The organism is Trueperaceae bacterium (assembly GCA_023954415.1).
Classification (GTDB): domain Bacteria; phylum Deinococcota; class Deinococci; order Deinococcales; family Trueperaceae; genus JAAYYF01.
In genome coordinates this window covers 115179-169256 of record JAMLIB010000008.1, presented here as the reverse complement: position 1 = coordinate 169256, position 54078 = coordinate 115179, and the positions used below count along the sequence as shown (strand labels likewise).

General features: G+C 71.4%; 48 protein-coding genes (1 of these 48 cut by a window edge). 30 read left to right on the top strand and 18 right to left on the bottom strand.

Features of this window, described 5'->3' with window-relative positions; translation table 11 throughout:
- Positions 1-209 precede the first annotated feature (209 nt).
- The 4 genes from hemW to M9914_11320 form a co-directional block, all read right to left on the bottom strand.
- A complete protein-coding gene (gene hemW / locus M9914_11335) occupies positions 210-1343 on the bottom strand; it encodes a radical SAM family heme chaperone HemW (GenBank protein ID MCO5174771.1) in 1134 nt (377 codons plus the stop codon).
- A gap of 104 nt (positions 1344-1447) precedes the next feature.
- The gene (locus M9914_11330) at positions 1448-2797 is read right to left on the bottom strand and encodes an ABC transporter substrate-binding protein (GenBank protein MCO5174770.1); all 1350 of its coding nucleotides are present in this window, start codon (positions 2795-2797) and stop codon (positions 1448-1450) included.
- Positions 2798-2997: 200 nt separating this feature from the next.
- Complete coding sequence (locus M9914_11325) at positions 2998-3930, bottom strand: carbohydrate ABC transporter permease (protein MCO5174769.1); 933 nt, start codon at positions 3928-3930, stop codon at positions 2998-3000.
- On the bottom strand, positions 3923-5110 hold the full coding sequence (locus tag M9914_11320) for a sugar ABC transporter permease (protein MCO5174768.1): 1188 nt from the start codon (positions 5108-5110) through the stop codon (positions 3923-3925). The genes M9914_11325 and M9914_11320 overlap by 8 nt, the downstream gene beginning before the upstream one ends.
- 67 nt (positions 5111-5177) lie before the next feature.
- Here M9914_11320 and M9914_11315 point away from each other — a divergent pair, with 67 nt between their 5' ends.
- Genes M9914_11315 through M9914_11305 form a run of 3 tightly spaced genes read left to right on the top strand, consistent with a single transcriptional unit; the run spans position 5178 to position 8322 of the window.
- The gene (locus tag M9914_11315; GenBank protein MCO5174767.1) at positions 5178-6212 is read left to right on the top strand and encodes a methyltransferase domain-containing protein; all 1035 of its coding nucleotides are present in this window, start codon (positions 5178-5180) and stop codon (positions 6210-6212) included.
- 40 nt (positions 6213-6252) lie between these two features.
- Positions 6253-7014 carry a M23 family metallopeptidase gene (locus M9914_11310; GenBank protein ID MCO5174766.1) on the top strand — a complete coding sequence of 254 codons (762 nt, stop codon included), beginning with the start codon at positions 6253-6255 and terminating at the stop codon, positions 7012-7014.
- Positions 7015-7038: 24 nt separating this feature from the next.
- Complete coding sequence (locus tag M9914_11305; protein ID MCO5174765.1) at positions 7039-8322, top strand: AI-2E family transporter; 1284 nt, start codon at positions 7039-7041, stop codon at positions 8320-8322.
- Between the two features lie 18 nt (positions 8323-8340).
- Here the strand turns inward: M9914_11305 and M9914_11300 are convergent, their stop codons facing one another.
- Positions 8341-10725 carry a diguanylate cyclase gene (locus M9914_11300; protein ID MCO5174764.1) on the bottom strand — a complete coding sequence of 795 codons (2385 nt, stop codon included), beginning with the start codon at positions 10723-10725 and terminating at the stop codon, positions 8341-8343.
- Between the two features lie 196 nt (positions 10726-10921).
- Between M9914_11300 and M9914_11295 the strand changes: the two genes are divergently transcribed.
- From M9914_11295 to M9914_11275, 5 genes are all read left to right on the top strand, one after another.
- Positions 10922-14176, top strand: a complete 3255-nt coding sequence (locus tag M9914_11295) for a DNA translocase FtsK (protein ID MCO5174763.1) — start codon at positions 10922-10924, stop codon at positions 14174-14176.
- Between the two features lie 24 nt (positions 14177-14200).
- Complete coding sequence (mreD, locus tag M9914_11290) at positions 14201-14692, top strand: rod shape-determining protein MreD (protein ID MCO5174762.1); 492 nt, start codon at positions 14201-14203, stop codon at positions 14690-14692.
- The gene (locus M9914_11285; GenBank protein ID MCO5174761.1) at positions 14692-16494 is read left to right on the top strand and encodes a penicillin-binding transpeptidase domain-containing protein; all 1803 of its coding nucleotides are present in this window, start codon (positions 14692-14694) and stop codon (positions 16492-16494) included. Before mreD ends, M9914_11285 begins: the two co-directional genes overlap by 1 nt.
- Positions 16491-17057, top strand: a complete 567-nt coding sequence (locus M9914_11280; GenBank protein MCO5174760.1) for a hypothetical protein — start codon at positions 16491-16493, stop codon at positions 17055-17057. Before M9914_11285 ends, M9914_11280 begins: the two co-directional genes overlap by 4 nt.
- 76 nt (positions 17058-17133) lie before the next feature.
- On the top strand, positions 17134-18306 hold the full coding sequence (locus M9914_11275) for a thiolase family protein (protein ID MCO5174759.1): 1173 nt from the start codon (positions 17134-17136) through the stop codon (positions 18304-18306).
- A gap of 391 nt (positions 18307-18697) precedes the next feature.
- Here the strand turns inward: M9914_11275 and M9914_11270 are convergent, their stop codons facing one another.
- From M9914_11270 to aroF, 3 genes are read right to left on the bottom strand one after another with little or no spacing between them, the layout of a single operon-like run.
- Positions 18698-18940, bottom strand: coding sequence for a hypothetical protein (locus M9914_11270; GenBank protein ID MCO5174758.1), 243 nt, complete (start codon positions 18938-18940; stop codon positions 18698-18700).
- Between the two features lie 2 nt (positions 18941-18942).
- Positions 18943-20043, bottom strand: coding sequence for a prephenate dehydrogenase (locus M9914_11265; GenBank protein MCO5174757.1), 1101 nt, complete (start codon positions 20041-20043; stop codon positions 18943-18945).
- A 5-nt stretch (positions 20044-20048) separates the two neighbouring features.
- A complete protein-coding gene (gene aroF / locus M9914_11260; GenBank protein ID MCO5174756.1) occupies positions 20049-21080 on the bottom strand; it encodes a 3-deoxy-7-phosphoheptulonate synthase in 1032 nt (343 codons plus the stop codon).
- A gap of 445 nt (positions 21081-21525) precedes the next feature.
- On the opposite strand from aroF, the gene M9914_11255 reads away from it, so the two are divergent.
- From M9914_11255 to M9914_11245, 3 genes are all read left to right on the top strand, one after another.
- A complete protein-coding gene (locus M9914_11255; GenBank protein MCO5174755.1) occupies positions 21526-22008 on the top strand; it encodes a DinB family protein in 483 nt (160 codons plus the stop codon).
- A gap of 64 nt (positions 22009-22072) precedes the next feature.
- A complete protein-coding gene (locus M9914_11250) occupies positions 22073-22510 on the top strand; it encodes a VOC family protein (protein ID MCO5174754.1) in 438 nt (145 codons plus the stop codon).
- Positions 22511-22513: 3 nt separating this feature from the next.
- A complete protein-coding gene (locus M9914_11245; GenBank protein MCO5174753.1) occupies positions 22514-23041 on the top strand; it encodes a GAF domain-containing protein in 528 nt (175 codons plus the stop codon).
- Positions 23042-23043: 2 nt separating this feature from the next.
- On the opposite strand, the gene M9914_11240 is transcribed toward M9914_11245, so the two are convergent.
- A complete protein-coding gene (locus tag M9914_11240) occupies positions 23044-23781 on the bottom strand; it encodes a gamma-glutamyl-gamma-aminobutyrate hydrolase family protein (GenBank protein ID MCO5174752.1) in 738 nt (245 codons plus the stop codon).
- 182 nt (positions 23782-23963) lie between these two features.
- Between M9914_11240 and M9914_11235 the strand changes: the two genes are divergently transcribed.
- Together M9914_11235 and M9914_11230 are read left to right on the top strand one after the other, a co-directional pair.
- Positions 23964-25175: an adenylosuccinate synthase gene (locus M9914_11235; GenBank protein ID MCO5174751.1), complete on the top strand. Its 1212-nt coding sequence runs from the start codon at positions 23964-23966 to the stop codon at positions 25173-25175.
- Entirely contained in the window at positions 25172-26401 is a 1230-nt protein-coding gene (locus M9914_11230) for an alpha/beta fold hydrolase (GenBank protein MCO5174750.1), read from the top strand. Before M9914_11235 ends, M9914_11230 begins: the two co-directional genes overlap by 4 nt.
- 98 nt (positions 26402-26499) lie before the next feature.
- Here the strand turns inward: M9914_11230 and M9914_11225 are convergent, their stop codons facing one another.
- Positions 26500-27642: a citrate synthase gene (locus M9914_11225; GenBank protein ID MCO5174749.1), complete on the bottom strand. Its 1143-nt coding sequence runs from the start codon at positions 27640-27642 to the stop codon at positions 26500-26502.
- A 354-nt stretch (positions 27643-27996) separates the two neighbouring features.
- Entirely contained in the window at positions 27997-28437 is a 441-nt protein-coding gene (locus M9914_11220; GenBank protein ID MCO5174748.1) for a hypothetical protein, read from the bottom strand.
- Between the two features lie 270 nt (positions 28438-28707).
- Here M9914_11220 and M9914_11215 point away from each other — a divergent pair, with 270 nt between their 5' ends.
- The 4 genes from M9914_11215 to uvrC all read left to right on the top strand — a co-directional run bounded on the left by M9914_11215 (position 28708) and on the right by uvrC (position 34365).
- The gene (locus M9914_11215; GenBank protein ID MCO5174747.1) at positions 28708-29805 is read left to right on the top strand and encodes a thiamine pyrophosphate-dependent dehydrogenase E1 component subunit alpha; all 1098 of its coding nucleotides are present in this window, start codon (positions 28708-28710) and stop codon (positions 29803-29805) included.
- A gap of 13 nt (positions 29806-29818) precedes the next feature.
- Entirely contained in the window at positions 29819-30796 is a 978-nt protein-coding gene (locus tag M9914_11210) for an alpha-ketoacid dehydrogenase subunit beta (GenBank protein MCO5174746.1), read from the top strand.
- 87 nt (positions 30797-30883) lie between these two features.
- A complete protein-coding gene (locus M9914_11205; protein ID MCO5174745.1) occupies positions 30884-32407 on the top strand; it encodes a 2-oxo acid dehydrogenase subunit E2 in 1524 nt (507 codons plus the stop codon).
- 164 nt (positions 32408-32571) lie between these two features.
- The gene (gene uvrC / locus M9914_11200; protein ID MCO5174744.1) at positions 32572-34365 is read left to right on the top strand and encodes an excinuclease ABC subunit UvrC; all 1794 of its coding nucleotides are present in this window, start codon (positions 32572-32574) and stop codon (positions 34363-34365) included.
- On the opposite strand, the gene M9914_11195 is transcribed toward uvrC, so the two are convergent.
- Complete coding sequence (locus tag M9914_11195; protein ID MCO5174743.1) at positions 34341-34979, bottom strand: GNAT family N-acetyltransferase; 639 nt, start codon at positions 34977-34979, stop codon at positions 34341-34343. The two genes, uvrC and M9914_11195, sit on opposite strands and share 25 nt — an antisense overlap.
- 142 nt (positions 34980-35121) lie before the next feature.
- On the opposite strand from M9914_11195, the gene M9914_11190 reads away from it, so the two are divergent.
- The 7 genes from M9914_11190 (at position 35122) to malQ (ending at position 43016) form a co-directional block, all read left to right on the top strand.
- Positions 35122-36117 (top strand): MoxR family ATPase, encoded by a 996-nt coding sequence (locus M9914_11190; GenBank protein ID MCO5174742.1) that lies wholly within the window; start codon positions 35122-35124, stop codon positions 36115-36117.
- Between the two features lie 2 nt (positions 36118-36119).
- The gene (locus tag M9914_11185; GenBank protein ID MCO5174741.1) at positions 36120-37178 is read left to right on the top strand and encodes a DUF58 domain-containing protein; all 1059 of its coding nucleotides are present in this window, start codon (positions 36120-36122) and stop codon (positions 37176-37178) included.
- A gap of 249 nt (positions 37179-37427) precedes the next feature.
- Positions 37428-37703, top strand: a complete 276-nt coding sequence (locus tag M9914_11180; GenBank protein ID MCO5174740.1) for a type II toxin-antitoxin system VapB family antitoxin — start codon at positions 37428-37430, stop codon at positions 37701-37703.
- Positions 37697-38110 carry a type II toxin-antitoxin system VapC family toxin gene (locus M9914_11175; GenBank protein MCO5174739.1) on the top strand — a complete coding sequence of 138 codons (414 nt, stop codon included), beginning with the start codon at positions 37697-37699 and terminating at the stop codon, positions 38108-38110. Before M9914_11180 ends, M9914_11175 begins: the two co-directional genes overlap by 7 nt.
- Before the next feature lie 137 nt (positions 38111-38247).
- Positions 38248-40524: an ABC transporter permease gene (locus M9914_11170; GenBank protein ID MCO5174738.1), complete on the top strand. Its 2277-nt coding sequence runs from the start codon at positions 38248-38250 to the stop codon at positions 40522-40524.
- Positions 40525-40527: 3 nt separating this feature from the next.
- Entirely contained in the window at positions 40528-41469 is a 942-nt protein-coding gene (locus M9914_11165; GenBank protein ID MCO5174737.1) for an ABC transporter permease, read from the top strand.
- Complete coding sequence (gene malQ, locus M9914_11160) at positions 41457-43016, top strand: 4-alpha-glucanotransferase (GenBank protein MCO5174736.1); 1560 nt, start codon at positions 41457-41459, stop codon at positions 43014-43016. Before M9914_11165 ends, malQ begins: the two co-directional genes overlap by 13 nt.
- Positions 43017-43120: 104 nt before the next feature.
- Here malQ and M9914_11155 read toward each other — a convergent pair whose 3' ends face one another.
- Together M9914_11155 and M9914_11150 are read right to left on the bottom strand one after the other, a co-directional pair.
- Positions 43121-44347 (bottom strand): ABC transporter permease, encoded by a 1227-nt coding sequence (locus tag M9914_11155; protein ID MCO5174735.1) that lies wholly within the window; start codon positions 44345-44347, stop codon positions 43121-43123.
- Positions 44344-45096, bottom strand: a complete 753-nt coding sequence (locus M9914_11150) for an ATP-binding cassette domain-containing protein (protein ID MCO5174734.1) — start codon at positions 45094-45096, stop codon at positions 44344-44346. The genes M9914_11155 and M9914_11150 overlap by 4 nt, the downstream gene beginning before the upstream one ends.
- A 157-nt stretch (positions 45097-45253) precedes the next feature.
- On the opposite strand from M9914_11150, the gene M9914_11145 reads away from it, so the two are divergent.
- Together M9914_11145 and ruvA are read left to right on the top strand one after the other, a co-directional pair.
- Positions 45254-46033, top strand: coding sequence for an alpha-hydroxy-acid oxidizing protein (locus M9914_11145; protein ID MCO5174733.1), 780 nt, complete (start codon positions 45254-45256; stop codon positions 46031-46033).
- Complete coding sequence (gene ruvA / locus M9914_11140) at positions 46030-46635, top strand: Holliday junction branch migration protein RuvA (GenBank protein MCO5174732.1); 606 nt, start codon at positions 46030-46032, stop codon at positions 46633-46635. The genes M9914_11145 and ruvA overlap by 4 nt, the downstream gene beginning before the upstream one ends.
- 9 nt (positions 46636-46644) lie before the next feature.
- Here ruvA and ald read toward each other — a convergent pair whose 3' ends face one another.
- The 3 genes from ald to M9914_11125 form a co-directional block, all read right to left on the bottom strand.
- Complete coding sequence (gene ald / locus M9914_11135) at positions 46645-47769, bottom strand: alanine dehydrogenase (protein ID MCO5174731.1); 1125 nt, start codon at positions 47767-47769, stop codon at positions 46645-46647.
- 166 nt (positions 47770-47935) lie between these two features.
- Positions 47936-48985, bottom strand: coding sequence for a hypothetical protein (locus M9914_11130; protein ID MCO5174730.1), 1050 nt, complete (start codon positions 48983-48985; stop codon positions 47936-47938).
- A gap of 31 nt (positions 48986-49016) precedes the next feature.
- Complete coding sequence (locus M9914_11125) at positions 49017-50657, bottom strand: hypothetical protein (GenBank protein ID MCO5174729.1); 1641 nt, start codon at positions 50655-50657, stop codon at positions 49017-49019.
- A 204-nt stretch (positions 50658-50861) separates the two neighbouring features.
- Here M9914_11125 and M9914_11120 point away from each other — a divergent pair, with 204 nt between their 5' ends.
- From M9914_11120 to M9914_11110, 3 genes are read left to right on the top strand one after another with little or no spacing between them, the layout of a single operon-like run.
- The gene (locus M9914_11120; GenBank protein MCO5174728.1) at positions 50862-51242 is read left to right on the top strand and encodes a hypothetical protein; all 381 of its coding nucleotides are present in this window, start codon (positions 50862-50864) and stop codon (positions 51240-51242) included.
- Between the two features lie 2 nt (positions 51243-51244).
- Entirely contained in the window at positions 51245-51913 is a 669-nt protein-coding gene (locus M9914_11115) for a response regulator transcription factor (GenBank protein MCO5174727.1), read from the top strand.
- Between the two features lie 19 nt (positions 51914-51932).
- The gene (locus tag M9914_11110; GenBank protein MCO5174726.1) at positions 51933-53285 is read left to right on the top strand and encodes a HAMP domain-containing histidine kinase; all 1353 of its coding nucleotides are present in this window, start codon (positions 51933-51935) and stop codon (positions 53283-53285) included.
- Positions 53286-53350: 65 nt separating this feature from the next.
- Here M9914_11110 and dcd read toward each other — a convergent pair whose 3' ends face one another.
- On the bottom strand, positions 53351-53899 hold the full coding sequence (dcd, locus tag M9914_11105; protein ID MCO5174725.1) for a dCTP deaminase: 549 nt from the start codon (positions 53897-53899) through the stop codon (positions 53351-53353).
- A 114-nt stretch (positions 53900-54013) separates the two neighbouring features.
- On the opposite strand from dcd, the gene M9914_11100 reads away from it, so the two are divergent.
- On the top strand, positions 54014-54078 hold the 5' portion of the coding sequence (locus M9914_11100) for an SPFH domain-containing protein (protein MCO5174724.1). Its footprint extends 814 nt past the window's final position; 65 of the gene's 879 nt are visible here — the first part of the coding sequence; it begins with the start codon at positions 54014-54016; the stop codon falls past the right edge of the window.

The following is a 54078-nucleotide window of genomic DNA, read 5'->3' as shown; positions in this document are numbered from 1 at the left end:
CCCCCCCCCCCCCCCCCCCCCCGGGGGGGGGGGGGCGGGGCCCCCCCGCCCCCCCCCCCCCCCCCCCCCCCCCCGCTACTCGACTCACTCGTCCTTGGCAGAGGTATGGGGGCCGGTGGCTTGTGCGCGCGAGGCTAGTGGGCGGCCGCGGATGCGAACGTCAGTCCTCGTCGAGGATGGTTTGTGCGCGAGGCTAGTGGCCTGACTCCTCAGCTTGGTGTTGAGCCTAGCGGCGTCCTGCTGTTCACGAAGGCCCTCAGGACCCCGTCCAGGCGTTCCAGCCCGGCCGGGGTGGCGCGTAGGCGGCCGCCGGCCAGTTCCAGCAAGCCGTGGCGCGTCACGTCGCGCAGCCAGGCCGGGGCCACGTCGGCCAGCTTGGTGCCCAGCCGGCCCTCGAGCGGTGCGAGGTCGACGCCAGCGCGGGTGCGCAGGCCCGTCAGCAGGCGCTCCAGCAGGTAGTCGTCCGCGCTCAGCGTCTCGGCTTCCGGCGCCTCGCCCGCGAGCCACGCCTTGATGGGCGGGTTCTTGTAGCGGGTGCCGAACTCGCCGCCTACCGGCAGGTACGCGGACGCCGACGGTCCTATGCCCAGGTACGGTTCGCCGCGCCAGTAGGTCAGGTTGTGCAGTGACTCCTCGCCGGGGGCGGCGAAGTTGCTCACCTCGTAGCGCCGGAGGCCGTACTCGGCCAGGACGTCGCCGGCCAGCTCGAAGGCGTCCGCGTCCGCATCCGGGTCGATCCTGACGCCGCGGCGCGCGAACGGCGTGCCCGGCTCGACCGTCAGGCTGTACACGCTGACGTGGCGCGCGCCGAGGTCGGCCACCCGGCGGAGGTCCGCCGCGAGGTCCTGGCCTGGCACGGCCATGATGACGTCGACGTTCGGCCGGAGGCCCGCCTTCAGGGCGAGCGCGACGGCCTCGAGCCCCGCCGCGGCGTCGTGAACGCGGCCGAGGTAGCGCAACGTGGCGTCGTCCGCCGACTGCAGGCCGATCGAGAGGCGCGTGACGCCCAGCTCGCGGAAGGCGGCGAGGCGCGCCTCGCCGAACGTTAGGGGGTCGGCCTCGAGCGTCGTCTCCGCCCGGCCGGCGCCGGCGCCCCAGCCGCGGCGCAGCGCCGCGAACACGCGCGTCAGCTCGGCGTCGGTGAGGTGTGACGGCGTGCCGCCGCCCAGGTAGACGGTCTCCGGGCTCTCGGGGAAGGCGGCCGCGACGGCGGCGGCCTCCGCCTCGAGGCGCTCGACGTAGCGGGCCACCAGCCCCTCATTGCGCAGCATCTTGTGGAAGTCGCAGTACGGGCAGATGCTCGGGCAGAACGGGACGTGCACGTAGAGGGCTGGCGCGGCCACGAGCCAAGGCTACGCCACTTCGGCGCGCGGCTCACAAAGGAGTGGGCGGCGCGACCGTCGCGCCGCCCACCATTGGGCCTAGCCCCTGAGGGCCGGAACCCGGCTCAGTTCGTGGGGAGCTGAGAGAGCTGGTCGTCGAGGATCAGGTTCGCCTCGCCGTTGAGGAGCTGCAACGCTTCGGTGACGTCGTCACCGTCGGTGATGGCCGCCATCGCGGAGTTGATGCTCTCGCGCACCGGGTCGTAGCCGGGCACGTTGGGCTCGGCGATGCCGTACGGCAGGAGCTCGAAGGCGCTCTTGAAAGGGGGCAGCGAGTCGAAGAACTCGCCGAGGCCCGCGGCCACGCTCTGGCGGACGGGGAAGTACTGGCTCGCGATGGCCCACTCGGTCTGGGCTTCCGTGCCCGTGTAGTACTTGAGGAACAGCCAGGCGGCGAGGGTGGACTCGGCGCTGTGCCCGGCGGGCAGGCTCACGGAGGCGCCGTAGATGTTCATGACGGGCTCGGCCGTGGTGTGGGGGATGGCGGCGACGTTCCAGTCGAAGCCGGCGCCCGAGTCGATGGCCGTCTGGTAGAACGGCAGGCCCGAGCTGGAGGAGACGGCGAAGAGCAGGCGGCCGTTGCCGAAGTCGGTCTGGTCGCCGTACGCCTCGCTGACCATGGTGGCGCAGCCCTTCTCGAACATGCCCTGGATCCAGGTCATGGCTGCGACGGCCGCGTCGGAGTCGAGCGTGTAGCGGTTCTCGGCCGCGTCGTACACGTTGCCGCCGAAGGCGAAGGTGAAGGAGGCGAAGCGGCTCGCATCGATGGAGAGCTCGTAGCCGAACGGCGTGCCCGAGACGGTGGCGCCAGAGAACGGCGTCTGCGAAGCGGCGCAGGCCGCGGCCTCGAACTGCTCGGGCGTGGTGGGCGGGCCGTCGAAGTCGATCAGACCGGCGCTACGGAGCTCCTTGAGCCAGTCGGCGTTGTAGTACAGCACTTCCATGGAGCGGTTGGGGGCGAGGCCGAGGCGCTTGCCGCCGAAGCTCGGGAAGACGTCGGAGCTCCAGAAGCCGGGGAAGAAGTCGGCCTGGTCCTCGGCCGAGATGCCCCACTTCGCCGAGTCGACGAGGGGGTTCATGTCGACGAGCCCGTCGACGAGCTCGTACGTGGCGGCCTGGTTCTGGTACGCGACGACGATGTTGGGCGTGTCGGACGTGCCGAGCAGCGCCACCATCTTCTGGTAGATGTCGTTGTAGCCGCCCTGGTACTCGGCGACGACCGTGATGCCGTAAGGGTTGGTGGCGTTGAACTCCGCGACGATCTCCTGGAGGGCCGTCTCCCGCTCGCGCGTGTGCTGGTGCCAGAACGTGACGGTCTGGCCGCTCGGGTCGACGTCGTCCCAGTCCTGCGCGAACGCCGGGACAGCGAGCATCAACGCTAACAGGACCCCCAGTAGTGGCGTGACTCTTCTCATGCACGACTCCTTTCGACGGCGGGCAGCAGACCCGCGCTACGTCATCAAGCGTAGCGCGCCGGCCCGGTGCCGTCACCATTACCGAGGACGGTCATGGTCACGTAAGCTTCACCATTCGAGAGCTCGAGGCGGCCCCGGCCAGGTGTTACTCCGTGGTCTGCGCCGGCGGGCAGCGGATGCCTGCGCGGCGGCCGTGAGCCTCACCCCTTGAGCCCGGAGGTGGCGATGCCTTCCGTGAACTGCTTCTGGGTGAAGAAGTAGACCACGAGGACGGGGATGACGGTGATGACGGTGCCGGCCATCAGGAGCTGCGTCTCCGGGCCGGCCTCGGAGATGAAGGTGTACAGGCCGACGCCGAGGGGGCGCCACCTGGGGGTCGTCGTGACGAGCAGCGGCCACAAGAACTCGTTCCAGGTCGAGACGAACGTCAGGAGCGTGGCCGTCATCATGACGGGCTTGCTCATCGGGATGACGACGGCGGTCAGGAAGCGCAGGTGGCCCGCACCGTCGATCCTGGCGGCGTCGTAGAGCTCGCCCGGGATGCCGACGAAGAACTGCCTCAGCAGGAAGATGGTGAACGCCGTCGCCATGAACGGCACCGTGAGGGCCGGCAGCGAGTTCATCCACGAGCCCCAAGGGACGATCTGGCCCCTGATCAGGAGCAGGTTGGGGATGAACGTGACGGTGCCGGGGATCATCAGCGTGGCGAGCAGCACCGTGAAGATCAGCTCGCGGCCGGGGAAGCGGATGCGCGCGAAGGCGTAGCCGGCGAGGGTGCACGTGACCAGCACGCCGAGGATCACGATGGCGGTGATGATCACGCTGTTGCGGAAGTAGAGCGCGAAGTTGGACTCGCTCCACGCCACCTCGTAGTTGACCCATTGCGGCGCGGCCGGCAGGAGAACGCGGTTGATGGTCTCCCCGAGCGTCATCAGCGATGTCGAGACCATGTAGAAGAAGGGTGTGATGCTGATGACCGCCCCCACTACGAGCAGGAAGTAGATGGGGATGTGCGAGAGCTCGAAGTGGTAGGGCTGCCGCAAGCTGGTGGGCCGCACGACGCGCTCGACCCCGCCGATCACCTGGGTGGCGGGCGCGGCCTCGCCCTTGCGGCCCTTCCGACGCTCAGCCACCCAGCGCCCTCCTGCCGAACAGCCGGTTCTGCAGCAGGGTGAGCAGCAGGATGATCACGAACAGGATCACGGACTGGGCAGCGGCCAAGCTGAAGTTGTTGTTCTTGTAGAAGGTGTCGAAGATGACGATGCTGGCCGTATCGACGGCGTCGCGCGTGGCGCGCTCGCGCATGACGTAGACGTGCGTGAACGCCTGGAACGTGCCGATGAACCCGAGCACCGTCAGGTAGAAGGTCACGGGCGAGAGGAGCGGCACGGTGATGAAGCGGAACTGCTGCACGCGGTTCGCGCCGTCGATGGCCGCGGCGTCGTAGAGCTCCTTGGAGATGCCGCCGAGGCCGGCCAGGAAGATCACCGCGTTGTAGCCGACGAAGGTCCAGATGCCGAAGATGATGATGGTGACGAGGGCGAGCGACGGACCCGCCCAGAAGCCGCTCCAGTCGGCGTTGGGGAAGAGGTTGCCGAACAGGAGCTGCGTCACGGGCTTCGTCTCGAACAGCCACCGCTGCGGCGCGATGCCGAACCAGTCGAGGATCTGGTTGGCCAGGCGCTCCTCGCGCGGGCTGAACAGGCTGCGGAAGATGGCGGCGCCCGCAACGGACGGCGTGATGTACGGCAGGAAGTAGATCATGCGGAAGAGCTCCTGGCCCCGGATGCGCTGGAACAGGAGGGTGGCGAGGACCAGCGCGAGGACGATCTGGATGGGTACGGAGCCGAAGCCGTAGTACACGGTGCGCACGAGGCCCTTCAGGTAGACCTTGCTGCCCGCGTCCATCATGAGGCGCCAGCCGAGCGCCATGAACACCCCCGCGCCGAGCAGCACCACCGCGCCCACGATCCTGGCGGCCTGCGGCGCCCTGGCGCGCTCCCCCTTGAACGCGTCCGTCCACAGCCAGTGCGCGACGATGATGAGCACGATCCCGCCGAAGAAGGCGAGCGCGCCCCACCAGTCGCCGAGGGTGGCCTCGTAGTTGCGCAGGCCGATGAAATCGCCCTTGCGCACGCGCCAGTTGTGCAGGCTCATGTAGACGGAGTAACCGATCGGGAAGAGCCCGAAGACGGCGATGAGCAGCGTGGCCGGGAGGATGAAGAGGTACGCCGTGAGCCAGTCGAGCCGTTCCTGGCGCGACGGACCCCGCCGGACGGAACGGTTGTCGTTGCCGGCCGTCACGAGCTTCACGCCCCAACTATAGCCGAGACCCGTCGGCGGCTGCTGCCCCGCCTGGTCGCCTTGTTAGCATGGGCCGATGCCGGCGTCGCGTTACTTCCTGGAAGTGCCGGCCGGCACCGAGGTGGTGGCGCGCGCCGAGCTCCAGCGCCTCGGCGCCAAGCGCCTCGCCGAGTTCCCCGGCGGCTTCCGCCTGGTGCAGGACGCCGACTTGGCCAAGGCGCTGCGCGCCCGTACCCTCGCCGCCGCGTACCTGTCCATGACCTTCCCCGTGCCGCGCCCGAAGGCGCTTCTCGGCGACGCGAGCTTCAGGGCCCTAGTCGCCGCCGTGAAGGGCGTCGCCGCGCGGGGCGAGTACGGCGGGTTGCGCTTCTCGGCGGCCGGCGCGGACTCGCCGACCATGACGCGCCTCGCGAGCTCACTTGCCGCCGCCGTCGGTCTCCCGTGGCGGCAGGACGACGGCGAGCTGCTCGTGCGGTTGCGCCCGGACCCGGCCGGCGCGGGCTGGGAGGTCCTCGTCAGGCTGACGCCACGGCCCAGCTCGACGCGCGCCTGGCGGGTGTGCAACCGGCCCGGCGGCCTCAACGCGGCCGTCGCGGCCGCCATGAACGAGCTCGCCGGCGTCGACGCGCGCGACGCCTACCTGAACCTCATGTGCGGCTCGGGCACACTGCTGATCGAACGAGCACTGCGCGCGCCCGCGCGGAAGCTCGTCGGCTTCGACGTCGACCCGGACGCGGTGCGTTGCGCCGAGACGAACGCAAGCGCGGCCGGCGTGGCGAAACGGTGCGAGCTGGGCGTCGGCGACCTGACGGACCCGCGCTTCGTCGAGTGGCTCGGGACCGCCGGTCGGTTCGACGTCCTGACGGCCGACGCCCCGTGGGGCGACGCGGTCGGCGCGCACGCCGCCAACCGGGCCCTCTACCCGAAGCTGTTCGCCGCCGCCGCCGCGCTCGCCGCGCCGGACGCCCGGTTCTGCCTCCTGAGCCACGAGCTGAGGCTCCTGCGCTCCGTAGTGCTCGACCAGCCGTGGTGGCGGGTCGAGCACGAATCGCGGGTGGCGCACGGTGGCCACCACCCGCTCGTCCTACTCATGTCGCGCGCCCAGGAGTGACGTCCTGGGCGCCAACGGAGGCGTGCTAGACTTCCCCTCCATGAGCGGCAAGCGCTCGGTTCCCTCGTCCATCACCGCGTCGCTGCGGGGCCTGCGACCCGGTTGGTACGTCCTCACAGCCCTGACCCTCTACGCGCTCGTCGTCACCGGCCTGCTGATCGCCAGACGCCCGACCGGCGTCGCCGCTTCGGGCGCTCCTGTCGCGGCCGACGAGGGCGGCGCGCCGCCCGTGGCGAGCGCCGCCGGGCTCTGGTTCCCCATCCCGGGAGCGCGGTTGCCCGCCCAGGACGATCACCTCCCGGGGGCGCCGCGCGCCTACCGCCACGGGGTCAGCCAGGGCTTCGACTTCTTCGACCAGGACGCGGGTGTGCCCATCACGACCGGCACGCCGGTCGTGGCGGCCCAGAGCGGCCAGGTCGTGCGGGCGGACGTCGCCTACACCGAGATCGACCCGCGGGCGTGGGACGTGCTGCTGGCCGACGTGGGGGAGGCCGGGGCCGATGAGGGGCAGCTCGACCAGTTGCGGGGCAGGCAGGTGTGGCTGCGCCTGGCCGACGGCACGGTCCTCCGCTACGGCCACCTGGCGGCCGTTCGCGACGGCATCCGGACCGGCGTCAACGTCTACCGCGGCCAGGTTATCGGGTTCGTAGGGAACTCGGGCACGGACGTGGCCGTGGCGGGACGCACCGACCAGGCGCGCCTGCGTTTCGAGATCTGGCCGGCCCCGGACGAGTTCTTCGGCGCCGGCATGGACGCTGAGGCCGTTCGCATAGCGGCGGCATCGCTGTTCGTCGGACCATGATGGTAGAGGAGGCTTACGCGACCGGTGCAGCCTGAACGCCCGCAAGCCAAGAACGCCAACGAGGCGACCGCGCTCGAGACCGTGTGGCAGAACGTCTGGGTGCGCGCGGTGAGCTACATCGTGCTCACCGTCCTCCTGGTGGCCGTGCTGTGGCGACTGAGGCATGGCTACGCCTTCGCGCTGCAGGTCGGCCTCATCGGGTTCCTGATCGCCTACATCCTCAACCCCGTCGTCGACTGGCTGACCAGGTTGCGGCTCAGGCGGAGCCTGGCCGTTGTCATCACCTACGGACTCCTGCTGCTGCTGCTGGCCTTCGGCTCCGTCATCATCAGCCAGGTCCTCATGGAGCTCGGCAGGTTCGTCCAGCTCGTGCCGACCGCCATCGAGCGGCTCACGCAGTGGACCGGCCAGTTCCAGGAATGGCTCGTGAGCATCTCGGACCGCTTGCCGTCCTTCCTCTCCGATCGCCTCGGGGTGTCGGACGACACCGGCGCGATCAGCATCCAGGTCAGGGAACAGGTCGCCTCGTTCCTCCAGCAGTTCGGCGAGGGCCTGCGCCGCCTGCTCGAGACCGTCGTCACGGGCGGCCCGGGCCTGCTCCTCACGGGCGCCACCGCCGTCATCTCGACGACCTTCCAGGTCTTCCTCGTGTTCCTTGCCGGCGCCTACTTCCTCTACGACTTCCCCCGCTTCATCGCCAACTTCAGGCGCTTCGTGCCCGTCCGCTACCGCGGGCTGGCGAGCGACCTCGGTGCCAAGGCCGATCTGGCCGTCGGCGGCTACCTCCGCGGGCAGCTGCTCATTACCATGCTGCTCGGCGTCATGATCTGGGCCGGCTTGAGCCTGATCGGCATCCCGCTCGCCACCGCGATCGGCTTCCTCGCCGCGGTCTTCAACCTCGTGCCCTACCTCGGCCCCATCCTCGGCGTGATCCCCGCGATCCTGCTCGGCTTCACCGTAAGCCCGCTCGCCGCGGTGCTGGCCGCGCTCGTCTTCCTCGTGGCGAACCAGCTGGAGGCGCACGTCCTGTCGCCCCTGATCTTGTCGCGCAACACGAACCTGCACCCCGTCACGGTGATGCTCGCCATCATGGCGGGCGTCGGTCTCATGGGGCTCCTGGGCGCCCTGCTCGCCGTGCCTACGGTCGCGCTCATCAAGGTCGTCGCCGAGGACTACCTGCTCACGCGTCCCGCCTTCGCCGGCGGGGCGGCCCCAGCCGAGGAGGCGCCCGAGCCTAAGGCGGCGAAGGGGCGCAAGGAGCCCCCGAAGCGGCGGACGCCCCCGCCCGGGCGGAGGCGCAAGCGCTGAGCCGGAAGCCCTGACTGCCTAGCCGGCCACGCCGGCCGTCGGCGGCAGGCGCCGCGCTCGTTCGCTCGCCTTGGCCTTCTTGCGCTTGTCGGCGTACATGCGGTGGTCGGCCGTTGCCATCAGGGACGCGCATTCGATGCCGTCGACGGGGTAGCCGGCGAGGCCGAAGCTCCCTAGCACCCTGACCCCGTTCACGTCCAGCCCGGCGAGCACGTCCCGGAAGCGGGCCGCGGCTGCCACCGCCTCCTGCGGCTGCGTCTCCGGGAGGATGAGGGCGAACTCGTCGCCGCCCCAGCGGAAGACGTGGTCGCCGGCGCGAGCCGTGGCGGCCAGGGCCCCCGCGACGGCGACGAGCGCGCTGTCGCCTTCGGCGTGTCCGAACCGGTCGTTGATCTGCTTGAAATCGTCGAGGTCGATGAGCATGAGGGTGAGATGGCGTTCCAGGCGGCGCGCCCGCGCGAGCTCCTGCTTGAACGTGCGCTCGAACCCCTCGCGGTTCCCCAGGCCGGTCAGGGCGTCCGTTACGGCCGAGCGTTCCAGCAGCACGAGCTCCTCCGCCTGGCGCACCACGACGGTGATGTGCTGCGCGAACGCTTCGGCGATGCGGAGCGCCGCCACGCTGAAGGCGTCCTCCGTCGAGAAGTTGTCGAGGTTCAGTAGTGCGACGACCTGGTCGCCGTCGACGATCGGCACGGCGAGCTGGCACCGCATCTCGGCCATGCGGGCCGGCATGAAGCCCACGGGCGTCCGGCGCGAGGTCAAGCTGGCGGTGGCGATGCGCGGCCCGCGCAGGACCCGGCCGCGACCGGCGTCGAACTCTTCGCGCGATCCCTGGTACCAGGCCAACTGCTCGTCGTAACTGAAGGGTCCGGCGTGCGTCTGGAGCGTTTCCAGGTCGTAGCCGACGGCGGCCTCGTAGTAGTAGTGGTCGCCGTGGCGTACGAGGATCGAGGCCGCCTCGGCGTTCGGGACGAGGTCGAGCGCCGCCTGGGCGGCGTGGTGGTAGAGCGCGTCCGGGCCGGCCGCCGATCGGAGCTGCCGGATGACCTCCAGGGTGGCGAGCAGCTGGCGGTTGAGCGTCATGCGGCTGAAGGCGGCGCCCAGCGGAGCCGAGATGGTCGAGAGCAGCGCGCGGTCGCGCTCGCCCCACGTCGGCAGGGGCTCCCGGTAGCGCGCCACCACGAGCAGCGCCTGGACCTGCCCGCTCGGGTTGACGATGGGCACGGCCGCCAGTGCGCGCGCCTCCGTCGTGGTCGTCCACGCCCCCTCTAGCGCCAGGTCGTCGACGAGCACGATCTGCCGCGTCTGCCACGCGTGTTGCAGCACGCCGACGAACTCGAAGCCGTCGCGCAGCCGCTGCGCCAGCACGGGCGGCGGGGTCCCGCGCAGCGCGACAGGCCGCAAGCGCGCCCTATGCATCTCGAGGACCGCGCCGAGGTCGAGGCCGAACCAGGTCATGACCTCGTCGAGCGCGACGTCGGCCGCCTCCGGCAGGCCCTCGGCGAGCAGCAGCCGCTCGTTCAGCCGCGCCATGAACTGCTGCTCCTTCGTCGTCTGGTTGAGCGCCTCGGTGGCGTCGAGGCGCGCCAGGACCTCCTCCATCATCCGCACGAACGCCTTGAGCGTAGCGTGGTCCCCGGGCGGGAACGCGCCGGTCGTGCGGTGCTCGAGGTTCAGCACGGCGCGCACCTCGCCCTCCACGATCACGGGCAGGGCGAGCTCGCTGCGCGTCAGCTCGGCGCCCGGGGCCTGGATGAAGTCCGGGTCGGTCGCCGTGTTCACGACGTACTGGGGCTGCGCCGTCGTGTAGGCCCTGCCCATCACGCTCTGTAGCGGCACGGTGAAGCCGGGCTCCGCCCCCCAGCGCAAGGTCGTGTGGACCTCGAGAGCTTGGCCGCGAGGAACGAACACGGAGGCGTGCGCGAACGACAGGATGTCCGAGAGGAGCCGTGGCGCCGAGGCGAACAGGGCGTCGACGTCCGCCGAATGGTTGAGGTCGAAGGTGGCTTCCTGGAGCAGCTTCGCGCGGCGCCCGGCCTGCACGGCGAGGCGCTGGGCTCCGCGCCACGCCCGGTAGAGGCGGTCGCCGGCCAGGGTGGCCAATGCCATGACGGCGAGCAGCATGGAGTAGTCGCCGAGCGTGGCGCCGGCGCCGTCGAGGGTCGTGCGCAGCCAGAGCAGTGCGAGCCCGAGCGGCGCGAGGACGAGGCCGGCGCGCCAGCCGAGCCCCGAGGTCGCGACCAGGAAGGGGGTGGCGAGGAGGAAGCCGTGCCAGAGCCCCGCCGTGCCGAGCGGGTAGCTGGCCAGGAACACGCCGACGGGGAGCAGCGCCCACGCCACCGCTCCCGCCGTCGGCCCCAACCCGCGGCCGCGCCACTCCGTCCTCGGCTTCGCTGGCTTCATCTACCCGATCATCCCACTCCCGCTCTTACGGCCGAATTACCCGGCGGGGTCGACTGCGTTCCGATCGCCGGCGTCCCAGGGGGCGCCGGAGTGCCTTCGGCGCCGGGCCGCCGCTCCGGCGCACCGAGCTTGCCCGGCGGGCGCACGTGGGAAAGCTCTATCGGGGCTCCGCGGCGGGGGCGGTACACTTACGGACGTGAAGAAGAAGAACACCCGACGGGAACGCAAGCGCGTGGAGGCGAGCCGGCTCGACCTCGAGGCGGTCGGGCTGGTCATGCTGGCCGCCGGCGCCTTCCTGGTGGGCGTGCTGCTGCCGTTCCTCCCGTCGGGCGAGCTCGGGCGCACCGTCCGCGCCGCGCTCACCGGACCGCTGGGCGTTGGCGCCTACGCGTTGCCCGTCCCGCTCATCGTGCTCGGCGCGCTGTTCCTCGTCCGCCGCAACCCCCGCTGGTGGCCGCGCGCCACCCTCGGTTACGTCCTCGCCACCGCCGGTGTCTGGGGGGTGCTGGCCGCCGCCGCGCCGGCGGCCGCCGGCGCCTGGGGTGCCTCGTTGCGAGCCTGGCTCGGCGGCGCTTGGGGCGTCCTGGCGGCGGTGCCGGCCGTCGTGGTCGGCAGCGTCGGGATCGACCTGCTGGCCGGCTGGCCACCGACGCGGCTTCTGCGCGTCGCCCTCGGCGGCCTCGTCACCGCCTTGAAAGGCCTCTGGCGCTGGCTCGTGCAGGTCCGCACGACCGCCAAGCGCAGGGCCGGCTTCCAGGCGGACGTGGCGCAGGTCAGGCGCGGGCTCACCGACCTCACCCGCGACCTCGACGCCTTGGCGGAGCTCTACCCTGGCAGCGACGAGGTTGGCAGGTGGAAGGACGACGTCCAGGCCAGCAAGGCCCGCCTCTCCGCCGCGACCCTGCCCGTCTTGCGCGAGGTGCGTGCCGACCTGGGCGCGTGGCAGGGCGCCGTTGCCGGCTTCGCCAAGGACCGCGCCGAGGAACTCGGCGCGCAGCTCGACTTCGAGGCGGCCAGGGCCCCGCTGGGCGACGACGGGCGCACGACGACCTTCGAGGTGTGGGTAGCCACCATGAAGCGCCTTCTGGGAGACGGCATCGGTCAGCGGGGGAGGGCGGCGGACGCCCTCGACAAGCTCAGGCAGAGCCTCCTCCTCGAGACGACCTCCCTGCTCGAGCGCGCGAAGCGCCTGACCCGGGAGCGCGACCTCGAACGGCGCGCGATGAAGGGGATGACGCCGGGCCAACTGGCGAACGCCCAGCGTTCCCATCACCGCCGCCTGGCGAGCCTGCGCACCGTCGAGGCCGAGGCCGAGGGGGTGGACGTGGTGGCCACGCTCTTCGAGCAGTGGCGCCCGTTCATCGGCGAGGTGCACGAGGCGCTCGCCGAGTACCCGGACTCTCCCGTCCTCGCCGACTTCCACGCGACCCTCGGCGCGGAGCTCGAGGGCAAGGGGCGCAAGCTCCTCGGCGAACTCGGGCACGTCCAGGACGCCTTCGAGGCGGTGGTCAGGCGCGCCGAGCTCGACCGGCTCGAGGCGGAGCGCCTGGCGGCCGAGGCTGCTCGCGCCGAGGCCGCCGCGGCTGCTGCCGCGAGGGCCGCCGTGGCGGCGGAGGCGGCAGGGGCCGGTGTTCGCGTGGAAGTCGGCGAGGCCGGCGGCTGGGAGGGCGGTGCGGGTGGCGCCGCCGCTCGTTCCGGTCCGTCCACCGCTTGGCGGGGCGGCTCGCACGAGGAGGACGAGGAGCCCGTCGGCGGCGACAGCGACGACCAGGGGATCGAGCGAGTCCTCATCGATGGGGGCGAGGTGCCCGGCACGAAGCGGGAGCACGGGGGTGAGCGCGGCGAGCGCCGGTTGCCGGCGCGCACCGTCTCGGCCGGGGTGGTGGGGGAGCGTACGCCCGCGCAGACCGGCACGCCCTCCCAGTCCGGTACGCCCGCGCAGACCGGCACGCCCGCGGGCCGGGGCGTCCCTGCCGCCGGGGACCTGCCCGAGGTGGGAGCCATCCCCATCACGCTGCCCCCGATCGACCTCCTGGACGAGCCGGAGGCCCCGCCGACCGACGGCCGGGCGGCGGCGCAGGAGCACAAGGCGCGGGTGCGCCAGATCGACGACACCCTGGCGAACTTCAAGCTGGGCGGGAGGGTCACGGCCGCCGTGCGCGGCCCGAGCGTCACCCGTTTCGAGGTGGAGCCCGCGCCGGGCGAGAAGATCAGCCGCTTCGCGAACCTCGCGGACGACCTCGCCCTCGCCATGGCCGTCGGCTCCGTGCGCATCGAGGCGCCCATCCCCGGCAAGAGCGTCATCGGCCTCGAGGTCCCGAACGCTCACCGCGAGCTCGTGCGCTTCAGGGAGGCGGTCGAGACCCCCAGCTACCGCCGCGCGAAGGCGCGCATGCCCATCGTGCTCGGCCGCTCCATCGACGGCGAGATGATGGTCGGCGACCTGACGCGCATGCCGCACCTGCTCATCGCCGGCTCCACGGGCTCGGGCAAGTCCGTCGCCGTCAACACGCTCGTCTCGTCGCTGCTCTACCGCTTCCTCCCCACCGAGATGCGCTTCCTGATGATCGACCCGAAGATGGTCGAGCTGACGCCGTACGACGGCATCCCGCACCTGCTCCGCCCGGTCGTCACGAACCCGTCCGACGCGGCCGGCGTGCTCCTCGGCGCCGTGTCGCACATGGAGCGGCGTTACAAGATGATGTCGAAGGTCGGGGCCAAGAACCTCGACCAGTACAACGAGAAGGCGAAGACGCTCGACCTGCCGCCGCTACCGTTCATCGCCATCATCATCGACGAGCTCGCGGACCTCATGATCACGAGCCCGAAGGAGGTCGAGTCGGCCATCATGCGGCTCGCCCAGATGGCGCGCGCCACGGGCATGCACCTGATCCTCGCCACCCAGCGGCCGTCGGTCGACATCCTGACGAGCCTGATCAAGGTGAACGTGCCCGCGCGCATGGCGTTCGCCGTCTCCAGCAGCCACGACTCGCGCACCATCCTCGACTCCATGGGCGCGGAGCGCCTCATCGGCATGGGCGACATGCTCTACTACCAGCCCGGCTTGGTCAAGGCCGTGCGCTTGCAAGGGCCGTTCGTGAGCGAGAACGAGATCGGGCGGCTCGCGGACTTCCTCAGGCGCCAGTACTTCGACGACGACTTCGTGGAGGCGTACGGCGCCGACTTCGACCCGCCGCCCGCCGACGAGTCGACGGCGAGTGGCCTCATCGACTGGAACGACGACAAGCTGCGCGCGGCGGCCGAGCTCGTCATCAACGAGAAGCAGGCGAGCGTCTCACGGCTGCAGCGCCGCCTCTCCGTGGGCCACGCGCGCGCGGGCAAGCTCATGGACTCGCTCGAGGCGCTCGGGGTGGTGGGGCCGCACCAGGGGAGCAAACCCCGCGACGTGCTGGTCGACCTGGCCGAGCTGCCGAACATCTTCGGCAAGTAGAAGAGGGTCGGGTAGACTCGCACCGTGCGCCTCGTGGTCTTCTACCTGATACTGCTGGTGGCGCAAGGCTTCCTGTCTTCCATGCTGGCGCCCATCCCCGCGCCCGACCTCTTCCTCCTCGCCGTGCTCACGCTCCTCTGGCGCATCCAGCCGTGGCAGCTCGTGCTCGTGGCGTACGGCGTCGGCCTGCTGCAGGACGTCGTCGGCAGCGGCGTGCTCGGGGCGCACGCTTTCGCCCTCGCGGCCGCCGCGCTGGCCGGCTCGATGGTGCGCGCGCAGCTCTCCAACACGGGCGTGCTCGAGCGCGTGCTCGTCGTGTTCGTCGCCAGCCTCGGCAAATGGGCCGTCATGCTCGGCGTCGTCGTGTGGCTCTCAGGCGGCGCGCTCGGCTTGGGTAGGGCCGCCATGGTGGGCCTCGTCGAGAGCGTGCTGACCGTGGCGGCCGGCCTCCTCGTGCTCCCGTGGAGCGCCGCCCTGCTCGAGCGGAGTCGCGTCCTGCAGAAGGAGCTCCTCTGATGCAGGGGCGCATGCGCGTGCTGCTGGCGGGGATGCTGACGGTCCTCGCGCTGTACACGGCGCGGCTCATGTACCTGCAGCTCGTCATGGTCGAGGAGTACACGGAGCGCTCCGTGCAGAACGCCACGCAGCAGCGCCACATCGTGCCCTTGCGGGGGCGCATCCTCGCGCGCGACGGCACCGTGCTCGCCGACGACCGCGTGGCGTACGACCTGCTCTACCGCGGCGGCCCGGTGCCCGACTGGGACCACCTCGCCGCCCTCCTCGGGCTGAGCGGCGAGCCGCGCCAGCCGGATCGTACGAAGGCGGACGAGGTGCAGAACGGAGCCGTGGTCGCGTGGAACATCCCGGACCAGCTCGTGGGCGCCGTCGAGGAGCGCGTCGCGGGCAGCGCCAACCTCTACTTGCGCGAGCGCCTGGAGCGCACCTACCCGACGAACCTCGCCGCCCAGACGATCGGTTACACGGCGCAGGCCGACCCGGTGCGCAACCCGGGGCTCTCGAACAACGACCTGGTCGGGGTGATGGGTCTCGAGGCGGGCCTGAACGACGTCCTCTTCGGGGCCCCGGGCACGCGCCAGGTCGAGGTCGACAACCGCGGCACCGAGGTGGCCTCGCAGGTCGTGCTAACAGCCCAACCGGGTCAGGATGTGGTCCTCACGCTCGACCCGCAGGTCCAGCGGCTGGCGGAGGACGTCCTGGCCGGCTCCTTGCAGTACGTGAACACCGACCGCCGCCGCGTCGGCCTGCCGACGGAGGACGTGGTGCGCGGCGCCATCATCGCGCTCGACCCCCGCACGGGCGAGATCCTCGCCATGGCCAGCGCGCCCACGTTCGACCAGAACGTGTTCACGCGCCGCCCGTCGGACCCCGAGGCCGTCACCGCCATCCTCTCCGACTCGAAGCACGTGCCGCTCGCGAACCGGGCGGTGGAGGCCTACCCGCCGGCCTCGACCTTCAAGATCGTCACGTCCTCCGCCCTCCTCGAGAACGGCTACATCGGGCCGAACTCCGTGTACCAGTGCTCTGCCTCTTTCAGCTTCGGCGGTGGCACCTGGCGGAACTGGGACACCTACGGCAAGGGCGGCTACACGGTCAAGCAGGCCATCGCCGACAGCTGCAACACGTTCTTCTGGCACGCCGCCGCCGTCACGCCGAGCTTCGGCGTCGGCTGGGCGCCGCTCATCGCCGACGTCGTCGAGCGCGCGCACGAGCTCGGCTTCGGCGTCAAGCTGGACGTCGGGCTCCCGGAGGAGAAGAACGGCCGCGTGCCGGACCGCGACTGGGTGAGGTCGCAGCCCCAGTACGAGCACGGGTGGCTCCCGGGCTTCACGCTCAACACCATCATCGGCCAGGGCGACACGCTGGCCACCCCGCTGCAGATCGCGCAGCTCATCTCCACCGTGGCCCTGAGCGGGCACCAGGTCGAGCCGCACCTCATAGCCCGCGTCGGCGACGAGGTCTTCGAGCCGCGCGTTGCCGACATCCCCGGCGACTTCTACGGCACCTTGCGCGAGGGCATGCGCATGATGCTCACGGACTTCCCGTCGCGCAGCCTCCTCGGGCCCGGCGCGTTCCCCGTGAGCGTGGCGGGCAAGACGGGCACGGCGCAGACGTCGCGCGGCGGCGACTACACCCACGCCTGGTTCATGGGGTTCTCACCTTACGAGGCCCCGGAGGTCGCGGTCGTGGTATTCATCGAGTACGGCGGCTCCAGTTCACGCGTGTCGGTCCCCATCGCGCGGGACTTCCTGGCAGGGTACTGGAGGCTGCGCGGCGTGGAGGTGCCGGTAAAACCATGAAAGCTAGAGGGATTCGTGGAGGGATCCTGCTGAGCCTCGAGCCCGGCGACGAAGCGGCCGGCGTCTCGGCCATGCTCGAGGCGCATGCCGAGCTACTGGAGGACAAGGTGTCCGTCGAGATCGCCGAGCGCACGCCCCACGCGCTCATCGAGGCGATCGCGGGGCAGGTCGCGGCGGCCGGAGGCACGCTCGTCGACGTGCGGCCGCCCACCGCCGTCATGCAGGCGCGCGGCGAGACCGTCATAGTCGCCCGCACCGTGCGGAGCGGGGGCAAGGTCGATTCGACCGGCTCCGTCGTCGTGCTGGGCGACGTCAACGCGGGCGCCGAGATCATCGCCAACGACGACATCATCGTTGTCGGCACCCTGCGGGGCCTCGCACACGCCGGCGCGAGCGGCAACGACCGCGCCGTGATCTGGGCCAGGCGCATCTCGAGCCCGCAGCTCCGGATAGGCAACGCCCTGGCGCAGGCCGGTGGCGAGGACGGCGCGGAGGAGAACGGGCCCGAGGTCGCGCACCTCAAGGACGGCGCCATCGTCATCCGTCCCTGGCACACTAACTGAGAAGAGGCGAGCGGACCGGGCGCCGGCGGCGGCGAGCCGAGGAAGGCCCGGACGAGCCGAGACACGGGAGAACCACGTGCACGACGTAGTCATCACGACGGCCATCCGCACCCCGGTCGGCAGGGCCCATAAGGGGCTCCTGAAGGACACGCGCCCGGACGACCTCGCGGCGCTCGTCATCCGCGAGGCCCTGGCCCGCACGCCCGGGCTGGCCCCCGAACGCGTGGACGACGTGCTCGTCGGCAACGCCCACCCCGAGGGCGAGGCCGGTTACAACCTGGCGCGCATCGCGAGCCTGATAGCGGGGCTGCCCGACGAGGCGGCGGGCGCCACCATCAACCGCTTCTGCGCCTCCGGCCTCCAGACGATCGTGCAGGGCGTCCACTCGGTGTCGGCCGGCATGAACGAGGTCGTGCTCGCGGGCGGCTCCGACTGTACGAGCCGTGTCCCGATGGGCGGCCGCGACCTCCCGCTCAACCGCGAGCTGGCGGGGCGCCGGCCTGGCGCCTACCACCCCATGGGTCAGACGGCCGAGGCCGTGGCGCGGCGCTACGGCGTCACCCGCGAGCAGCAGGACCGCTTCGCGCTGAGCAGCCACGAGAAGGCGTTGGCGGCGCGCGCCGCCGGGCGCTTCGCCGAGCAGGTCGTGCCCGTCCCCACTCGTGTCAAGGACGAGGCGGGCGCGTGGCACGACGTGGTGCTCGCGCAGGACGAGGGCCCGCGCGCCGGCTCGACCCTCGAGAAGCTCGCCACGCTCCCGACGGTGTTCGCGCAGGACGCCGCGGCCACCGTCACGGCCGGGAACTCTAGCCCTCTCAACGACGGGGCGGCCATGAGCGTGATCATGCGCGCCTCGGAGGCGTCCGCGCTCGGCCTGCGGCCGCTGGCGCGGCTCGTGCAGGCGGCCGTCGTCGGGGTCGACCCCGAGGTCATGGGCATCGGTCCGGTGCCGGCCATCCGCAAGCTCCTCACCAAGGTGGGGATGACCCTGGCCGACGTCGACCTCGTCGAGATCAACGAGGCGTTCGCCAGCCAGGCGTACTACTGCCAGCAGGAACTCGGCATCCCGGACGAGAAGCTGAACGTTAACGGCGGCGCCATCGCCATCGGCCACCCGCTCGGGGCCACAGGTGCGCGCATAGCCGCCGACCTCTTCGCCGAGATGCGCCGCCGCGACGCCGAGCACGGGATCGTCTCCATGTGCGTCGGGGGCGGACAGGGGATGGCGGCGCTGTTCAGGCTGGCCTAGGCCGCCCGCGGGTCATGCCAGTGCTGGGCCGATGTCGGTGGCGGTGGCGATGGTGGTGGCGGTCCCGTCAAGAGCCGTGCTCGCCCGCGGCCGGGCTAGCCGGAGTGGCGGCCGGCCGGGCCGGTGCCGGCGGGCGTCGGGTGGAGAGGTGAGGTTGGGGGCTCTCGAGCCCCCTGTGGGTCTCGACTAAGGTTAGCGACCAACCTTCGCTAGCGCTAGCCGGTAACTGAGGTTGAGCGACAACTTTGGTTGACTTGCGCGGCACCGCGACGGAGGCCCATGGTCCTGGCCTCCAACGCCGCGCCCCACCGCCCCGACATACCCTCAGCCAGGGTCGCGCACGCGGGCTAGATAGGCGCCAAGGGTGCGCTGGGGCGGGTGCAAAGCCCAGCTAGTCCTTGCCGCTGCTGCCGTCGGCTACGCCGGGCTCATCGGCCGCGCGCGGCGCCACGAGGGCCGCCACGACCTCCTCTAGCGGCACGCGGTACGCGAAGCGCGTGCGCAGGTACCAGAGCTCCAGGGCCGCACGCAGTTCCGAGGGCTGGTGTGGCTCCCGCCGCCAGGCAGGCAGCACGCGGTCCAGGTAGGTAGTCGCCCGCTTCACCGCCAGCTCGAACAGCTCCCCGCGCTGCATGGCTACGCGGCACCGTTGCGGCTATGCACCTCGTAGCCGGCGGCGCGCAGCGCCTCTCCGCCCAGTACGAGCTCCTCACTCGTCTCGAAGGCGAGCCGGATGGCGCCGCCCGTCTCGCGGATGCCGAGGACCTCGATGTCCTTCACGTTCACACCGGCCTCGCCGAGCGCGTGCGTGATGCGCGCCAGCTCACCCGGCCGGTCGGGCACGGCGAGGACGACCTCGTGCCTGGCGGGCAGGAGGCTGCGCCGCACGATGGGGATGCCGTCGCGGGTCAACTTGGCCGTCTCGCCGGCGGTGAGCAGCCCGTCGGGGTCGTCCAGCAGGCCCTCGAGACGGTCGAGCTGCGCCCGGAACGCGTGCAGCGCGTCGCGCACGGCCGCGCGGTTGCCGGCGACCATGTCGCGGCTCATTAGCGGGTCGCCGCTCGCGACGCGCGTGAGGTCGCGGAAGCCGCCGGCAGCCAGGAGCATCTTGAGCGAGCGCTCCTCGCCCTCCGCGACGAGCGCCGTCAACGCCACGGAGGCGAGGTAGGGGAGATGGCTGACGGTCGCCACCAGGCGGTCGTGCAGAGCGGGGCTCACCTCGATGGGCCTGGCGCCGAGGGCCGTCACGTACTCACGGACGGCGGACAACGCGGCCGGGTCGGTGACATCGGGCTCCGGCGTCAGGACCCAGACGGCGTTCTCGATGAGCGCGGCATCGGCGTTGAGGATGCCGCCCCGCTCGCTGCCCGCCATGGGGTGCCCGCCTACGAAGCGCGCTCGCCTCATCCCGGCGACCACCGGTCCTTTGACGCTGCCGACGTCCGTGACGATCGCGCGCTCATTCAGGTGTGGCAGCAACGCCTCGCCCATGGTCACGAGGGCGCGGGCCGGCGCGGCGAGGATCACCAGGTCGGCCTCGCGCAGCCACGGCCCGGGCGCCAACTGGGCCTCGTCGATGGCGCCGAGGCCCCTGGCGGCGTCGAGCACGCCGGGGTCGCGGTCGAAGCCGATCACGCGGCGAGCGAGCCGCCGCCGCCGCGTGCCGAGCGCGATGGAGCCGCCGATGAGGCCGACGCCGGCGATCACGACGGTGCCGAAGAGCGGGGGCTCCTCCATGCGGCTTACAGGCTCTTGCCGAGCGCGGCCACCACGCCGCGCAAGCGCGCCATGAGCTGCCCGAACTCGGCGTCGTCGAGCTGCTGCGCCGCGTCGGACTTGGCCTCCTCCGGCTTGGCGTGCACCTCGACGATGAGGCCGTCCGCGCCTGCGGCCGCGCTGGCCAGCGCCAAGGACGGCACGAGCCCGCGCCGGCCGGCGGCGTGGCTCGGGTCCACCCACACGGGGAGGTGGGAGAGCTCCTTGAGCACGGGCACGGCGCTCACGTCGAGGGTGAAGCGCGTGCTCGTCTCGAACGTCCTGATGCCGCGCTCGCACAGCACGACGTTCGGGTTGCCTTGGCTGAGCACGTACTCGGCGGCCTGCAGGAACTCGCTGATCGACGTGCTCATGCCGCGCTTGAAGAGCACGGGCTTACCGGCCTTGCCGACCTCAGCGAGGAGGGCGAAGTTCTGCGTGTTGCGCGCCCCTATCTGGAGCATGTCTGCGCTGCTCGCCACCGTCTCGACGAGCTCGGGCGCCGTGACCTCCGTGACGATCGGGAGGCCGGTAGCCGCCCGGGCGTCCTCGAGGATCCTCAGGCCCTCCTGGCCGAGCCCCTGGAACGAGTACGGGCTCGTGCGCGGCTTGTAGGCGCCGCCGCGCAAGACGGCCGCGCCGTGCTTCTTGACGATGGCGGCGGCGGCGGTCAGCTGCTCGCGGGTCTCGACACCGCACGGCCCGGCGGCCACGACGAAGGTGCCGTTGCCCGTCTGGACGCCGCCCCTGCCTGGCGTGCCGATCGTTACCGTCGAGTCGTCGTGCCTGAACTCGCGCGAGGCGAGCTTGTACGGCTTGGAGATGCGCATGACGGTGTCGACGCCGGGCAGGGCCGCGAACTGCTCCCTGACCTCCTCCGTCGGGGCCGGGCCGATGGCGCCGATGAGGGTGCGTGACTCGCCCTCGCTGACATGGGGCGTGAAGCCGCGGGCCCTCACCTCGGAGAGAACTCGCTCTAGGGACTCTTTCGCGGCGTTCTTGGTCATGACGATGACCATGGCTGTTCTCCTTGGGTTGCGCCATCCGTGGCGCGCGTTGAGTTCACGGTGCGGGTCGGCGGTCGCGGCGCCACGGCGGCGCTGGCTTGGCCGGCGGGTTCGGTTACGTGTGGGTCTGCGAGCCCGTGTGGGCGCTCCGCTTGGCGCGACCCGGGCAGTCAGGCACTGTCCGGGCGGTTGGCATCCGTGCTGCCGCGAGCGCTTACGGGGTGACGTCCACGACCGCTAGGGTGGCGACGTCGAGCGGATACGCGTAGCTATAGTCATAGCCATCGTCCACGGCACCACCTCCCGAGAGCGGTCTGGTCATGGCGGAGAGTGTAACAGGTGAGAGCCGCGTGTCAACCGGGGTGGCTCGCCAGGGAGCGCGCGGGTCGGTGCCGAGGTTCGCGTTGGGGCGGCGCGCTTGACGGCAGCGCCGCGGCGCCTCTACCTTACGCATGAGATGGCGAGGAACCCGCTCGACCTGGAGCGCGAGCTGCTGGAGGCGTTCGCTCACGCCCTCGAGGTCACCGAGGTGCTCGTGGCGGCCGTGCCGGACGAGTACTGGCACGCCCCGCCCTTGCAGAAGGGGCGCACCATCGCGGCCATCGTGGCGCACAGCTACGGGCTCAGGCGCACGTTCACCAAGATGGCGAAGGCGCCCGTGGGTGACTCGCTGCCTTCCAAGACGGTCAGCAAGGCCGAGGCGGTCGCCGCTTTGGCCGAGAACCGCAAGGTCCTTGTCGACCTGTTCACGGGCGCCGTCCTGCGTGGCGATGGGCGCATACCCGGCATGCCCAGACGCACGGCGATGATGATGGCGTACCTGATGCAGCACGACGCGCACCACCGCGGGCAGGTCACGCGCCAGCTCTCGGAGTACGGCTACAAGCTCCCCGGCGATGTCACGATGAGGATCTGGGGCTGGCGCAAACTGGAGGGCTGAACTGCGTGTATCGTGGACGCCCAGCCCTGGGCGCCGAGTCGGTCGCCCGGAAACGAGGAGCACCATGGCGCGGTTCGATCCTTACCTGAACTTCTCCGGCAACGCCGAGGAAGCCATGAAGTTCTACCAGTCGGTGTTCGGCGGCGAGTTGGAGGTCATCCGCTTCAAGGACTTCCCCGGGGGCGACGCTGGCGTGTCGGAGGACGAGCTCGACCAGGTCATGCATGCGTCGCTCAGCCTTGCCGACGGGCGGGTCCTGATGGCGAGCGACGCCCCGCAGCGCATGGGGAAGGTCGAGTTCGGCACCTCGACCCACGTCATGATCGGCGTGGACAACGCGGACGAGGCGCGGCGGCTGTACGCCGGCCTGAGCGCCGGCGCTCAGCAGGTCGTCATGCCCCTCGGCGACGCCGGCTTCGCGGAGCTCTACGCCGCGCTCAAGGACCGCTACGGCATCCACTGGATGGTCTACTTCGCGGGCAACCGCTCCGGTGGCAACTGAGCGATGCTCACTCGTCACGAGGTCGACTACGTGCCGCCCCTCGCCGAGGGCGCCAGCAAGAACGACCGCTACATCGAACTGCGCCGCTACGTCCTCGCGCTCGTCGAGGGCGAGACGGACTGGCTGGCGAACCTCGCCAACGTCGCGGGAGCCGTCTTCGAGCACGTCCCAGGGCTCAACTGGGCCGGCTTCTACCTGATGAAGGGCGGCGAGCTCGTCCTCGGGCCGTTCCAGGGCCGACCGGCCTGCGTGCGCATCGCCGTGGGCCGGGGGGTGTGCGGCGCGGCCGTCGCCGAGCGCCGCACCCAGGTCGTGCCGGACGTGACCGCGTTCCCCGGCCACATCGCCTGCGACGCGCGCTCGCGCTCCGAGATCGTCGTGCCGATCGTCGTCGACGCTCAGGTGGTTGGCGTGCTCGACCTCGACAGCGCCAGGGTGGCCAACTTCGACATCGAGGACAGGCGCGCCCTCGAGACGATCGTCAAGGACATCACGCCGGTCGTCGACTGGCGGGCGGCGACCCGCGGCTGAACTCAGGCCCTGGCGCCCACCGCCTTGAGGGCTTCGAGCAGGAGCCGGAACGGGGCGAGGTGCTCCGGGTGCTCCCTGTAGGCCATCTCCGGGTGCCACTGGACGCCAAGGACCCAGGAGCCGTGGCGCTCCTCGACGGCCTCGACGAGCCCGTCGCCCGAGTGCGCCACGGCCTTGAGGCCGGCTCCGACGACATCGACGGCCTGATGATGGTAGCTGTTCGTGCGTACGTCCGTCTTGCCGAAGGCGCTCGCCAAACGGCTGCCGGGCGCGAGCTTCACCGGGTGGAGGGGCGAGCCGCGCAGGTCGTGCTGCTCGTGCTGCCACGCTTCCGGCAGCGCGGGGACGTGCTGGTGCAGGGTGCCGCCCTCGGCCACGTTGATGACCTGGTGACCGCGGCAGATGCCCAGCACCGGCTTACCCAGCTTGCGGAACGCGTGGTAGAGCGCGATCTCGAAGGCGTCGCGGCGTTCGTCGACGCTGCCGAGGTCGGGGTGCGGGGTGGCGCCGAAGAGGGCGGGGTCGACGTCGACGCCGCCCGTGAGGAGGAGGGCGTCGTTCACGGCCGCGTACTCCCCGACGAGCTGCTCGTCCAGCACGGCCACCATGGTCGGCAGACCGCCCGCCAGCGCGACGGCCTGCGAGTAGTTGCGTCCGGTGCCGGAGTCCTCGCGTAGGAGGCCCGTGGTGCGAACGCTGATTCCGGTGCTGAGCAGGACGCGCGGTCTATGGTCGGACATCGTGCCAGAGTACTCCCGCGGCCGCGCCTCGCGCTAGCGGCGGCGGCCAACGCGCCGCGGTAGCCCCGCGCTCGCCCCTCGCCCCGCGCGGCCTCTTCTCCCCAGGCTGGGGCCTGGTAGGCTGCCCGAGGCTCGAGGCGCCCATGCGAGACGCGGGCGGGCGCGCCGGCCGTGGAGGGCGGATGCCTGGAATCGCGATGATCGGCGCCCAGTGGGGCGACGAGGGCAAGGGTAAGGTCGTCGACGCGCTCGCCGCGGAGGCCGACTTCGTGGTGCGCTACTCCGGCGGGGCCAACGCCGGACACACGGTGGTGGTCGGGGGCGAGGTGTTCAAGCTCCACCACCTGCCGTGCGGCACCCTGCACGACCGCCCGACCTCGGTGCTCGGCGGCGGCATGGTGATCGACCCGTGGACGTTCATGGAGGAGCTCGATGCCCTGAGCGCGCGCCGCGACCCGGGCCGCGTGCTCGTCTCCACCGAGGCTCACCTCGTGCTCCCGCACCACAAGAAGAACGACGAGGGGGGAGGCTTCGTCGGCACGACGGGCCGGGGCATCGGCCCCGCCTACTCCGACAAGGCCAGGCGTATCGGCGTCAGGGCAGGCGACCTGCTCGACGACGAACTCCTGCGCGAGCGCCTCGCGCGCCTCATCGAGGCCAAGCCGAACTCCACCGCCCGCGTCGGCTGGTCGAACGTGGCGGACGCCATGGCCGAGCTCGCCGGCGTGCGCGAGCGCCTCGCGCCCCTCGTGGCCGACACGGGCGCGCTCGTGCGGTCCGCGCTCGGGCGGGGCGAGCGTGTGCTCTTCGAGGGGGGCCAGGGCACGATGCTCGACCTCGCCTACGGCACTTACCCGTACGTGACCTCGAGCCACCCGAGCGTCGGCGGCATCCTCGTCGGCGCCGGCGTGAGCCACAAGGCCCTCGGCGCCGTCTACGGCGTCGTGAAGGCGTTCACGAGCCGCGTGGGCCACGGACCGTTCCCGACGGAGATCACCGAGGACGCCATGGCTCTGCGCCTGCGGGGGAGCGGCAGCAACCAGTGGGACGAGTACGGCACCACTACGGGCCGCCCGCGCCGCGTCGGTTGGCTGGACCTCCCCCAGCTCGAGTACGCGTGCGCGATCAACGGCTTCGACGGCCTGGTCGTGACCAAGCTCGACGTGCTCTCCGGCCTCGACGAGGTGCGGGTCGCCGTTGAGCACGGGCCCGACGGCCCCGTGTACGCGGAGCTGCCCGGCTGGGGGGAGCTGCGCGGGCTCGGCAGCCGCGAGGCCCTGCCCCGCGAGGTGCTCGACTACCTTGCCCTCATCGAGGAGCGCACGGGCGTGCCGGTGAGCATCTTCTCCACGAGCCCCGACCGTGAGGACACCTACGGCGCCGTGGCCTGGTGAGGCGCGCCGTGCTCGCCTGGTCGCTCGTCGGTCTGGTCGTCCTGGCGGTCGCCGCCGTGGCGGCCGTCGGCTGGGTCCTCTCCAGCCGCGTGATCGTGCCAAGCCCCTATGGGCTGATGCCGGAGTTCGAGCTCACGGCCGTGGCGGAGCTGGGGGGCGGGCGTTACGCCGTCGGGATCCCGGCGCCGGAGCTGCCGGGGCACGCCGCCGGTGACGATGCCGGTCACACCGCGGCGGATGGCGCGGCGCGACCCGCGCAGCACGCCAACCCGCGGCTCCAAGGCACCTACGCCGTCATGTGGGAAGGCGGCTACGCCGCGCTGGGCGAGACGCTCTCCGACGCGGGTGGAGTCGTGACCCGCGCGGTCGAGTTGCTTGGTGGCACACCGCCGGCGGCGGGCGCCCCGGCGCGGATGGACAACTTCTACTACCGCCACGACCCGCTGACGGACCTGGGGCTGCCCTTCGAGGACCTGACGTTGCAGGGGCCGGTCGGCAAGCTGCGCGCCTGGTACGTGCCCGGTGAGCAGCGCACGGCCGTGCTCCTCCTTCACGGGCGGCGGCGCGGCGAGCTGATCGAGACGCTGCGCTTCACCCAGGCGCTACACGAGGCGGGGCTGCCGGTGCTGGCACTGGCCTACCGCAACCACGACGCCAGCGACCCGAGCCCGGATGGCCTCTACCACTACGGCGCCAGCGAGTGGCAGGACGCCCTCGTGGGAGCGCTCGAGCTCGCCAGGCGCGGGCACGACCGCGTCGTCCTCTACGGTCTCTCGATGGGCGGGGCAGTAGCGCTCGAGGCGCTCGAGCGCTGGCCGCAGGCGGCGCCCGAGGTCGTCGGCCTGGTGCTCGACTCGCCGCTCGTGAGCGTCTCGGCCGTGGTGGAGCTCGGGGCCGAGAAGGCCGGCATGCCCCTCCCCGCCACCCTCACCCGCCTGGCGTTGCTCACCGCGCGCTTGCGTACGGGCGTCGACTTCGGGGGTTTGGAGCAGGCGGCCTACGCGCCCGCCATCGGCGTGCCCGTGCTACTGATCGCCGGCGAGGACGACTCGACCGTGCCCATCGCCGCCGTGGACGCCTTCGCGGCCGCCGTGCGCTCGCCCCTGACCTATTTGCGCCTGCCGGGCGTCGAGCACGTGGAAGCGTGGAACCACGACCCCGCGCGCTACGCGCTCTGGTTGCGCGAGTTCCTCGCCGGTTTGCAGGTGCGCGCCGCGGTCGACTGAGACAAGCGCGCCGCCCAAGCGGTCGGGGCCGGTCACTCGCTGACAGGGCCCGACCGTCGTCGTTACGGCGTCGCTAGCGTCCGGCGCTCAGTGGCCGATCAGCGCTGCTCGATGGGCACGAACTCGAGCCCCATGGTGCCCGAGTAGGCGAGGCGCGGCCGCATGAGCCGGTTGTCGGCGTACTGCTCGAAGAGGTGCGCCATCCAGCCGCTGATGCGGGCGACGGCGAAGATGGGCGTGTACATGTCGGACGGGAAGCCGAGCATGCGGTAGACGGAGGCGGAGAAGAAGTCCACGTTGGGCTTGACCTCTTTGCCCTCCTTGGCCATCTCGCGGTCCATCACGCGCTCCATCTCGAGGCTCATGTCGAACCACTTCGAGTCGCCGGACTCCAGCGCGAGCTTGCGGCTGACCTCCTTCAGCACCTGGGCGCGCGGGTCGAGGACCTTGTAGACGCGGTGGCCGAAGCCCATGACGCGGCCGCCCGGCTTCGCGAGCACGCCGAGCACGTACGGCTCCACGCCCGCCACGTCCCCGATCCCTTCGAGCGCCTGCATGACCGCCGTGTTGGCGCCGCCGTGTAGCGGCCCCTTCAAGGCGCCGATGGCCGCGGTGATGGCGCTGTAGACGTCCGTGAGGGTCGAGGCGGTGGCGCGCGCCACGAAGGTGCTCGCGTTGGAGCCGTGCTCCGCGTGCAGCACCAGCGCCACGTCCATCACGCGCGTGGCGGCCTCCGACGGGACCTCGCCGGTAAGGGTGTAGAGGAAGTTGCCGGCCAGGCTGAGGTCGGGGCGTGGGGCGACCGGCTGGAGACCCCGGCGGATGCGCTCGTAGGCCGCCGTGATGGTCTGGAACTGGGCGAGGAGCTTGAGGCCGATGCGGCGGACGTTAGGTAGGTCGACGCCGTCCGGGTCATCGTCGTAGGCGCCGAGCATGGACGCGGCCGTGCGGATGGCGTGCATCGGCGAGTGCCCGTGAGGCAGGTTGCGGTAGAGGTCGTACACGGCGTCCGGCACGGCGTAGTGCGGGGCGATCTCGGCCTTGAAGTCCTCGAGCTGCTGTCGGTTGGGCAGGTTGCCGTTCCAGAGCAGGTAGACGACCTCTTCGTAGCTGGCCTTGTCGGCGAGTTCGGTGATGTCGTAACCGCTGTAGACGAGCTGGCCCTTGCCGCCGTCGATGAAAGAGATGGCGCTAGTATCGATGTAGACGCCATCTAGACCTCGGTTGATCGTCTGCTCCATGAATCCTCCGCGTGTCCACCGCGAGGCGTGAACTCGCGGTTCGCTTCCTAAAGGGTGCGCGGCGGCGTGACGGCGCTGGCCTGCAAGCGGGTGCTGCCTTCGGCTTCACCGGGAACCGCCGACTCCGTGGTCGCGTGCGGGGCCGGGCCTGAACGCCTAGTGGTGCCACGCGCGCGGCTTGACCGCTACCGCGGTCGCAAGTCGGGGTCCAGTCTACCCGGCAGGGGCTGGCGGCGCGCGCTTCGGCGGGCCGAAACGGGCGAACGCTACGCGGCCCGCTTGGGTGCGGCGCCCAGCCGCGGAGACGGCCGTGTCGGCAGCGGCACCGCTAAGCGACCGGGGGTCTCGACCCCGTCATGCACCGTGGCGGCGTTGTCGGAGCGCCACGACGGCCGCCGCGGTCGCGACGAGGAGCACGAACGCGAGGTACCCGCGCGTGCCGGCGCTCGCCAGAGCCACCGCCGTACCGATCCCGACGAACGCGACGCCGAACACGAACGCCCAGTTGCCGGGCCGCTCTTCGATGGCCTCGACCGTGATGGCCGCGGCGCCGATGCTCATGAGGAAGGCGCCCTGCCACCGCAGGGCCACCTCGAGCAGGCTGCCGACGGCGGCGCCGGCCAGGAGCGCCCCCAGCATCAGCGTGGCGTAGGTGCCGTTGCGGGCGTACACGAACAGGAAGACCACAGCGGCGCAGACGAGCCAGAGCCACGCCTTGCTCGCCACGGACGCCGCCAACAGGAGCAGTGCGGCCAGGGTCGCCGCTGCGAGGAGGACTCGGGTCAGGGTCGTCACGATCGGACTCCCTCATACCACCGCGCCCGGCGCCGGCGGTGGGGAATACGCTACGGCTCCTCATCCAGCCAAGTGCTATCCTGCGGCCAACGCTCGAAGGGACGACTGGGGCGTTCATGCCGGTCCGCTAGGCACAGGGCCGGGCAACCGACGATCCGGTCGAGCTTACCGACCAGCCATGGTTCAGAGCCTAGCCACATCCGAGCCGCCGCGCGCTGCGGGTCACAACGCCACCGGGAGAGCGCTATACGCGAACGAAGGGAGGCCAGCGTGATCCTAGAGTCGCAACTCTTCCAACCGTTCACCGACGAGCCCATCGCCGTGACGAGCGAGTCTGGCGAGTGGATCGCCCCGTTCGAGCTCGACCTGGGTCCGGACAAGCTGCGCCGCATGTATCAGGACATGCTCCTCGGCCGAGCGGTCGACGAGCGCATGAGCCGCCTCCAGCGCCAGGGCAAGGTGAGCTTCGTGGCCCCCTCCGGCGGACACGAGGGGGCCCAGGTCGGCATCGCGCACGCTCTGCGCGCCGGTCACGACTGGCTCTTCCCCTACTACCGCGACGTCACGCTGCCGCTGGCCATGGGCGTGCCCGTCGTCGAGTTCGTGGCGCAGGCCATGGGCACGGCGGCCGACCCGAGCCGGGCCAGGCAGATGCCTTACCACGCCTCCTCCAAGGAGCTCAACGTCTTCTCGGCCGCTTCGCCCATCGCGTCGCACATCCCGCCCGCGGCGGGCTGCGCGATAAGCATGAAGCTGCGCGGCACCGATCAGGTGACCGTCTGCACGTTCGGCGACGGCTCCACGAGCGAGGGCGACTGGCACGCGGGCGTCAACTTCGCGGGCGCCCAGGGTGCGCCCGTCGTCTTCGCCTGCCAGAACAACCGCTACGCCATCAGCGTGGGGTTCGAGAAGCAGACGGGGTCGGACAGCATCTACACGAAGGCACACGCCTACGGCATGCCCGGCTACTTCGTCGACGGCATGGACGCGCTCGCCTCCTACTACGTCATGCGGGAGGCCGTCCAACGCGCGCGCGACGGCTTCGGCCCCGCCCTGGTCGAGCTCCTCGTGTACCGCTACGGCGGGCACTCGTCGGCCGACGACGACTCGCGCTACCGCCCCCGCGCGGAGGTCGAGGCGTGGCGCAAGCGCGACCCGCTCGCCAGGCTGCGCCGCTTCCTGACGCGCAGGGGCCTCTGGGACGACGCCGCCGAGAAGGAAGCGGAGGCCGACGTGAGGGCGCAGGTCGACGACGCCATCGCGCAGGCCCAGGCGGCGGGCGACGTCGCCGTCGAGGCGATGTTCGAGGACGTCCTGGCCGACGTCCCCGAGCGCCTCGTCAAGCAGCGCTCGGAGCTCCTGGGATGACCGGGTGGACCGCGTGAGCGCGCTGACGATGGTGCAGACCATCGCGCGCACCCTCGACGAGGAGATGGCGCGCGACGAGCGCGTGGTCGTGCTCGGCGAGGACGTCGGCAAGCGCGGCGGCGTCTTCCTCGCCACCGAGAAGCTCTTCGACAAGTACGGCCCCGACCGGGTGATCGACTCGCCGCTCTCGGAGGCCGCCATCATCGGGGCCGCCGTCGGCATGGCGGCGCACGGCTTGCGCCCCGTCGCGGAGATCCAGTTCGCCGACTACGTCTACCCCGGCTTCGACCAGCTCGTCTCGCAGGTCGCGAAGCTCCGTTACCGCTCCGGCGGGCAGTTCACGGCGCCCCTCGTGGTGCGCATGCCGGCCGGCGGGGGCGTCAAGGGGGGCCACCACCACTCCCAGAGCCCCGAGGCGCACTTCGTGCACACGGCCGGACTCAAGGTCGTGTTCCCGAGCACGCCGGCCGACGCGCGCGGGCTGCTGAAGAGCGCCATCCGCGACGACGACCCCGTCGTGTTCATGGAGCCGAAACGGCTCTACCGCGCCGTCAAGGAGGAGCTGCCCGACGACCCGGACACGCTCGTCCCCATCGGGGAGGCGGCCGTGCGGCGCGTGGGCGACGATGTCGTGCTCGTCAGCTACGGCGGCTCGATGGCCGAGACGGCGCGGGCGGCAGAGGCGCTCGTGGAGCAGGGTCTCTCGCCCCACGTCATCGACCTGCGCTCGCTGGCGCCGTGGGACGAGGACACCGTGCTCGCGGCCGTCGCCCGCGTCGGCCGCGTGGTGCTCGTGAGCGAGGCGCCGAAGAGCGCGAGCGTGATGAGCGAGGTGGCCGCCACCATCGCCGAGGAGCTGCTCGACCAACTGCTGGCGCCGCCACTGAGGGTGAGCGGTTTCGATACCCCTTACCCGTACGCGCAAGACCGCGAGTACCTGCCGGGCCCAGCTCGCATCATGCGGGCCGTGCAGCGCGTGCTCGACTACTGAGTGTCGATCCCCGCTCCGGGTCGCCGAGCCGCGGGGCGGACGCCTCGCCATGGTCTGGCGCCGGGCGCACGTTAAAGGAGCTGGAGAATGGCGCGAGAGCTACGCCTACCCGAACTGGCCGAGTCCGTCGTCGAGGGTGAGATCATCCGTTGGCTCGTCGCCGAGGGCGACAGCGTGGCGCTCGATCAGCCCGTCGCCGAGGTCCTCACCGACAAGGCGACCGTCGAGCTCCCCAGCCCCTTCGCCGGCAGGCTCGTCAAGCACCTCGCCGCGGAAGGCGACGTCGTGCAGGTGAACGCCGTGATCGCGCTCATCGAGGAGGGGGGCGGCTCCGGGGCCGGCGCCACCGCGAGCACGGCCGCCCCGGCGGCCGGCGGCTCCGCCGGGGGCAGCGGCGAGGGCGCCACCGCCGGTCCCGGCTCCGCCTCGGCGAGCGGCGCGCCGTCCGGCACCGGTGAGGACAAGGCGTCCGGGAAGCGCTCGCCCGCTGCCGAGAGCGGCGACGACGGGGACAAGCTCAGCCTCTTCAAGCCGTCGGCAGGCGGCGAGGCCGAGGCGCTCCCGCAGGTGCGGCGGCCGGTGGACCGGTCCGGTGGCGCGCGCGCGGTTCCCGGCCAGGCCGCCAAGGCTCGGCAGACGGTGGCCGGGGGCGGCGCGCAGGCGGCGAACGGTGCCGCCCAGGCGCCCCGGGAGCCCGCACGCGGCGCGTTCGGCCGCGTCCTGGCCGTCCCGGCGGCCCGGCGGCTGGCGCGGGAGCTCGGCGTGAGCATCGAGGAGGTCCTCGGCAGCGGCCCGCACGGCCGGGTGCGCGTCGACGACGTGAGGGAGCACACGACCCCCGCCGGCCAAGGCCACGCGGGGCCGCAGGGCAGCCCCATCGCCTACAAGACCCCCGCCGGCTACGAGGGGCGCGAGGAGCGCGCGCCCATGCGTGGCCTGCGCCGGCTCATCGCCAACCAGATGGTCACCTCTCACCTCCACACGGTGCGAGCGCTCCACGTCGACGAGGCGGACGTCACGGACCTCGTCGCCTTGCGCGAGAAGCTCAAGCCCGGCTTCGCGGCCAAGGGCGTGCGGCTGTCGTACCTGCCGTTCGTGATGAAGGCCGTGGCCGTGGCTCTCGCCGAGTTCCCGGCGCTCAACTCGAGCTTCGACGAGGCCAAGGGCGAGATCGTCACGAAGCGCTACTACAACATCGGGATGGCGACGGCTACGGACGCCGGGCTGGTCGTGCCCGTCATCCGGGACGTCGACGAGCGCAGCATCATGGAGTTGGCCGCCGAGGTGGGGCGCCTGGCCGACCTGGCGCGCAGCGGCAAGCTCGCGCCTGACGACCTCAAGGGCGGCACGTTCTCCGTCACCAACATCGGCAGCCTCGGCGGCCTCTTCTCGTTCCCCATCATCAACTCGCCGGAGGCGGCCATCCTGGGCGTCCACTCCATCAAGAAGCGGCCGGTCGTGATGGCGGACGACAGCATCAGGGCGCGGCAGATGCTCTACCTGAGCCTCTCCTTCGACCACCGGCTCGTCGACGGCGCTGAAGGGGCCCTGTTCACCTCGAAGGTCATAGGGCTGCTCGAGAACCCGGTGGCGCTGCTGCTCGACCTGTAGCGCGCAGGCTGCGCCGGGGGCCGGCGGCTGCGCTCGCCGGCTCGACGTGATCGCGGCGAGCCGGTGCGCGGCGTTGCCGGCGCGCCCGGTCGGGGATGCGCTCGCCGGCCGGCGGGCCGCCCCCGGAACGGGCGAACGCCCCGCCCCGCCGTACAATCTCCGGCGTGAAGCGCGGCGACCTGCCCGTAATCCCGACGCAGAGCGGCTGCTACCTGTTCCACGGCGAGGACGACGCGGTCCTCTACGTCGGCAAGGCGGTCAACCTCCGCAGCCGCGTCGGCAGCTACTTCGGCCGCCAGGCGGGTCACAAGGCGCGGCTGCTCACCGCCGCGGCGAGCCGCCTCGACTTCATCGTCACGCACGACGAGATCGAGGCGCTGATCCTCGAATCCAACCTCATCAAGCGGCACCAGCCGCACTACAACGTCCTCCTGAAGGACGACAAGAGCTACCCCTTCCTCAAGCTGACGAACGAGGAGTACCCGACGCTGGTCTTCACGCGCCGCGTCGTCAAGGACGGCGGCACGTACTACGGTCCGTACCCGAACGCCGGCGCCGTGAGGCGCGTCCTCGAGCTCGTGTACAGCGTCTTCAAGCTGAGGAAGAACAGCGGTGTGCCCATGGAGACGCGCAAGAAGCCGTGCCTGCGCTACCACATGGGCCGCTGCCTCGCCCCCTGCGTCGGTTGGGCCGACAGGGCGGAGTACGCCGACGTCGTGTCCGACGTGAAGGCGTTCCTCGAAGGGCGGGTCGGGGAGATCGTCGAGAAGCTCGAGGTGCAGATGCGCGAGGCGGCCGTGCGCCGCGACTTCGAGCTGGCCGCCACGTACCGCGACCGCCTGGACGCCCTCAAAAGGCTCACCGGCTACGACAGCAGCGTCGTGATGGCGGGCACGGACGACCTCGACTTCCTAGGCGTGGCGAAAGCGGGCGACCACGCCATGGTGCAGCTCTTCCAGATGCGCTCCGGCCGCGTCGTCGGGCGCGACAAGCGCCTCATGACGAACGCCGAGAGCGCCTCGGACGCCGAGGTGCTCGAGCGCTTCATGAGCGAGTACTACGGGCTCGCGACGCAGCTACCGCCGCTCGTCCTCGTGCCCCAGACGGAGCTGGATCAGGACGTATGGCAACGGTTCCTGACCGCGCGCGCGGGCCGCAAGGTGGAGGTGCGCACGCCGCAGCGGGGCGACAAGGTCGAACTGCTCGGGCTGGCGAAGCGCAACGCCGTCTCGGGCGTCGAGGCCGAGATCGCGCTGCTGGAGCGCCGCGGCGAGGCGCCCGGCGTCGGCGAGCTCCAACGCCTGCTCGGGCTCGAGAACCCGCCGTGGCGCATCGAGGGCTACGACATCTCGAACCTGATGGGCACGCACACGGTCGCCAGCATCGTGTCGTTCGAGGGCGGCAGGGCCAAGCGGAGCGACTACCGGCGCGTGCGGGTGCGGGAGCTCGACAAGCCCGACGACTTCTACAGCATGCACCAGGTCGTCTACCGGCGCTTCACCGGCGCGTTGGCCGACAGGCTGCCTCACCCCGACCTGCTCCTCATAGACGGCGGCAAGGGGCAATTGAGCGCCGCCAAGCGCGCGCTCGATGATGCGGGCATCTCGGTGCCGCTCGTCGGGCTCGCCAAGAAGCAGGAGACGCTCATCACCGAGCGTGGCGAGGAGGTACTCGTGCCGCACAGCCACCCTGCCCTGCGCCTGCTCATCAACGTGCGCGACGAGGCGCACCGCACGGCCGTCGGCTACAACCGGCAGCGGCGCGGCAAGTCCGCGACGCGCTCGCTACTCGACGACGTGCCCGGCATCGGACCGAAGAGGCGCGATGCGCTGCTCGCCCACTTCTCGAGCCTGGAGGAGCTCAAGGGCGCGGACATCGGCGTGCTCGCGGCCATCCCGGGCGTTGGGCAGGCGGCCGCGCAGGCCGTGAAGAGCTACTTCGAGGGGTCCGACGACTGACGGACGGCTTCGCCTGGTCCGGCGGCCGCCTCGTCGTGCGCGGTCGACAGCACGGTCGGCGGCGCCCCGGCGGACGCGACCCCCGCTCGGCTGCTCGGCCCCGGTTGCCACTCCGCGCGCGGCAGCTCCATCCGCACGTCCATGCGCCCGTCCGCGTCGGGGCGCCGGCCCACCTCGTGGAAGCCCACCTTGCGGAAAGCGCGTTGGGCGCGCAGGTTGTCGCCGAACGTGTTGAGCTTGACGGTACGCAGGCCGAGGACATCGAACGCGTAGCCGAGGAGGGCGTGCATGGCCTCGGGCCCGTAGCCGCCCGCCCAGTGGGTGCGCTCGCCGATGATGATGCCTAGCGTGCCGACATCGCCGCGCACGTCGTAGAGCTCGGTAGTGCCGATGAAGTCGTCGCGCTCATCGAAGATGCCGAACGTGGCCCTGTCGGAGCGCTTGGAGTCCGTCTTGAGGAGGCGCTTCAGCAGCCATAGCGGCATCCGGTTCGGCGGGGTGCCGTTCAAGTAGGCGATCTCCGGGTCGCGGAAGTGGCTCTGCAAGCGGCGCCAGTCGGCGTCGGAGAACTCCTCCAGCGGCCGCAGCGTCACGCGCCCGTAGGCCGGTCTCATACGGGTTTCAGTCTACATATTTGCCTAGCCACCCTACTCTTCAACGGTGAGTGCGACGGCCGGTCGCCTCGCACCACGGCTATACTCCCCGTACTCCAAGCGCCGCCCAGGGTGCGCGCCCGCCCGAACCAGAGGTGTAAAGGTGCCGAACGACAACGCGAGCAACACCCACGCCACCGGCGGCCGCCCAGCGGCCACACCGGAGCAGTTCGCCAAGGACTTCGCCGCCATGCGTAACGCCATCTCCGGCGTCGTGGTCGGCCAGGAGCGAGTCGTCGAGGAGCTGTTGGTGGCGGCGCTCGCGCGCGGCCACGTGCTCCTGGAGGGCGTGCCGGGCCTCGGCAAGACGCGGCTCGTGCACACGTTCGCGGACGTCTCCGCGCTCCAGTTCTCGCGCATCCAGTTCACGCCGGACCTGATGCCGGCCGACGTCACGGGCACGAACGTCTTCATCGAGGCCGCGGCGCAGAGCCGCTTCGAGTTCCAGCCGGGGCCCGTCTTCACGAACGTGCTGCTGGCGGACGAGATCAACCGGGCCACGCCGAAGACACAGTCGGCGCTCCTCGAGGCCATGCAGGAGCGCGCGGTCACCGTGGCCGGCAGGCGTTATGCGCTCGACGAGCCGTTCATGGTCCTCGCCACGCAGAACCCCCTCGAGATGGAGGGCACGTACCCCCTGCCGGAGGCGCAGCTCGACCGCTTCCTCTTCAAGGTGGTCATCCCGCGGCCGGACGCGGCCACGCTGCAGCGCATCCTCATCGTCACGACGGGCACGACCGAGGCCAAGGCGAGCGCGGTCGTCGACAGGGACCGCCTCCTCACGCTCCAGGCCATGCTCCGGGCCGTGCCCATCGCCGAGGCGGCGATCGCCTACGTTGTGCGCCTCGTCGAGGCCACGCACGCGCACCCGCTCGTGCGTCTGGGCGCTAGCCCGCGCGGCGCCCAGGCCATCACCCTGGCGGCGAAGGGGTACGCCCTCGCGGCGGGTCGGCCGAACGTCGAGTTCGAGGACCTGCGCCGCGCAGCGCTGCCCGCGCTGCGCCACCGCCTCCTCCTCAGCTTCGAGGCCGAGGTGGAGGGCATGACCCAGGACCAGGTGCTCGCCCAGGTGCTCGAGCAGGTGGACAAGGGCCGCTGACCGTGCTCGCCTCCGGCACGCGGGCGCTGCTCGACCGCTACGCCGTCGCTTCCCGCGCCCTGGCGCGCGTAGGGGGCGACCGCAGCGCCGTCGAGGCGGGGCAGAGCGTCGAGTTCCACGACTTCAGGCCGTACCAGCCTGGCGACGAGCTCAGGTACGTCGACTGGCGCGTGTACGCCCGCACGGGCCGCCTCTACACGCGTCTCTACCAGGCCGAGCGAGCCGTTGAGCTGCACCTCGTCCTCGACAACAGCGCGAGCATGGGCCTCGGCGGCAAGCTCGAGCACGCGCGCACGGTCGTGCGGCTGCTGAGCTACGTGGCGCAGCGCGACGCGCCCACCCAGGTCCACCTCCTCTTCGGCGGCGCCACCCCGCGCCTGCGCGGCCGCGCCGGCATGCTCGAGACCTGGCGGTTCATAGACGACGCTCCGCTGCTGAAGGGCGACGGCACGCTGGTGAACGGCGCGCTCGTGAAGGACGGGCTTGCGAACGGCGCGGGCGCCCTCCGAGCCGGCGCTACCCCCGGAGCGGGGGCGGGGCCCCTCACGGGCCTCGTGCCGTTCGCCATGGGGCTGCCGGCTGCGCGCGGGCGCGCGCTCGTCATCGTCGTCTCCGACCTGCTGGAGGACGCCTCCATCGAGCCCGGCCTGGCGGCCTTGCGCTCGCGCGGCGTGGACGTCGGCTTCCTGCAGCTCCTCTCGCCCGCCGAGCTGGACCCGCCCGCCGCGCTGCTGGAGCTGCACGACGTCGAGTCCGGCGAGAAGCTGCCCGCGGGGCCCGACGAGGCGCACGCGTACCGCGAAGAGGTCCGCGCCCACGTGAGGCGTACGCGCGAGGCCATCCTGCGGGCCGGGTACCGCCATCAGTTGTTGACGGCGCCCGCGATGGGTGCCGAGGCCGCTCGCGCTCCGGATGCCCCTGGCGCCCCTGCCACCACTGCCTCGCGGGTCGCGCCTGCCGCATCTGGCGCTCCCGCCGGCCCTGCCGCCTCCGCCGCCTCGGCCACCGAGCGCGCGGCGCTTACGGAGCTCATCAAGCTCGGGCTACTCGTCAAGCGTTAGGTGATCGGTCGCTGCCGGCAGGGTTGGGCTGGCAAACGCCTAGCCGCCGGCTAGGGAGCCTTTCGGTTCGTGGTCTTGTGCAGCAGGAGAGTCGAACGAGGTCGCGAAACGAGAGGGCTACCCCATGCTCGTCACCACGTGATGCCCCTGGGGGCGCTTCGCGAGTGTCGAAGGGGCATCGCGAGGCCCGGTTATGGAAGGCAGTAGGCGAGTATGATATCTAGATGGTGTATCTAGAAGGAGGCGGGTATGGCCTTGAGTATCAAAACGGAGGAGGCGGACCGACTCGCGCGGGAACTGTCCCGCCTGACCGGCGAGACCATGACCGAAGCCATCACGCAAGCCATGCGTGAGAGGTTGGAACGGCTACGCGCCGAGCGAGAGGCGCAGGGGGATTACGTTTCCCGGATGAAGGCGTTCGTCAGCGAGCGCAGACTACGCTATGACCGCCGCCCGCTCACGAAACAGGAATGGGATGAAGCCGTAGGCGACACGCCGGAAGAGCTTGGGCACCCCCGATGGTGATCGTCGATACGTCCGCCATCATCGCGATCATGTTCGAGGAGGCGGAAGCGTCCGGCTGCATGGCCGCTCTCCAGCGAGACACTTCGCGCCGCATATCGGCGGTGAACTATGTCGAGGCCGGGACCGTTCTGGCGGGCAGGATCAAGAGCGCGGACCGGCACGAGGCGGTCGCCGATCTGGATGCGCTCCTGTCCGACTTCAGCATCGGCATCGACCCGATCGACGAGGGCCTGGCGCGCGCTGCCTTGAAGGCACGCCTCGAGTACGGCAAGGGTTTCGGGACGCGAGGTGGCCTGAACTTCGGCGATAGCTTCGCCTACGCCCTCGCGAAACGACATTCCGCCCGGCTCCTCTACGTTGGCGACGACTTCGGGCTAACAGACGTTAGATCTGCCCTGAAGCAGTAGCGGTCGGCCAAGGGGCCCGAGTCTAGGCACTGTCGGCGCCGGATCCGACGGCCCCGAGACGGCCGGCTGCCCGACCCCGCACCCGGGCTCGTGGCGACGCGGCCCGTGCCTGTCCCGCACTACGTATGATGACCAGCGTGAACGAACGTGTGGCACTGATCGTGCTGGCGTTGGTGACGGCGCTGGCGGTCGTCTTCGCGCCCTGGGCCGCCATCAACCGCGAGACGGGCGCACGCAGCGCCGTCGTCCTCCTCCCCGAGCGGTACGTGGACTTCACAGGTCGCACCCAGCCCGTCGAACTCCCGCAGCAGGGCGCGGTCTTCGTGCTCACGCTCATGGGCCTGGCGGCCGTGGTCGCCGGAGGTGCGCTGCCCGTCAAGGCGCGGCGCCTCGCCTGGCTGGCCGGCGGCCTCGTCCTCGTCGTCGGCACGGCCTGGGGCATGCAGCGCCTCACCGCCTCCGTCGATGCGGCCAGGTTCGATGCCTTCTTGAGCGAGGTGCGCGGCGCCATCGAAAGGCCGCGGTCCGCATACGACGTCGACAAGCTCGAGGCGCTGCTCGCCGCCTCGGGCGAACGTGACCTCACGGCCGGGCTGGCAGAAGCCGACGCCGCCGGCCTCGTCATCCGGCGCCTGCCGTACACGAACGCCGGCGTGGGCTTCAGCGCCTTCCTCGCCGTCGTGACGGGCGCCTTCGCGCTCTTCTTCGGTGCCAGGATCTTCAAGGGCTTCAGCCAAGTGCTGGACCGGCTGCTGCGCGCCGCAGCCGTGCCGGCCACGGCCATCCTCCTGGCGCTGCTCGCGGCTGCCGTCGTTATCCTCGCCCTCCAGGCCACCCCCGTCGGAGCCGGCGCGCAAGTGGGCGGGGCGTTCGACGCGCTCGTCGGGCGCCTTGACACGCTCTGGTACGCCTACTACTCCATGTTCCACGACTCGCTCGGCACGGTGAACGGCTTCGCCGAGTCGCTCAAGTTCGCCACCCCGCTCATCTTCACCGGGTTGGCGGTGGCGTTCGGCTTCCAGGCGGGCCTCTTCAACATCGGCGCCCCGGGCCAGATGGTCATGGGCGCCATCTTCGCCATGCTCGCCGGCATCTACATGCCGGGACCGCGCCTCGTCGTGCTGCCCGTCGCCGTCCTGTCCGCCGCGCTCGGCGGCGGCCTCTGGGGCGCACTCCCCGGGTGGCTCAAGGCGCGGTTCGGCGCCAACGAGGTCATCAACACGATCCTCCTCAACTTCGTCGCCGCCTCCGTCCTGCTCTTCATCCTCTCCGCCGGCAACGTGTTCGCCGCCGCTGCGGTGCGCATCTTCGTGGCCATCGGCGTCTTCCTCGTCCTCGTGATCGCCGCCCTCCTCGTCCCCGCCGTGAGGCGCGCGAGCAAGCGCGCGCCGCGCGCCGCGTTCGCAGTAGGGGCAGTGGTCCTGCTGGCCGGCTGCGTCGTGGCGGGCCTGCCGCGCGCGGGCGACCAGCCGATCACGGTGAACATGCCGTTCAAGGTGCCCGGCAACGAGCCGAAGTCGCGGCCGCTCAACGCGGGCGCGCGGCTACCGCAGCTCCCGGCCGTGCTCGGCGTCTCGCGCGGTGGGGTCAACGTCGTGCGCATCGACTACGCCGCCGTCCTCGCGCTGCTCGGCGCCGTGGTGGCCGCCTTCCGCGTCGGGCGCCTCGGCAGGCGGCTAAAGGGGTGGACCGCCCGCCTCGTGGGAGCGCTCCTGGTGGGCGGCGCCCTGTACGGCCTGGGCGCGCTCGTCGGCATAGCGGGCGTGAACACCGCCATCCCGCCGACGAAGCTCAACCTCTCCTTCCTCATCGCCCTCCTCATGGCCGTGTTCGTGCATGTGTTCCTCTTCAAGACACGCTGGGGGTACGAGCTGCGCGCCGTCGGGCTCTCGCCTCGCGCCGCCGAGTACGGCGGCGCGCGCATCGGCCGCAACACGATCATGGCCATGGCGATCAGCGGCGCGCTGGCCGGCCTCACGGCCACGCACTACGTGCTTGGCGGCGCCCTCGAGGACTACGCCCTGCGCCAGTCCATCCCGACGAGCGACGGCTTCGACGGCATCGCGGTCGCGCTCCTCGGGGCCAACCAACCCGCGTTCATCGTCGCCTCGGCGTTCCTGTTCGGGATCCTGAAGTACGGCGGCTCGGTGCTCAACATCACGTTCCCCGACCTCACGCGCGACGTCGTGAGCATGATCCTCGCCCTCGTCGTGCTGTTCATCGCGGCCAAGGGTTTCCTGCCCGAGCGCCTCACTAACCCGCTCAAGTGGGGGGCTAGGCAGGAGGCGGCCGAGGCCGCGGCGGGTGCGGGGACCGCTGCGGCCAACGGAGTCGCAGCGGGAGCGCCAGTTGCGACCGGGACGGAGCCCCGGACATCGACCGCGCGCCACCGCGACCATGAAGGCGAGGGCTGAACCGTGGAGAACACCGTCATCCTGCTCGCCCTCGCCTCCTCGATGCTGCGCGCCACGACGCCGCTCCTGTTCGCCGCCCTCGGCGGGCTCTTCTCCGAGCGCTCCGGCGTCGTCAACATCGCGCTCGAAGGCATCATCCTCTTCGGCGCCATGGCGGCCGCCGTCACCACCCAGCTCGTCGAGGCGCCCTACCTGCGCGCCGACCCGACGGCCAGGGTCTGGTTCGCCCCGTGGCTCGGCCTCCTCGCCGCCATGGTCCTCGGCGCGCTCGTGGCCGGCGTCCACGCGCTCGTGTCCATCCGCTACAAGGCCGACCAGATCATCTCCGGCACCGCCATCAACCTCATGGGCCTCGGCATCCCCGCCGTCGTCCTCGCCGGGCTCTACCACAACACGTCGATCAGCGACCCCATCCGCTCGCGCCTGCCGGAGCTCTCGCTGTTCGGCATCCCGGGCCTGAGCTTCAACGTCCTCGTCTACGTCGCCTTCCTGCTCGTGCCCGTCGTCTGGTTCGTGGTGTTCCGCACCCCCTTCGGCCTGCGGCTGCGCTCCGTCGGCGAGCACCCCGAGGCGGCCGACTCGCTGGGCATCAGCGTCACGCGCATGCGCTACACGGGGGTCATGCTCTCCGGGGTGCTCGCCGGCCTGGGCGGGGCCTACCTCTCTATCGGCAACCTCAACCAGTTCATCAGCGAGATGTCCGGCGGGCGCGGCTTCATCGCCCTCGCGGCCCTGATCTTCGGGAAGTGGCACCCGCTCGGGGTGCTCGGCGCCACGCTCCTGTTCGGCGCGTTCCAGGCCACCGAGGTCCTCCTCGGCGGCGGCAAGCTGCTGCCTCCCACGGTCGTGCAGAGCCTCCCTTACGTCCTGACCATGCTCGTCCTTGCGGGTTTCGTCGGGCGCTCGGTGGCTCCCAAGGCCATCGGCAAGGCGTGGAACAAGTGAGCGCGTCGGCGCCGCGCCGCGCGGGCGTCCTGTTGCACCCGACGTCCTTGCCCGGTCCGCACGGCATCGGCGAGCTGGGGCGCGAGGCCTTCGCGTGGCTCGACTTCCTCGAGTCCGCCGGCCAGCGCCTGTGGCAGGTCATGCCCCTCGGCCCGACGGGCTACGGCGACAGCCCGTACCAGTGCTTCAGCGCCTTCGCGGGCAACCACTACCTCATCGACCTGGAGGCGCTCGAGCGCGCCGGTCACCTGAGCGCGGCCGACCTGGCCGACCTGCGGGCGTTGCCGCCGGAGCGCGCCGACTTCGGGAGCGTCATCCCGCGCAAGCTCACGCTCCTCGCCAAGGCGGCCGAGAGCTTCCTCGCGTCCGCCGGCGCGGCCGAGCGCGCCGCGCTGGACGCGTTCACGCGCGCGAACTCCGCCTGGCTGGCCGACTACGCCCTCTTCATGGCCCTCAAGGAGGCGAACGGCGGCAAGGCGTGGAACGAGTGGGAAGCACCTGTGCGCGACCGCGATCCGGCGGCGTTGGCGCGCGCGAGGACCGACCTGGCGGCCGCCGTAGCCAGGCACACCGTCTGGCAGTACTGGTTCCGCGAGCAGTGGGACGCGCTCCATGCCTACGCCGGCGCGCGCGACATCGTCATCCTCGGCGACATCCCGATCTTCGTCGCCCACGACTCGGCCGACACGTGGGCGCGCCCGGACCAGTTCCACCTTGACGCTACCGGCAGGCCCACCGTGGTGGCCGGCGTGCCCCCCGACTACTTCTCGGCCACCGGCCAGCGCTGGGGCAACCCCCTGTACCGCTGGGACGTCATGGCGCGAGACGGCTACGCGTGGTGGGTGGAGCGCGTGCGCGCCACCCTCGGCCTGGTCGACATGGTGCGCATCGACCACTTCCGGGGTTTCGCGGCCTACTGGGAGATCCCGGCATCGGAGCCGACGGCCGTGAAGGGCCGCTGGGTCGCCGGGCCGGGCCAGGCGCTCTTCGACGCGCTCCGAGCGGCCCTCGGCGAGCTCCCGCTCGTGGCGGAGGACCTGGGCGTCATCACGCCCGACGTCGACGCGCTGCGCACAGCCAACGGTCTGCCCGGCATGAAGGTCCTCCAGTTCGCCTTCGCCGGCGACGCGGACGACCCGTACCTGCCCCACAACTACGACGCTGACTGCGTCGTCTACACCGGCACGCACGACAACGACACGACGGCCGGCTGGTTCGCGAGCGCGCCGGACGCCGAGCGCGACCTCGTGCGGCGCTACCTGGCGTGCGACGACGCGGAAGTGCCGTGGGCGCTCCTGCGCCTCGCCATGGCGTCCGTCGCGAGGACGGCCGTAGTCACCCTGCAGGACGCGCTGGGGCTCGGTGGCGAGGCCCGCATGAACACCCCGGGCGTCGCTACCGGCAACTGGAGCTGGCGCTTCGAGTGGCAGGACGTGCCCTACTGGGTGGCGCCGCAGCTCCGCGAGCTGGCGGTGCTGTTCGGCCGCCTGCCGGGCCGCGGGCCGGTCGACACCCCGTACCGCCAGTCCACCACGAGCGACGCCTGAGCGCGCGCCGCGCGAGGGTGCCGCGTGAGGGTGCCGCGGCGCCGGCGGTCCGCCGCGGCCACGGAGCGCCGCCGGCTCGCGCGGCCCCGTGACCGCCGGTCCGCTCAGCTCCTGAAGATGACGGACTCGCGCTTGAAGTTGCGCAGGGCGAAGCGCAGCAGGAGCACGACGGCCGCCAGCATCACCGCCCACGTGATGAGGACCTCCCGGCCACCGCCCACGCCGCGCACGACGTTGTCCATCAGGACGAGGACGTTGAGGACGGGCACGTAGTACACGGAGTCGGAGAGGCCGATCAGGTCCTTGAACTGCAGGGCGACGGCGGGGATGACGAACAGGAACGAGAGCGGCGCCACGTAGCTCTGCGCTTCCTTGAACGAGCGCGCGAACATGGCGATCCCTAGGAGCAGCGCCGAGACGAAGGCGGAGAGGAGCAGCGCGCTCACGACGAGGGTGAGCACCGTGGCGGGCGTGAGGGTGATGCTGCCGCCCATGATGTTCACCATCCCGCTCGCGCCCTCGCCCAGGCGGGGCACGATGAGCTTCGCCATGACCGTGCCGCCGATGATGATGCCGAGGATGGCCATCAGCGCGGCGCTGAGCCCGAAGGTCATGGTCGCGATGAACTTGCCCGCCACGACCTCGGCGCGGCGCACGGGCGCCACGAGCAGCACTTCGAGGGTGCCGCGCTCCTTCTCACCCGCCGTCGCGTCGATCGCCGTCATCTGGCCGCCCGTTAGGGTCCAGATGGCGATGAAGAACGGGATGAGCCACGAGAGCTGCCCGCTGCTGCGCTCGGCCTGGCTGCTGGCGTCGACGGTCTGCACCGTAACGGGCTGCAGGACGCTCGCGTCTAGCCCGGCGGCGCTCAGGCGCGCGGCGACGACCCCGGCCTGGTAGTCGGCGAAGGCCTGCTGCACCTTCGACGCGTTCAGCTCGCTCTTCATGTTCCCGACCTTGCTATGCACCTGCACGATGGCGCTGCCGCCGTCCGCGAGCGCGTCCTCGAAGCCGGTCGGGATGACGACGGCCACGTCCACCGTGCCGCCCCGCACGGCCTCATCGGCGTCCGCCACGGGCTCGAGCGCGAGGTTGGCGGCCGTGAAGGCGGCGCGCAGCTCCGCCGGGACGTTCGCCTCGCCGACCACGCCGACGCTCGTCACCGTGACCTGTTCGCGCTCGAACAGGCTGCCGAGCAGGAGCGGCATGCCGATCATCATCACGGGCACGAGCACGAGCGGGATGACGAGGTTGGAGACGATGGCCCGCGTGTCGCGCAGGGTGGAGACGATCTCCTTGCGGGCGAGGCGCAGGATGACGGCCGGTCTCACGCGGCCACCCCCCGCGACGTGTCGTAGCGGTTGACCAGGCGGAAGAACGCCTCCTCCAAGCCCTTGCCGTCGCCCTGCGCGGCGAGCTCGGCGACGGTCCCCTCGGCGATCTTGCGGCCCCGGTAGATGATGCACGCGCGGTCGCAGAGCTCCTCGACCTCGCTCATCACGTGCGTCGAGTAGACGACGGCGCGCCCGGCGCTCGGGTACGCCTTGACGAAGTCGATGACGGCGCGACGCGCCACGACGTCGAGGCCGCTGGTCGCCTCGTCGAAGAAGATGACCTGCGGGTCGTGCAGAACGGCGCGCGCGATGACCACCTTCTGCTTCATGCCGGTCGAGAAGCCGCCGGCCCGGCGCGACAGGGTGTCGCCGAGCTGGAGGAGCTGGTCCAGCTCCGCGATCCGCGCCTCGATGGCCGCGCTGCGCATGCCGTAGAGGCCGCCGAAGTAGTGGAGGATCTCGCGGCCCGTGAGGCGGTCGTAGAGGCCCATGCCGCCGTTGACCACGCCGATGGCCGCGCGCACCAGCTCGGCGTCCTTGACGATGTCGTGACCGGCGACCGTGGCCGTGCCCGCGTCGGGCTGGAGCAGGGTGGCGAGGATCCGCAGCGTGGTGGTCTTGCCGGCCCCGTTGGGCCCGAGCACGCCGAACACTTCCGATGCCTTCACGGCGAAGCTCAGGTCGTCGACTGCCTTGACGGAGCCGAAGGCCTTGCTGAGGCCGGTGGCGGAGACGAGTTCGTTCACATCCGCGATGTTAGCAGACGGTTCCGTGAGGGCCGGACGGCGGCCGGATGGCCCGCGTCGCGGCCGGGCGCCCGTGCGCCGCGGGGGCCGCCGCCGGGCGCCCGGCGGCGGCAGAGGCGGTCGACCGGCGCCCGCCGGCGCTTGCTATCATCCAGGTGTGACACAGCGCGAGTTAGCCGCGTTGGACGCGTACCAGCTCCTGCCGCGGGCGCTGCACGACGTCGCCAACACCGACACAACGGCCGCCGTCCTCGGGCTCACGCTCGCGGCTCCCATCGTGCCGAGACGACGCCGTGGCGACGCCGTGGCTAGCGGCCAGCTGACCGCGTTGCCGGCCGAGGCCGTGCTCGGCGCGGCGGAACGGCACCCGGCCGTACACACGGTGGCCGTCCTGCCGCCCCGCGCGATGTCGGAGCTCGTGAGCCAGGTGAAGCGCCTGGCCGGTCTCGGGGTGGCCGCCATCGGCCTCGACCTGGCGCCCCTCGCCGACACCGCTCCGTTCGGCGTCGAGGAGTGGCGCCCGCGCGGCCGCGAGGACCTCGCGGAGCTCCGGGCCGCCGCCGGCTGCCCCTTGTGGCTCTTCGGCGTGGCCTCCGCGGCCGACGCCGAGGTGGCCGCGGAGGCCGGCGTCGACGCCGTGGTCGTGAGCGGCGCGCTCGGCGCTCACTTGGCGGCCCCGCCCGTGATCGAGCTGCTCCCCGAGGTGGTCGACGCCGCCGGCGGCATGCTCACCATCGCGGCTGGCGGCCCCGTTCGCGACGGGATCGACGTCATGCGTTACCTCGCCGTCGGGGCCGAGGTCGTCGTGGTCGAGGGCGACCGCGACCCCATCGACATCGCGGCCGAGCTCGCGTACGCGATGCGGCTCACGGCCTGCGCCAACCTGGGCGACATCGGTTACGACCTCCTCTTCGCGCCCGCCTTCGAGGAGCCGTGATCGCCTTCGTCGAGGGCATCGTGGCCGCGGTCGGCGAGGCCAGCGTCGTCGTTTCCGTCGGGGGCATCGGCCTCGAGGTCATGGCCCCCAGCTCCACCCTGGCCAAGTGCGTCGTAGGGCGCGAAGCGCGCCTGCGCACCCACCTGGTCGTCAGGGAGGAACAGCCCAGCCTCTACGGCTTCCATCAGGCCGAGCAGCTCGCCTTGTTCAAGCGCCTGCTCGAGGTGGGCGGCATCGGCCCCAAGCTCGCGCTCGGCATCCTCTCGAGCCTGAACGCCAACTTGATCGTGACCGCCGTCCTGAACGGCGACCCGGGCCTGCTGACGAGCGCGCCGGGGGTGGGCAAGCGCACGGCCGAGCGCATCGTCCTGGAGCTCAAGGGGCGGCTCCCGGACGAGCTGGTGGCGCTCGCGACCGGCGGCGGGGCGGTGCCGGGCGGCAAGGCCGGCGCGAGCCCTGCGGCGGAGGACGCGGTGGCCGCCCTGCTCGCCCTCGGGTACCGCGAGGGCCAGGTGAGGGCCGCCGTCGCGGAGCTGGTGGCCAAGGCGCCTGCCGACGCCGCCGAGGCGCTCATCCGCAAGGCGCTGGCTCAACTGCGCTGAGGCGCTACCTCAGGCCGGCACGCCGCCCGAGCGCAGCGCGGTCGCGGGGTCGACGACCTCGAGGCCGAACGTCTGGCCGACGGCCCCGTACGTGATGGCGCCGGCGTGGGTGTTGAGGCCCTTGAGGAACGCCGGGTCCTCCTGCAGGGCGGTCAAGCCCTTGGCGGCGAGGCGCAGGGCGTACGGCAGCGTCTGGTTCGAGAGGGCGCGGGTGCTCGTGTTCGGCACGGCGCCCGGCATGTTGGCGACCCCGTAGTGCACGACGCCGTCGACGACGTACGTCGGGCTCTCGTGCGTGGTGGCGTGGATCGTCTCGATGCAGCCGCCCTGGTCGACGGCCACGTCGACGATCACGCTGCCGGGCTTCATCAGGGCGAGCATGTCGCGCGTGACGAGCCGCGGTGCGCGGGCGCCGGGGATGAGCACGGCGCCGATGAGCAGGTCGGTCACGGGCAGGAGCTCGCGCAGGTTGCCGAGGTTGCTCGCCATCGTCTGGACGCGGCCGCCGAAGACGTCGTCCAGGTACTGCAGGCGAGCGTGGCTGACGTCGAGGAGGTTGACCCGCGCTCCGAGCCCGAGCGAGATCTTGGCGGCGTTCGTGCCCACCACGCCCGCGCCGATGATGGTGACGACGCCCGTCTGCACGCCGGGGACACCGGCGAGAAGCACGCCCTTGCCGCCGTGCGCACGCTCGAGGAAGTGCGCACCGACCTGGGGCGCCATCCTGCCCGCCACCTCGCTCATGGGGGTGAGGAGGGGCAGGGTGCCGTTGGGGAGCTGGACGGTCTCGTACGCCACCGCGGTGGTCCGGCTGGTCACGAGGGCGTCCGTGAGGGGCCGGTCGGCCGCGAGGTGCAAGTAGGTGAAGAGCAGCAGGTCGGGGCGCAAGTAGCCGTACTCGCGCTCGATGGGCTCCTTGACCTTCAGGACGAGCTGCTGGCCCCAGGCGTCCGACACGCTGCCCAGTTCGGCACCGGCGGCCAGGTACTCCTCGTCCGGGAAGCTGGAGCCCAGCCCCGCGCCCGTCTCGACGACGACGCGGTGGCCGGCGCTGGTGAGGGCGTGGACGGCGCCGGGCGTGGCGGCCACCCGGTACTCCTGCGGCTTGATCTCTTTGGGGATCCCGATGTTCATCTTCCAGCTCCCTGTGGGGGCGACGCTGAAGCGGCCCCCGCGTGGTTCTTGAGAGACAACCTCACGAGTCTACCCAGCCGGACGCCCCCTCCGGAGTGGCAAGTAGCGCAGGTCGTGACACGGGAACGGGCGTGAGGCGCGGACCACGCGTGCCGTCTCGGCGGCGTCAGGGCGTCATGCCGCGCTGCCACACGCGCGCATAGCGCACGCGCCCGTCCGGGCCGGGCTCGACGATGGCGGCGAGGTTCCCCTCCCCGTCGACGAGCGCGGTGGTGCCCGTCAGGCCCAACTCGACCTGCTTGCCCTGCCGGACGGCGGTCGCCGCGCGGTCGTCGAGATGCGCGCACGGGTAGGGCAGGAGCGCGACCGGGTCGAGGGGCGTTGCCGAAGAGACCGCGTCGAGCGGCGAGCAGTCCGCCAGGTCGACCTTGCCGGCCCTCACCCTGACGAGGCCGGCGAGGTGGGCGGGCACGCCGAGGCGTGCGCCGAGGTCGCGCGCGAACGAGCGCACGTAGGTGCCGGCCGCGACGGTGACGGACACTAGCGCGCACGGCAGCTCGGCGAGCTCGGGCGGCAGGTCGAAGCCGCGGCCGCCGGGCGCGTCGGACGGTCGCCAGGCGGAGCGGCCGGCACCCTTGGCGCCCTGGGTAGGGTCGGCTGGTCCGGGCGCGGAGCCGGCAGGCGGGTCCCAGCGCCGCGGTGCGAAGCCGTGAGGTAGGTCCCCGCGCCGCGGCGCGAAGGCCAGGACCTCCACGCTGCGGTAAGCGACCGGCCGGGCCGGCGGCTCGGTCGCCTCGCCGCGGCGCGCGGCGGCGTAGCTCCGCGTGCCGCCTTGCTTGATGGCGGAGAAGGCGGGCGGGCGCTGCTCGGTGAGGCCGAGGAAGGTGCGTGCGGCGGTCGCGACGCCCGCTCGCGTCAGCGCCGCCAGCGCGTCGGGCGCCGCGCGGGTCAACGCGCCCTCGTCCTCGGGCGGCTCGGCGTCGAGCGTGGGCGTGCCGAGCCCGAAGGCCACCCACGCCAGGTACTCCTTGTCGCTCGCGGTGAGGAACGGCGACAGCTTTGTGGCCTCCTCGGAGAGGAGCACGAGCACGCCGGTTGCCAGCGGGTCGAGCGTGCCGGCGTGGCCGACCCGCCGCGTGCCGAGCAGGCGGCGGGCGCGGGCGACGACGTCGTGGGAGCTCGAGCCGAGCGGTTTGTCGACGGGGTGGACGGGCATGGGCTAGCCGCGGCGGAGGCCGTGCACTCGCCTAGTAGAAGAGCGCTCTGACCCAGGGGCTGAGGAGCGCAGCGGCCAGCAGCCCCAGGTGCATGGTGAGCTGCGCCACCAGCACTTCCCAGCCGCTCCTCCGGCGCCGGTAGGCGTCGGCCAGGAGCAGCCCCATTACGACGAGCAGCAGGGTGGGCGTGCCGAAGGCGATGGCCGACAGGGAGGCCGAGGCGACGGCCGCGATGGCCCCGTCGTACCTGCGCGTGAGCGGCGTCATCACGAACGGCCGGAAGTAGATCTCGGCGAGGGGCACGAGGAAGGCCGCGGCCACTACGAAGGGCGAGACGCGCACGAAGTCCAGGTAGAACCGGCCGAGCCCCCCGTCGAAGTAGTGCAGGTAGGCGAGGGTGGCGGCGAGGAACAGCGCACCCCACCCGATCCCGTAAGAGGTGAAGCGCGAGCCGCCGAGGAGCGTCTCCATGGCGTCGAAGCCGTTGCTCTGCACCCGGCGCCAGGCCAGCAGCGCCAGCAGCACGGCGAACACCGTCACGAAGAGCGCGTGCGTCTCGCTCCGCAGCGGCGGCGTGACGATGGCCAACGAGTTGTCGTACCGCACGAGGCCGTAGACGACCGTCACGAGGAGCGCGAGCAGCAGCGCGGCGAACAGGGTCGAGTAGACCTGGCCGACGCTCCAGTTCCGCGGGCCGTCGACCACCTCGAGGGTGGAGGACGACGCGATGCGGCTCTCGCCGATGAGGTGCGCGCCGACGAGGAGCACGAGCAGGAGGAGCCAGATGAGCGAGTTGCCGCGCAGGAAGGACGTCAGGTTCTCGCGCTTCAACGACTCGCGCATGGCGAGCCCGCCCGCGTCGACGTCACCCTGGGCGTAGGCGATCAGGGCCAGGGCGCGCAGATCGTCGGCCTGGGCCGAGACGTTGCGTACCCCGCGGAGCTGGTGCGCCGTGGCGATGTTGCCGTTGGCGGCGTCGAGCTCCCCGTTCGCCCACTGCGCGCGGCCCATCAGCGAGCGCACGTCGGGGTTCCGGTCGTCGCCCGTGAGGTTGATGTAGCTCTGCAGCTGCTGCTCCGCCGAGGCCGGCTCGCCGAGGCGCAGCCTGAGCCTGGCGTCGGCCAGCCGGTAGCCGACGTCGAGGGGGTTGCCGAGGATCGCGTCGGCGTAGGCGTCGAGCGCCTCGCCGAACCGGCCCTGGCTCTGCATGATGCGGCCTTGCAGGAACGCGACCCGCCCCTGCAGCTCGACGTTCCCCTGCGTCGCCAGGCGGCCCTTCGCCTCTTGCAGTAACGCTTCCGCGTCGCCCGGCCGGTGGTTGGCGAGGGCGGCCTCGGCCAGGAGCACTATGGGCTCGGCCGTGTCGATCCGGTTGCGCACGCGGCGCAGGCGGTTCTCGGCGCTCGCCACCTCGCCGAGGCCCAGCTCGATGCGGGCGAGGGCCAGCTCGGCAGCGGCGAAGTCCGGGCGGATCTGGAGGGCGTTGAGACAGGCCTGCCGGCCCGTCTCGAGGTCGCCACCGGCCTCGAAGCGAAGGCATTGCTGGTAGTAACGGTTCTCGTCGAACCCCTGTGCGTGCGCCGCGCCCGCGGCCAACACCAGGACGACGACGAGTAGCGCCAAGGGGCGCGACCGCATACTCACGAGTGCGGCTCCCCGGTTGCCTGACATGCGTTCCCTTCCCGCTAGTCGATGTCTAGCCCGACCTCATCATGCAGCGGCCGGCCGCCTCGAAGAGGTTACTTCGTTCACTCGCGCGGCGTAGATGCGGTTAAGGTTCCCTGAAGCCGGCTCCGGCGGGCGGTTCACGCGCCACTGATAGCATCCTTGCATGACGTGCGCTGAGCATGGGCGCTGCAGTGGCCTGGTACGAGGATGAGCATCGCGTTCTTGCTGATGCTCGGCCAGGCGGTCTTCCAGCTTCCTGCCATGCCCGAGGGGACGGAGGTCCGCATCGTCTCCGTCGACCTCCTGACCGTTTACGCTTCGGCCAAGGTCGTCGACGGACACCTCGTGTTCGGCGAGTTCCCGCCCTCAGGCACCGAGGTACGAGTGCTCATCTTCCCACCCGACGACGACGTACGCTCCAAGGCGGCGCAGCTCGCGGGCGCGACCGCCTACAAAGGCACGGTCACGCCAGGCGGCGCCGACGTGCAACTGGCCGTCGAAGGGCGGTCCCGACCCTTGTCCTTACGCGAGATCCTCCTGGAGGAGCGCGAGATCTGGCTCGACCTACCGATAGGAAGGAGCCTCTAAGCATGTCTGCCAAACGGATCCTCATAGTCGAAGACGACGTCGACATCCTGCGGCTGCTCAGCCGCGAGCTCGAGGACGCCGGCTTCGAGGTCATGGCGTTCGACAGCGGCATGCGCGGCCTGTCCGCGGTGCGGGAGTCCAGCCCGGACCTGGTCATCCTCGACCTTGGCCTGCCCGACATCAGCGGTCAGGAGATCGCCAGGCGGCTGCGCCACACGGGAAACATCCCGATCATCATCCTCACGGCCGCCGACGAGGTCGGCACGAAGGTCGAGATGCTCAACGCGGGCGCGGACGACTACCTGGCGAAGCCGTTCCACGTCGAGGAGCTGCTCGCCCGGGTCAACGTGCAACTGCGCAAGCGCACCCTCGGCGTGACGCAGAAGATCGGCGAGCTGACGATCGATCCGGCGCGCAGGCAGGTCTTCTGGGCCTCGGAGGAAGTGCGCTTCAGCCCCCGCGAGTACGAGCTCCTGCACTACCTCGCCGGCCAGCCGGGCCGGGTCTACAGTCGCAAGGAGATCGAGCACAACGTCTGGGGGGAGGAGCTGCCGCCGTCGTCGAACGTCGTCGACGTGCACATCGCCAACATCCGAGGCAAGCTCCGCGACGCGGGCGGCTTCGGAGTGATCCGCACCGTGCGCGGCGTCGGCTACGCCCTGAAGTCCTGACGGTCGGAGCGGCACCACGGTGAAGCGCCTGCCCGCGTTGCGCCTCACCACGCCACGCCTCGCCCTCACGTGGCGCGTGGCGCTCCTCGCCGGCACCGCCATCGCACTGCTCGCCGGCCTGACCATGGTGGTCACGTACCAGGTCGTGCGCGCCGGGCTCTACCAGGAGTTGCGGCGCACCCTCAAGGAGGACGCGAGCGTCGTCGCCGCGCTGTACAACTCCGGCGAGGGCAGCGCGCGCACGAGCCTGACGGGCGCGACGGGCGGGGTCGTGCTGCAGGTGTACGACCCGGCCGGCAACCTCCTCGTCGCCAGCCGGCCCGAGTTCGAGCTCGCCGCCGCCGCGCTGCCGCCCGCCGACGTCGTGGCCGGCCACGGGGTCCCAACGACCTGGAGCGGCTCGGTCGACGGCCGGCGCATGGAGGCCGCGCTGGCGCCTTTCGAGCTCGGCGTGGTGGTCGTGTTGACCGATCCCGCGTACATCGGGGCCGTGCTCGCCGACCTGTCGCGGAACCTCCTGATCGCGGCCGTGCTCCTCGTCGTCGTCAGCCTGCTCGTCGGCTACGTCGTGGCCGCGGCATCGCTCAGGCCCCTCGTCCGGCTCGCGCGCCTGGCCGGCACGCTCGGCCCCGAGCACCTCGAGGCCATCGAGTACGACGGCCCGCGCGACGAGATCGGGCGCCTGACGGCCGCGCTCAACGGGCTGGTCGAGCGGCTGCGCCAGGCGCTCGACGCGCAGAGGGTGTTCCTCGCCGAGACGAGCCACGAGCTGCGGACACCGCTCACGAGCCTGCGCGGCTTCCTCGACCGCGCCGTGAGGCGCGCCAAGCCCGAGGTGCGCGACGACCTGGCGGACGCCCAGCGCGTGGCCGGCAGCATGACGCGCCTGGTGGAGGACCTCCTCCAACTCTCCCGCGGCCAGCTCGTCGTCGACCCCAACCCGCACCTCGTCGAGCTCCGCTCCGACGTGCTCGGGCTCGTGGCCGGCGAGTTCCCCGGCGTCAGGGTGGCCTCCGGGCAGCCGGCCCTCGTGCTCGGCGACCCGCTGCGGCTCACGCAGATGGTGCGCAACCTGACGGCCAACGCGGTGCGCGCGGCGTCCGAGCCCGGCGCCGTCACCCTAGGGCTCGACGCGGAGGACGGCTACGCCACGGTGAGCGTCTCCGACGACGGCCCGGGCATAGCGCCGGAGCTGCTGCAGAAGATCTTCGAGAAGTTCTACAAGGGCGCGGGCGGCGGCTCCGGCCTCGGCCTCGCCATCGCTCGGCAGGTCGCCGAGCACCACGCCGGCTCCATAGCGGTCGAGAGTCGGCCGGGCACGACCGTCTTCCGCGTGCGCCTGCCGTTGGCGGACGCCGGGGAGGACGAGTGAGGGCGCGGTAGGCCGCGCTGCCTGGTAGCCGGCTGCGAGGTCGACCGCCGAGCCGCTTGGCCCTGCTAGAGCTTCGGCAGGGTGACGCCCGTCTGCCCCTGGTACTTCCCGTGGCGGTCGGCGTAGGTGGTCTCCGGCCTGTCTCCCTGGAAGAACAGTAGCTGCACTATGCCCTCGTTGGCGTACACCTTGGCCGGTAGCGGCGTGGTGTTGCTGAGCTCCAGCGTGACATGGCCTTCCCAACCCGGCTCTAGAGGCGTTACGTTTGCGACTATGCCACACCGAGCGTACGAGGATTTTCCTAGTGCTACGACCATAGTATCATCGGGTATCTTAAGATACTCAACCGATCTGGTTAGCACGAATGAGTTCGGTGGGATGATGCAGGTATCGCCGCCCCACTCCACCAGGCTGCGCGTGTCGAACTCCTTCGGGTCCACTACCGTGTTGAAAGCGTTGACGAAGATGCGCCACTCCGGCGCCGCGCGCAGGTCGTAGCCGAAGCTCGACAGGCCGTAGCTGATGACGCCCTCGCGCACGAGGCGCTCCTCGAACGGCGTGATCATGCCCGCGCGGGCGCGTTCCCTTATCCATCTGTCCGGCCGGATGCTCACGTTCGGCACTCTACCAACGCGGCGCGCCCCGGGGGGGCTTGCGCGCCGTCGGTATCAAAGTGATATCATCATGATACTGAGAGGGCGCGACCGAAGCCCTCAGGTGGAGGCGAAGTGAACCAGGTAGTAGAGAAGGAAGCCAGGGTCGTCAACGGGTTCGTCGGGCTTGTCAGCATGGT

Excerpts from the sequence above, each read along its gene's own strand:
- M9914_11330 (MCO5174770.1), bottom strand. The coding sequence starts at position 2,797 with ATGAGAAGAGTCACGCCACTACTGGGGGTCCTGTTAGCGTTGATGCTC.
- M9914_11315 (MCO5174767.1), top strand. The coding sequence starts at position 5,178 with ATGCCGGCGTCGCGTTACTTCCTGGAAGTGCCGGCCGGCACCGAGGTG.
- M9914_11310 (MCO5174766.1), top strand. The coding sequence starts at position 6,253 with ATGAGCGGCAAGCGCTCGGTTCCCTCGTCCATCACCGCGTCGCTGCGG.
- M9914_11300 (MCO5174764.1), bottom strand. The coding sequence starts at position 10,725 with ATGAAGCCAGCGAAGCCGAGGACGGAGTGGCGCGGCCGCGGGTTGGGG.
- M9914_11285 (MCO5174761.1), top strand. The coding sequence starts at position 14,692 with ATGCAGGGGCGCATGCGCGTGCTGCTGGCGGGGATGCTGACGGTCCTC.
- M9914_11280 (MCO5174760.1), top strand. The coding sequence starts at position 16,491 with ATGAAAGCTAGAGGGATTCGTGGAGGGATCCTGCTGAGCCTCGAGCCC.
- M9914_11270 (MCO5174758.1), bottom strand. The coding sequence starts at position 18,940 with ATGCAGCGCGGGGAGCTGTTCGAGCTGGCGGTGAAGCGGGCGACTACC.
- M9914_11265 (MCO5174757.1), bottom strand. The coding sequence starts at position 20,043 with ATGGAGGAGCCCCCGCTCTTCGGCACCGTCGTGATCGCCGGCGTCGGC.
- aroF (MCO5174756.1), bottom strand. The coding sequence starts at position 21,080 with ATGGTCATCGTCATGACCAAGAACGCCGCGAAAGAGTCCCTAGAGCGA.
- M9914_11255 (MCO5174755.1), top strand. The coding sequence starts at position 21,526 with ATGGCGAGGAACCCGCTCGACCTGGAGCGCGAGCTGCTGGAGGCGTTC.
- M9914_11250 (MCO5174754.1), top strand. The coding sequence starts at position 22,073 with ATGGCGCGGTTCGATCCTTACCTGAACTTCTCCGGCAACGCCGAGGAA.
- M9914_11245 (MCO5174753.1), top strand. The coding sequence starts at position 22,514 with ATGCTCACTCGTCACGAGGTCGACTACGTGCCGCCCCTCGCCGAGGGC.
- M9914_11240 (MCO5174752.1), bottom strand. The coding sequence starts at position 23,781 with ATGTCCGACCATAGACCGCGCGTCCTGCTCAGCACCGGAATCAGCGTT.
- M9914_11235 (MCO5174751.1), top strand. The coding sequence starts at position 23,964 with ATGCCTGGAATCGCGATGATCGGCGCCCAGTGGGGCGACGAGGGCAAG.
- M9914_11225 (MCO5174749.1), bottom strand. The coding sequence starts at position 27,642 with ATGGAGCAGACGATCAACCGAGGTCTAGATGGCGTCTACATCGATACT.
- M9914_11205 (MCO5174745.1), top strand. The coding sequence starts at position 30,884 with ATGGCGCGAGAGCTACGCCTACCCGAACTGGCCGAGTCCGTCGTCGAG.
- M9914_11195 (MCO5174743.1), bottom strand. The coding sequence starts at position 34,979 with ATGAGACCGGCCTACGGGCGCGTGACGCTGCGGCCGCTGGAGGAGTTC.
- M9914_11180 (MCO5174740.1), top strand. The coding sequence starts at position 37,428 with ATGGCCTTGAGTATCAAAACGGAGGAGGCGGACCGACTCGCGCGGGAA.
- M9914_11175 (MCO5174739.1), top strand. The coding sequence starts at position 37,697 with ATGGTGATCGTCGATACGTCCGCCATCATCGCGATCATGTTCGAGGAG.
- ald (MCO5174731.1), bottom strand. The coding sequence starts at position 47,769 with ATGAACATCGGGATCCCCAAAGAGATCAAGCCGCAGGAGTACCGGGTG.
- M9914_11130 (MCO5174730.1), bottom strand. The coding sequence starts at position 48,985 with ATGCCCGTCCACCCCGTCGACAAACCGCTCGGCTCGAGCTCCCACGAC.
- M9914_11125 (MCO5174729.1), bottom strand. The coding sequence starts at position 50,657 with ATGTCAGGCAACCGGGGAGCCGCACTCGTGAGTATGCGGTCGCGCCCC.
- M9914_11120 (MCO5174728.1), top strand. The coding sequence starts at position 50,862 with ATGAGCATCGCGTTCTTGCTGATGCTCGGCCAGGCGGTCTTCCAGCTT.
- M9914_11115 (MCO5174727.1), top strand. The coding sequence starts at position 51,245 with ATGTCTGCCAAACGGATCCTCATAGTCGAAGACGACGTCGACATCCTG.